This window comes from Mycobacterium sp. NPDC050551 (assembly GCF_040674075.1).
In the GTDB taxonomy this organism is placed as follows: Bacteria; Actinomycetota; Actinomycetes; order Mycobacteriales; family Mycobacteriaceae; genus Mycobacterium.
On record NZ_JBFARC010000001.1, the window covers coordinates 1,083,152 to 1,140,822 of the forward strand.

The window sequence follows — 57,671 nt, forward strand, 5'->3', positions numbered from 1 at the left end:
ACCTCGTCGATCGCCGAGCCCGTCGCCTCGTTCTCGGCCGTCGAACCACCCGTCGGACGCCTGTCACTGACCACCGAGGAGCTCAACCCCGAGGCGGTCAGGATCGCCGTCGCCGGTGACCTGGACGCCTCGAACCACGACCAGTTCGCCGAGTACGTGTGGCGACGCACCGCCGAATGCCGCCGCCTGGTCCTCGATCTGCGCGGACTCGCGTTCTTCAGCACCGCCGGCATCAACGCGATCGCCGCGATCGACGGCTGGTGCGCGCAGGCGGGCATCGAGTGGACGCTGCTGGCCAACCCGATGGTGACGAGGGTGCTGCAGATCTGCAACGAGCACCCGAGGATGGCCGTCGAAACGGTGTGACGCGCCGCCGCAGTTGCCGCGATCGCGGCTCGGCGCGCGGCCGATGGACCACACTGATCGGATGACGGAACCGGCAAACCCGCGCGTTGCGGTCTACCTCGACTTCGACAACATCGTCATCTCCCGCTACGACCAGGTCAACGGACGCAACTCCTATCAGCGCGACAAGACCAAGGACGCCGGCGAGTTCGCGGACAAGCTGCAGCGGGCCAAGGTCGACGTCGGCGCGGTCATCGACTTCGCCTCGTCGTTCGGCACGCTGGTGCTCACCCGCGCCTACGCGGACTGGTCCTCGGACGTCAACGCCAACTACCGCGATCAGCTCGTCGGCCGCGCCGTCGACCTGGTGCAGCTGTTTCCCGCCGCGGCATACGGCAAGAACGGCGCCGACATCCGCCTCGCCGTCGACGCGGTCGAGGACATGTTCCGGCTGCCGGACCTGACGCACGTGATCATCGTCGGCGGCGACTCGGACTACATCGCTCTTGCGCAACGCTGCAAACGCCTCGGCCGCTACGTCGTCGGCATCGGCGTGGCCGGCTCGTCGGCCCGTTCCCTCGCCGCGGCGTGCGACGAGTTCGTCACCTACGACGCGCTGCCCGGTGTGCCGGTGTTCGAGCCCGACCCCGAGCCCGCCGAAGCCGCCGCGCCACGGCGCCGTAGAAGCACCCGCAAGGCCGATAACGACGAACCCGATCCGCAGGCCGGCGCCACCGCGCTGCTCACCCGTGCGCTGCAGATCGGTCTGGAGAAGGACGACGTCGACTGGCTGCACAACTCGGCGGTCAAGGCGCAGATGAAGCGGATGGACCCGTCGTTCAGCGAGAAGTCGCTCGGCTTCAAGTCGTTCAGTGATTTCCTGCGGTCGCGAACCGATCTCGTCGAACTCGACGAGAGCTCCACTGCCCGGATGGTGCGGTTGAAGACCCGTGGCGGTCCGGTGTGACGGTCGCCGCGGCCGGCCGGCTCGTCGAATTCACCGATGCGGGGGTGTTCGAGGCCGCCGACGTCCACGTGGCGCGGCGCCTGACGGCGCTGGCCAAGGAGTCCGACGAGTCGGTGGCGCTGGCCGTCGCATTCGCGGTGCGGGCGTTGCGCGGCGGATCGGTGTGCGTGGATCTGCGGTCGGTGCCCGCCCAGGTCGGCCTGCCCGAGCTGCCATGGCCTGCGCCCGACGCCTGGCTGGCCGCGGTGCGCGCGAGCCCGCTGGTCGCCGACCCGCCGGTGCTGCGCCTGCACTGCGACGCCGCCGCCGACCTGCTGTACCTGGACCGGTACTGGCGCGAGGAGGAGCAGGTCCGCGATGACGTGCTGGCACTGCTGGCGCCGTCGGCGTCCACGCCACTGCCCGATCTGACGCGACTGTTCCCCGATTCCGAGGAGCAGCGCCGCGCCGCGCACGTGGCGCTCACGCAGCCGCTGACCGTGCTCACCGGCGGTCCTGGCACCGGCAAGACGACGACGGTCGCGCGCCTGCTGGCGTTGCTGGCCGAACAGGCGGCCCTGGCGGGCAGGCCGCCGCTGCGGATCGCGCTGGCCGCGCCGACCGGCAAGGCGGCCGCACGACTGCTCGAGGCGGTGCTCCTCGAGGTCTGCAGGCTCGACCCCGCCGACCGCGACCGGCTGCCCACACTCACGGCGTCCACGCTGCACCGGCTGCTGCGGTCGCGGCCGGACAACTCGTCGCGGTTCCGCCACCACCGCGAGAACCGGCTGCCGCACGACGTCATCGTCGTCGACGAGACCTCGATGGTGTCGCTGACCCTGATGGCCCGGCTGCTGGAGGCGGTGCGACCCGACAGCAGGCTGCTGCTCGTGGGTGACCCCGACCAGCTGGCATCGGTCGAGGCGGGCGCCGTGCTCGCGGACCTGGTCGACGGGCTGGGTGCGCGCGACGACGCACGGATCGCGACACTGGTCACGTCGTGGCGCTTCGGCGAGACCATCGGCGGGCTGGCCACCGCCATCCGCGACGGCGACGCCGACCGGGTGGTCGAGGTGCTGCGCGCCGGCGGTGACCACATCGCCTGGCTCGACACCGACGAACCCGGCGAGCGGCTGCGCACTGTGCTTCTGCCGCAAGCACTTCGACTGCGCGAGGCGGCGATCCTGGGCAACGCGGCCGTCGCACTGCAGACGCTCGACGAACACCGGTTGCTGTGCGCACACCGCCGCGGCCCGTACGGCGTGCAGCACTGGAACCGCCAGGTGCAGCGGTGGCTGACCGACGCGACGGGTGAGGCCATCTGGACGGATTGGTATGCCGGGCGGCCGGTGCTGGTGACGGCCAACGACTACGGCCTCGGCCTCTACAACGGCGACACCGGTGTGGCGATCGCCGACAGCGACGGCGACGGCCTGAGCGTGGCCGTCGGAACGCAGACGTTCGCGGCGAGCCGGCTCTCCGAGGTCGACACCATGTACGCGATGACCATCCACAAGAGCCAGGGCAGCCAGGCCGAGGAGGTCACGGTGCTGCTGCCGCCGGAGGAGTCTCGGCTGCTGACGCGCGAGCTGTTCTACACCGCGGTGACGCGGGCCAGGCAGCGGGTGCGGGTGGTCGGTTCGGAGCGGGCGGTGCGCGCCGCGATCGGCCGGCGGGTGGTGCGGGCGTCGGGTCTGCGCCAGCGGCTGCAGGGCTGAGCCGGCCTCCGGGGACGAGCCCGGCAAACGCCGGTTCCGCGGTTCGAATTCCATTCCGGGGGTCCTCGCTGTACCGTCGGACCCGGTTGACAACCCAGCCAAGCGGAACGTCACGGTGGCGAGCGAGAGAATCGCTCCCCGCCGCGGGGGTCCTCACGACGTGACCGCGGCCGTATTACGGTGCCCGAGGGGCTGGGGAGTCTCGTGCCAGGGGGTTCAATCGTTATCACGACGACACGCGAGGGTGCTCGTTCGATGGCGCTTGACTCCGTAAAGTCAGACCGTCTGACACGCATAGCACCGTGCCTCTCCCGGGGCGACGGACCCACCGAGGTGAACGCGAAGGGTTCACCCACCGACGAGTTTCCGTCACCACCCACAACATCACCCACCTGAGCCGAACGGGCGCCTTCGCCCTGCTCATGGCGGGATGTCACCGATGCCGCCTGCGGCGCACCTACCGGAGGGACTCACGTGAGCAGATTCACCGAGACCATGTACCGCAACGCCCAGTGGAGCCTGAAGGGGCTCAACACGGGCGAGCCGCACGCGCCGATCCGGCAGACCTGGGCAGAGGTGCATCAGCGCGCCCGCCAGGTGGCCGGTGGTCTGGCCGCGGCCGGTATCGGCCACGGCGACGCCGTCGCGGTGCTGGCCGGCGCTCCGGTGGAGATCGCGCCGACCGCGCAGGGCGCCTGGATGCGCGGCGCCAGCGTGACCATGCTGCATCAGCCCACCCCGCGGACCGACCTGGTGCGCTGGGCCGAGGAGACCACCGCGGTCATCGAGATGATCGAGGCCAAGGCCGTGGTCGTATCCGATCCGTTCATGGCTGCCGCGCCGGTGCTGGAAGGCATCGGGATCACGGTGCTGACCATCGAGAACCTGCTGAAGAGCGATCCGATCGACCCGATCGACACCGACGACGACGATGTGGCGCTCATGCAGCTGACGTCGGGCTCCACGGGATCGCCCAAGGCGGTGCTGATCACCCACGCCAACATCGTGGCCAACGCCGAGGCGATGATCGTCGGCTGCGACTTCGACATCGACACCGACGTGATCGTGAGCTGGCTGCCGTGCTTCCACGACATGGGCATGACCGGCTACCTGACCGTGCCGATGTACTTCGGCGCGGAACTGGTCAAGGTCACGCCGATCGACTTCCTGCGCGACACCTTGCTGTGGGCCAAGCTCATCGACAAGTACAAGGGCACCATGACGGCCGCCCCGAACTTCGCCTACAACCTGTTCGCCAAGCGGCTGCGCTCGCAGGCCAAGCCGGGTGACTTCGATCTGTCGTCGCTGCGCTGGGCACTGTCCGGCGCCGAGCAGGTCGACCCCGCCGACGTCGAGGATCTCTGCGATGCCGGCGCGCCGTTCGGACTGCGCCGCGAGGCGATCATCCCGGCCTACGGCATGGCTGAGACCACGGTGGCCGTGTCGTTCTCCGAGTGCGGCGGCGGCATGGTCGTCGACGAGGTCGACGCCGACCTGCTGTCCGTCCTGCACCGCGCGGTGCCGTCGAACAAGGGCCACACCCGGCGGCTGGTGTCCCTCGGTCAGCCGCTCAAGGGCCTCGAGGTGCGCGTCGTCGACGAGGACGGCGCCGAGATGCGGCCCAGGGCCGTCGGCGTCATCGAGACCCGCGGCACCCCGGTGACCAAGGGCTACATGACGGTCGGCGGGTTCATCGCCGCGCAGGACGAGCGGGGCTGGTACGACACCGGCGACCTCGGCTACCTGACCGAGGCCGGAGACGTGGTGGTCTGCGGTCGTATCAAGGACGTCATCATCATGGCCGGCCGCAACATCTATCCGACCGACATCGAACGCGCCGCAGCGCGCGTCGACGGGGTTCGACCCGGTTGCGCCGTTGCGGTGCGGCTGGACGCCGGTCGGTCGAGGGAGACGTTCGCCGTCGCCGTGGAGTCCAAGAACTACCAGGACCCCGACGAGGTGCGCCGCATCGAGCGCCAGGTGGCGCACGAGGTGGTCGCCGAGGTCAACGCCCGTCCCCGCAACGTGGTGGTCCTCGAGCCGGGGACGATCCCGAAGACGCCGTCGGGCAAGCTGCGGCGCGCACACGCCCTGACCCTGGTCACCTGACCGTCCGGCTACGCCGGTGGACCGCGTTCGGTAGATTCATCGCCCAGGATGCGCGAGTACGAATGCCAGCCCGGCCGGGTGGTCCCACCCGAGCCTGAGTTGTCGCGCGCCGAACTCGATGAGCACGAGGCGGACCTGTCCGCCGGGCTCACCGGCGTTGCGGGCATCGTGGCCGGCGCGAAGCCGGTCAATGACCTGATGCAGGAGGTCGCCGAGTTCGCCGTCCAGGCGATTCCCGGCATGCAGGGTGCGGGGCTGACCGTGATCGACGTTGTCGGCGACACCCCACGCGTCGAGAGCTGGGCCGTCACGGCGGACTTCGTCCGTGAAATCGACACCGTGCAGTACGAGACCACCGGCGAGGGGCCGTGCATCAGCAGCATGCGGTCGCGTTGTCCCGTGGTCAGCGGGTCGCTCGGCTGCGATCCGCGGTGGCCGCACTTCGGCGGGCATGTCGCCCGGATGGGCGTGCATTCGGCGCTGTCACTGCCGCTGATGGTGGGTGACGAGGTGATCGGCGCCATCAACGGTTATGCGTACGCCCGCGACGCTTTTGCCGAGCACGCTGTGCAGTTGGGCGCGCAGTTCGCCGGGCCCGCGGCGGTGTCGGTGTACAACGCGCGGCTGCTGGCCAAGGCGCAGAAGCGCACCGAGCAACTGCGCCGGGCACTGGAGAGCCGCGCGGTGATCGACCAGGCGATCGGCATCCTGCGCAGCCGGACCGGTGCCACCGCGGAGGAAGCGTTCGACCGGTTGATCCGGATCAGCCAGACCGAGAACGCCAAGCTGCGCGATGTCGCCGAGCGGCTGGTCGAGGAGGCCGCCCGGCGGGCCCGCGCCCGGATCCGGGGCTGATCAGCCCGTCGGGGTCACCCGCAGGGCGGCGATGCCCGAGAGCAGTGCCGGACGTTCCGCGCGCTGGGTCATCAGGCGCCGCGCGACGTCGGTGAGGTGCTGGTGGTTGGCCCGGGCGTAGGTCCGCAGCAGCGTGAACGCCTCGTCCACGGACACGTCGAGCGTCTCCCGCAGGAAGCCCTTGGCCTGCTCGACGACCACCCGGCTGGTCAGCGCGGTCCGCAGCTTGCTGAACACTGTCGACGGGGTGGCCGCATGCTCCTGCAGGATCGCCACGCACGCGATGTGCGCGAGGGTCTGCGCCACCAGCCGGTCGGCCTCGCTCAGTTCGCCACGGCTGGTGCCGAACAATCCGAGCGCGCCGAGGACGATGCCGGCTGCGCGCATGGGAACGGCGTGCACGGAGACGAAACCGGCGTCGACCGCCGCGGGCACGAAGTGCGGCCAGCGGGCGGTCTCGGTGCCCAGGTCGGCGATGGAGACGGCCGCACCGGCGGCGTAGCAGTCCACGCACGGGCCTTCGTCGGCCTGCAGTTGGAACAACTCGAGTTCGCGGGCCTGCTCGGACGTCGCGGCCATCAACCGGAGCTGGTCGAGGGGGTCGGCGAGCAGGAAGCCGGCGGCGGCGACGTCGAGCAGCTCGGCGCACTGCTCGGTGAGCTCGGTGAGGAGGTCGACCACGTCGAAGTCGTCGAGCAGGCTGTCCACCAGTTTCACCACCGCGTCCAGGACGCGGGTTTCCCGGGGCGTGTCGGTCATGTGGCCTCCTTTCTGTCGGCTTCGCCGGGCCGGCTGGTCAGTCGCGGTCCAGCCTGAGGCGGCGGTCGAGGATGTCGCGGGCCACGTCGGTGGCGCTGCGGCCGGTGGCGTAGGCGTGCGCCCGCAGCCGCACCAGGGCTTCGGTGGGATCCACGTCGAGTTGCGCGACGAGCATGCCGGTGGCCTGGCTGACCTCGGCGCGCGACAGGTGGTGGAGTTGGGTCCACGCGTCGCTGCGGGGATCGGTGGCGGCGGCCTGCAGATCCCCGTCGAGCAGGTCCAGCAGCGGGATGCCTGCCACCTCGGCGGCGACGAAGGCACCGGAGAGCTGCTCGGCCTTCAACGGCCCGGCCTGCGCGCTGAACAGGTCGAGTGCCCCGACGTACTCACCGGCGACCACGACGGGCATGGCGAACACGCCGCGGATGTCGAGGGCCAGCAGGGCGGGCCCGTAGGCCGGCCAGCGCACCTCGTCGGGGTGTGCCAGGTCGACCACCAGCACCGGGGCCCGGCGGGCGATGGACTCCAGGCAGGGCCCCTCGCCAAGGGTGAACTGCAGTTCGTCGTACTGCCTCGCCGATTCACCGCTACACCCCATCGTCGCGCTGTTGGCGCCGTCGAAGATCAGGGAGATCGCCGCGGCGTCGATGTCGAGCAGCGTCACGCACGCCTCGCACAGCCGGTCGGCGGCCGCCGCACCCCGCCTGCCGTCCACCGCGGCTCGCAGCTCCTCGTTGACCGCCACGTCAGGCCGACGGTCGCCGGGCTGGGCGGCCCGGGAGTCGTGCTGTTGGGGAGGTCATTCGTCCAGCCTCCTCCACGTCGACGCATTTGACGAGCACATCGGTGCCCGTGCGTCACGATCCAGCCAGGTCGATCTGAGAAGATCGGTGCATCATGCGGGTCGACGGGCGGGAAATCACCGTATCGGGCAGCCTCCTTCAGCCGTTGACCCGACGGACCAACGACATCCTGCGCCTGGCCATCGCCACCGTGGTGCTGGCGGTGGTGGTGACGAGTTCCCTGATCACCCGCTACGAGTGGGACGCCCTCGAACGGTCGATCTCGGAGATCGTCAGCTTCCTCACCCCCACCCAGTCGAATCTGGTCTACCTGGTCTACGGCCTGGCGATCCTGGCGTTGCCGTTCATGATCCTGTTCGGGCTGCTCGTCGCCAGGCAGTGGCGGCTGCTCGGCGCCTACGCCGCCGCGGCGTTCATCGCCGGCTTGGCACTGTCCATCACCGGCAACGGGATCGCCGCTCCGCGTTGGCATTTCGACCTGAACGACCGGCTCGACACCCAGCTCTCACAGTTCCTCGACGATCCGCGCTGGATCGCGATGCTGGCGGCGGTGCTCACCGTGTCGGGGCCGTGGCTGCCTGCGAAGTGGCGGCGCTGGTGGTGGACCCTGCTGCTGGCGTTCGTGCCGATCCACCTGGTCGTCTCGGCCGTCGTGCCTGCCCGGTCGGTGCTCGGGCTCGCTGCGGGCTGGTTCGTCGGCGCGCTGGTGGTGCTCGTGGTCGGCACGCCGGCGCTGGAGGTGCCGCTCGACAGCGCGCTGCGCAGGATGGCGCGGCGCGGTTTCGTGGTGACCGCACTGACGGTGATGCGCCCGGCGGGGCGGGGGCCGCTGCTGCTGGAGGCGACCGCCGAGTCCGGCGCCCGGCTGACCGTCGAGATGTACGGACCGAACCAGCGCAGCGGCGGCGCGTTGCGTCAGATCTGGCGCAAGCTGCGGCTGCGGTCGAGTGAGACCGCTCCGCTGCACGCGTCGATGCACCGCACGGTCGAGCACCGAGCATTGATGGCGATCGCGATCGGAGACCTCGACGTCGCGAACACCGCCACGGTGGCGATCGCCACGCTCGAGCGCGGTTGGACGCTGTACACCCATTCACCCGTGCGCGGCCTGCCGCTCGATGCCGGCACCCCGCTGTCGAACGTGTGGGGCGCGCTGCGGGTGCTGCACGAGCACCAGATCGCGCACGGCGACCTGCGCGTCAACGAGATCACCGTCGACGAGGGCACCGTGCTGTTCGGCGGGTTCGGCTACGCCGAGTACGGCGCCACCGACGCCCAACTGCAATCCGACATCGCCCAGTTGCTGACCACGACGGCGGCGGTCTACGACCCGAAGTCGGCCGTCGAGGCGGCGATCGAGGTGTTCGGCGAGGACGAGGTGCTGACGGCGTCCCGTCGGTTGACCAAATCGGCTGTCCCGCATCGCATCCGGCTAGCAGTGCCCGACGGCAAGGCGATCATCGGCTCCGCGCGCGAAGAGGTGATGCGCCAGACCGGGGCCGACAAGATCCAGGCGGAGAACATCACCCGGTTCACCCGCAGGCAGATCATCCAGCTGGTGCTGCTCGGGGCGCTGGTCTATGTCGCGTACCCGTTCCTCGCGACCGTGCCGACGTTCGCCGCCGAACTGCGCACCGCGAACTGGTGGTGGGCGCTGCTCGGGCTGGTGGTGTCGGCGCTGAAGTACCTCGGCGCGGCAGCGGCACTGTGGGCGTGCTCGGACGGCCTGATCAGCTTCCGGTACCTGACGATCATGCAGGTGGCCAACACGTTTGCCGCGACGACGACGCCCGCAGGGGTTGGCGGCCTTGCGCTGTCGACGCGGTTTCTGCAGAAGGGCGGACTGGGCGCGTTGCGGGCTACCACCGCGGTGGCGCTGCAGCAGTCCGTGCAGGTGATCACCCATGTCTCGCTGCTGATCCTCTTCAGCGCGGTGGCGGGCGCGTCGGCGGACCTGTCGAAGTTCGTGCCGTCGGCGACACTGCTGTACCTGATCGGCGGGGTGGCGCTCGGCCTGCTCGGCACGTTCCTGTTCGTGCCGAAGCTGCGGCGCTGGCTGGCGACGGCGGTACGGCCGCGGCTGCAGGAACTACTGGGCGACCTGGCGGCCCTGGCGCGTGAGCCGTGGCGGCTGGCGTTGATCGTCCTGGGTTGTGCGGCAACCACACTCGGCGCGGCGTTCGCGCTGTGGGCCAGCATCTCCGCGTTCGGTGGCGACGTGTCGCTCGTCACCGTCACGGTGGTGACGATGGTGGGCGGCACGCTGGCGTCGGCTGCGCCCACCCCCGGTGGTGTCGGAGCCGTCGAGGCGGCCCTGATCGGCGGCCTGGCCGCGTTCGGCGTACCGGCCGCGGTGGCGGTTCCCTCGGTGCTGCTCTACCGGGTGCTGACCTGCTGGCTGCCGGTGTTCCTGGGCTGGCCGATCCTGCGCTGGCTGACGCGCAAGGAGATGATCTAGCGGTCTGCCGCCACCCGGAGATGCCGACGCTGCGCCAGCTCCTCCTCGCCGACCAGCTCGAGCATCGGCTGCCCCGGCACGCACAGCATGGTGACCGTGAAGCGGACCAACATGTCGTCGCGGTTGTTGCCGTCCTGGTAATGGATGACGTCACCGCCGGGCTCCCAGAACGCCTCGCCCGCCCGCACGACGCGGGGCGCCTCCCCCTCCAATTCGAAGAGCATCTCGCCCTCGAGCACGTAGCCGAAGGCGGGGCCGCCGGGGTGCCGGTGCGGCGGGGTGCCGCGGTTGGCCGGTGGGTACTCGATGTGCACCGTCATCGCGTGGGCGCCGGCCGGAATCACCGGTGGCTGCACCTCCTGCAGCACCGTGAGGGCGCTGTGCCAGGCGTCGTCGTAGTCCTTGTTCTGTGGCATCGGTTCTCTCGCTTCCTCAGGCGGCGGTCTGCTGGTCGGTTGCGGCGTCCACGCGCGGGCCGCGGTGGGCCAGCGCGACGCGCAGCCGTTCGCGGCCGCGGTAGATCCGCGACATGACGGTGCCGATCGGGACGCCCATCAGCACGGCGGTCTCGGCGTAGGTGTGGCCCTCGATGTCGGCGTAGTACACCGCGGCGCGGAACCCCTCGGGCAGGCTCCGGAGCGCGATCCAAATGTCGTTGTCGGGCAGCCGATCCAGCACCTCGTCCTCGGCCGACCGCAGGCCGAGCGATTCGTGCGACGCGCTGGCGGCCAGGTCCCAGTCGTGGATCTCGTCGAAGGCGGTCTCGGTGACCCGCGACTGCTTGCTGCGGTACGTGCTGACCCAGCGGTTGTACTGGATCCGGAACAGCCACGCCCGCAGGTTGGTTCCGGGCCGGAAGTTGTGGAATCCCGCGAAGGCGTGCAGCAGGGTGTCCTGCAGCAGGTCCTCGGCGTCGGCGTCGTTGTGCGTCAATCTGCGTGCGCCGCGAAGCAGCACGTCGTGGAGCGGCTCCACGCCCTGGGAGAAGTGGGCGGCGAGCTCGGCGTCGGGCCGGACCGTCGCGGTGGTGCCGGGCGCTACGACCTTCACGGTGAACCTCCGAGTGAGTGGATGAGATGTCCTACTCAGACTCGCGGCCGCAGAGCCCGGGGGGACCCTTGGAAACCCGTGGTCCGTGGTCAGTGGTCCGTGGTGGATACCACGGGGTCAGGGTTCAGCCGGCCCACGAGACGGTGCGCAGCTGCCTGCGCGACGTGACGCCGAGTTTGACGAACACCTTGCGCAGGTGCCACTCGACGGTGTGGGTGCTGATGAACAGCTGCGCGCCGATCTCCTGGTTGGTCAGGCCCTCGCCGGCGAGCTTGGCGATCTGCGCCTCCTGCGCGGTCAGCTGGTCACCGGAGGCGACTGGCTGTTTGCGCACCTTCTCACCGGTGGCGAGGAGTTCGCGCCGGGAGCGCTCGGCGAACGCCTGGGCGCCCATCCGGCTGAACAGTTCGTGCGCGGCGTTGAGCTGCCTGCGCGCGTCGATGCGACGGTTCACGCGGCGCAGCCACTCCCCGTAGCGCAGCTGGGCCCGCGCGACGTGGACGACGACCTTGGTGCGCATGAGCCGTTCGACGGCTTCGGTGTGCAGGGCGTCGACGGCGGCTTCGTCCGCGGAGTCGGTCAGCAGGGCCCGCGTGCTGGCCAGCACCCCGAGTCCCCAGTCGGTGCCCGCGGCGAGGGTGCGCTCCTCGAGCGCGGCCAGCGCCCTGGCGGCGGCCGCCCGCTCACCGGTGTGCACGGCCGCCTCGACCAGTTCGAACAACGCCCAGCCGTGGGTTCCGAGGTCCTCGTGGGCGGCGGCGTCGCTGACCGCGGCGTACGCCTCCTCGTAGCGGCCGAGGCCGTTGTACAGCACCGCCGCCGCGTGGCCAACGACACCGAGCAGCCGGCCTTCGCCGCGGGCGCCGGCTTCGGCGGTGGTGGCCTCGAACATGTCGACGGCATCGGCCGCCACCCCCCTCGATGCGGCGAGCAGCATGGACTGGTGGGTGATCGGCGAGTAATAGCCGGTCGACCTGATGATCGACTGCGCCTCCTCGATGAGTGTTGCGGCCGTGATGAATTCGCCGGTCAGCAGGTGGAAGCCGGCCCGGTATCCCAGTGTCTGCGGCAGACCGGCCAGCGCCCCGGCCTCGCGCGCCCGCCGCACCGCGGTGGCGGACAGTTCGTCGAGCAGCGCCTCGTCCCACAGCTCGAGGGCCGCGGACTCCTGCAGCACGGGGAACGCGGGCACCAGCCAGCGCAGCACGTGCACGTCGTCGGCGCGGGCCTGAACGCACATGTGGTCCAGTGCGATGCGCAGCGCCGGGCAGCCCGCCTGCACGCCGTCGGTGATGCGGACCGCCCACCCCCGAAGGAGATAGTCGACCGCCCGCGGGAACTCCTCGGCGTCGCCGATCGCGACGCGGGCGGCCGCGGCGGCCGCGGCGAGGGCGCGGGGATCACCGAGCCGCCCGGCGAACATGATTGCGGCGATGGTCTCGAGATAGCTTTCGCGAGAGGAGAAGTCGTCGACACCCACCAATTGTTCGGCGGCGTCGAGAAGCGCGGGTGCGGTGTCGGCCAGCCGCTTGGCGCCGGTGTCCCCGCCGCGGGCGCGGACGAACTCCATCTGCGCGCGCAGCCGAGCGACCTGGGCTTGCTGCAGATCCGTCAGTGGTCCGAGCTGGGCGATGGACAGCAGTTCGTGCGCGGCGGCAGGCGCCGCGGCGTCGCGTTTGGCGCGGGCGGCGGCCAGCGCCCTGGCGCTGCGGTGCGCGGGGTCGGCGGTCAGGGTGGCGGCGCGCTCGAGGAACTTCGCCGCGGCCGCGATGCCGCCGCGGCTCTGCGCCCGATCGGCGGAGGCTTCCAGTTCGGCGGCGACGGCGTCGTCGGGTCCGGTGGCCGCGGTGGCGGCGTGCCAGGCGCGGCGGTCGGGGTCGAGTTCCGGGTCGGTGGCGACGGCCAATGCCTGGTGCACGGCGCGGCGTTCGGTGAGATCGGCCGCGCGGTAGACGGCCGAGCGCACCAGCGGGTGGCGGAACCGGATGCGGCCGCCGAACTCGATCAGCCCTTCGGCCTCGGCGGGGCCGAGCGCCTCCACCGGAACCCCGAGATAGCTTGCGGCGCCGAGGAACACAGCGGCGTCGCCGACGGGCTCTGCGGCCGCGAGGAGCAGGACCGTGCGGGTCTCGGGCGGCAGCGACTCGATGCGGCGGATGAAGCCTTCTTCGATCTGGCCCGCCGAGCGGCCGACGCCGACGTTGAAGTAGCCGCCGCCGAGTTCGGACGCCGGGTTGTTGCGCGGCACTTCCAACAGGGCCAGCGGGTTGCCGCGGGTCTCGGCGACCACACGGTCGCGCACCCGGGGGTCGATGCGGCCCACCATCACCGAGTCGAGCAGATCGCGGGCGTCGCTGTCGGACAGGCCGCCGACCGCGAGTTCCGGCAGACCGGCCAGCGCCTCGGCGCCCTCGACGCGCGCGGCGCACACGATGGCGACCGGCTCGGCCAGCAGCCGGCGCGCGACGAACGCCAGCGTCTGCACCGACACCTGGTCGAGCCACTGGGCGTCGTCGACGACGCACAGCAGGGGCTGGTCGTCGGCGGCGGCAGCCATCAGGCTCAGCACGGCCAGCCCGACCAGGAACCGGTCGGGGGTCGGGCCGACGCCGCGGCCGAAGGCGACGTCGAGCGCCTCGCGCTGGGGTTCGGGAAGCGAGCCGAGGTGGCCGAGCAGGGGCGCGCACAGCTGCTGCAGTCCCGCGAAGGCGAGTTCCATGTCGGACTCCACGCCGGCGACCCGGGCGATGCGGAATCCGGCGGCGGTGTCGACGAGATGCTCGAGCAGGGCGGTCTTGCCGACTCCGGCCTCCCCGCGCAGCACCAGGGTCTGGCCGCTGCCGGACCGGACGCTCGCCAGCAGTGCGCGCAGCGCCTCGGACTCGCCGGCGCGTCCGCGCAACCGCTGCCCTCGAGCTCTGCCTGCCATCGCGTCCACCGTGGCGACGACCCTACCGGGAAGCGCAGAGGCTACGTCATCGTGCGCAGCTGTCGGCGCGAGCTGATGCCGAGCTTGACGAACACCTTCCGCAGATGCCATTCCACCGTGTGCGTGCTGAGGAACAGCTGCGCGCCGATCTCCTGGTTGGTGAGACCGTCTGCGGCCAGCCGGGCGATCTGCGATTCCTGAGCCGTGAGCTCGTCGCCCGAGCGCATCGGTTGCTTACGCACCTTCTCTCCTGCGGCCATCAGTTCACGGCGGGCACGCTCCGCGAACGCCTGCGCTCCCATCCGGTTGAACGTCTCGTGCGCACGGCCGAGATGCTGTCGCGCCTCGGTCGTCTGGTGGCTGCGGCGCAGCCATTCGCCGTAGCGCAGCTGCGTGCGCGCGAGCTGGGTCACCACCCGCGTGCGCTCCAGGCGTTCGATGGCCTCGGTGAACAGCGCGTCGGCCTCCTCGTTGTCGGCGAGCAGGGCTTGGGCGCCGGCCAGCGCGCCGAGCCCCCAGTCGGTGCCGCTGTCGCCTGCGCGTCGTTCGAGCCGCTGGACCGCCTCCTCGGCGGCATCCTGTTCGCCGAGGTGCGTGGCGGCCTCGGTCAGCTCGAGCAGGCACCAGCCGGAGAAGCCGAGATCGTCACTCGCGCAAGTCCGGCGAGCGCCGGCGAACGCTTCCTCGTACTGGCCGAGACCGTTGTGCAGGATGGCGGCGGTGTAGCCGGTGAGTCCGAGCAGCCGGCCCTCTCCCTTGGCGGTCGCCATGTCGGTGGCGACCTCGATCAGCGCCGTGGTCTCGTCGGAATTCCCACGCCACGCCGACAGGTGCAACCGGTGATATTTGACCGGCTTGTGATTCGTCGCCGCGGAGATTTCCTCGGCTTCCTCCAACAACGTTGCCGCGTGGTCGAATTCGCCGGCCAGCACGTGCACTCCGGCGCGGAACGCGAGGGCGGACGGCAGCGTGGCGAGCGCCCCGGCGTCGCGCGCGTTGCAGACCATGGCCGTCGCGAGGCGGTGCATGACCTCGTCGTCCCACAGTTCGCCCGTCGCGGATTCCTGGACGATGGGAAACGCCAGCGACAGCCATCGCAGCGCCTCGCCGTCGTCGCGCTGCGCATGACTGCACCAGTGCTCGAGTGCGGTGCGCAGACGGTCGGCGCCTTCGGTGAGGCCGCCGGTGATCAGGTCGGCCATGCCGCTGAGCATGAGGTCGGCGGGGCGGTGTGGATCGGCCACCCGGTTGACCGCGTGCCGGACCGACTCGGCAGCCGCGACGAGCGCACCCGGCGGCGCACACTGCGACGCGTACATCGCCGCCGCCAGCGCCTCGAGGTGCGCCTCGCGCGCCGACTGGTCGTCGATCGGCTCTAACCGCCGTGCAGCGTCGAGGAGTTGCGCGGCGGCCGTGGCGATCTGCGGCGCCCCGGGCTCGCCGCCACGGCCGCGAGCGAACTCCATTTGTGCCCGCAGCCAGGCCATCTCGGCGCGCTGCGACTCGCTGAGCGGGCTGAGTTCGGCGATCGCGAGCAGATCGTATGCCGCTTCATAGGCCGCCGCGTCGCGTTTCGCCCTGGCCGCGACGAGCGCCCTGGCACCGCGCAGACGTGGGTCGGCGCTGAGGGCGACGGCACGCTCGAGGAAGGTTGCGGCGGCGGCGATCCCGCCGCGGGTGTGCGCCCGGCCGGCGGACGCCTCGAGCTCGGCGGCGATCTCATCGTCCGGGCCCGCGGCGGCGTTGGCCGCGTGCCATGCCCGCCGGTCCGGGTCGAGCTGCGGATCTGTGACGTCGGCGAGTGCCCGGTGTACCGCCCTGCGGTCGGCCAGGTCGGCCGCGCGGTAGGCAGCGGACCGCACCAGCGGGTGGCGGAACCGGATGCGCGGACCGAACTCGATGACGCCTGCCGCCTCGGCAGGCGCCAGCGCGTCGACCGAGATGTTCAGGGCCGCGGCGGCACGCAGGAGCAACCCGGCGTCGCCGACGGGTTCCGCGGCCGCGGCGAGCACCAGCAGCCGGGTGTCGCGAGGAAGCGACGCGATGCGGCGCACGAAGCTCTCCTCGACGTGACCCGCGGACGGGCGAGTGGACGATGCGCCGAAGCCACCGACGAGTTCGGCCGAGGAGACGTTGCGCGGCACCTCGAGCAGGGCCAGCGGAATGCCACGGGTCTCGGCGATGATGCGGTCGCGCACCCGCTCGTCGATCCGCCCGAGCACGACGCTGTCGAGCAGTTCGCGGGCGTCGCTGTCGGAGAGGCCGCCGACGGCGAGTTCGGGCAATCCGCGCAGTACCTCGGCGCCGCGCTCGCGCGCGGCGAACACCAGCGCCACCGGTTCGGCGAGCAGCCGCCGCGCGACGAATCCGAGCACCTGCGTCGACACCTGGTCGAGCCACTGCGCGTCGTCGATGACGCACAGCTGCGGTTGCTGTTCAGCGGCCGCCGCCAGCAGGCTGAGCACCGCTAGGCCGACGAGGAAGCGGTCGGGAACCGGTCCGACGCCGCGGCCGAACGCCACGGCGAGCGCGTCGCGCTGCGGTTCGGGCAGCCTCTCGATGTGCGACATCAGCGGGGCACAGAGTTGGTGGAGGCCGGCGAAGGCGAGTTCCATGTCCGACTCGACGCCAGCGACATGCGTGACGCTGAAGCCGCGGGCCTGCGTGATCAGGTGGTCGAGCAGCGCGGTCTTGCCCGCGCCGGCCTCGCCACGCAGTACCAACACCTGGCCGTCGCCCGATCGCGCGCTCGACAGCACACGGCGAAGCTCGCCGCATTCGCCGTCACGCCCGCGCAGTCCTCGACCCGTCTTCGCCATCCGCGCCATCGTAGGTTTCGTTTCGCGGATAGCGATAGCGGGGAGCGTGCATCATGGTCGGATGGCATCCGATTCGCTGAGTGACGAGGTCATCGCGTTCCTGTCCGAAGGCACCCGCACCGGCAAACTCGGCTATGTCGCGGCGGGCGGCCGGCCCCTCATCGCACCCGTCTGGTTCCTCGTCGAAGGCGGACAGCTGGTGATCAACACCGGGAAGAACACCGCGAAGGGGCGCGCGCTGCAACGTGATCCGCGGGTGGTGCTGGTCGTCGACGACGAGCGGCCGCCGTTCTCTTTCGTCCAGGTCCAGGGGATCGCGGCGCTCACCGACGACGATCCCGACATCCTCGACATCGCGACGCGGATCGCGACGCGCTACATGGGCGAGGAACTCGGCCCGCAGTACGGGGCCCGCAACGGCGTGCCCGGTGAGCTCGTCGTCCGGATCACCCCGACGAAGGTGATCGCGGCGTTCGACGTCGCCGACTGACGGCTACCGGGCGGAGACCGTCTCGCGGACCCAGTCGGCGAAGCGGGTGTCGAACAGGGTCGCGCCGGCGCCGGGCACCAGGGTGTCGTCGTCGATGTCGACACCCCAGTATTGAGCGGCCGGATCGGTGACGACGGTGCGGGCGTCGCCCTTGGCGGCCAACGCGATGCGGACGAGTTCGTCGAGGCCGAACCGCTCGGGCCCGCCGATCTCGACGATGCGGTTCTGCGGTTCGCTCGCGGCGGCGATCGCGACGGCCTCGGCGACGTCGACCGACGCCATCGGCTGCCACTTGGCGTTCGGCAGCCGAACCGTGTCGCCCTCGGTCGCCGAGTCGGCGATGGTGCCCACGAACTCGAAGAACTGAGTTGCGTGCACGATCGTGTACGGCGTTGCGCCGGAGGCGATCAGCTTCTCCTGGGCGAGCTTGGCCTTGAAGTAGCCGCTCTGCGGGGCCAGCCGGTCGGTGCCCACCACCGACAGCGCGACGTGGTGCTTCACGCCGGCCGCGGTCTCGGCGGCCAGCACGTTGGTGGTCGCGGCGGTGAAGAAGTCCATCGCCGCGTCGTCGAGGGTCGGCGAGTTGGAGACGTCGACCACGACGTCGGCGCCGGTGAAGACGTCGGCGAGGCCCTCACCGGTCACGGTGTTCACGCCGCTGCTGGGCGAGGCGGAGATGGCGTCGTGGCCGTGCTCGGTCAGGTCCTGCACGACCTTGCGGCCGATCAGGCCGGTTCCCCCGATGACGACGATCTTCATGATGGCGTTCCTTCCGCTGTGGCGTCCTTCTCGACCGCCAGAACGGATGGCCGTGCGCGGATTCATCCCGCGGTGTCAGGCGGAGCCGAGGTCGACCGCGTCGCCGTCCACCGGCCGCACCTGAATGCTGTTGCCCGTCAGCGCCGCCGAACACTGGTCGCACGCCAGCTGCGGTGCGAACTTGTGACCGTCGTGGGTGAGCAGCAGCGCCGGCCCCTCCGGTGACGAGTAGTGCGCCTGCGCCCAGTGGATGGCCGTCGCGACGACGGGGAAGAACGCCCGTCCCTTCGGGGTCAGGTGGTACTCCGACCAGTCGGCGCGCTTCGGATGGGCGGCGGCCTGCAGTACCCCGATGTCGCAGAACACCCGCAGCCGGTCGGCGATCAGCGCGCCGGGCGCCTCGAGCCGGTTCTGGAAGTCGGTGAACCGGCGGGTGCCGAGGAACGCGGCGCCGATCACCGCCGAGGACCACCGGTTGCCGACGATGGCCATGGTGTCGGGGAACAGGCCCGCGGGATCGCTGCCCGTCCGCCGGCGGGTGACCGCCCGCGGCACCGAGCGCTGCCAGCCGCCGCTCGGCCCCCACCGCCCGGTGATGTCCTGCGACTCGACGGTCTGCCCGCAGTGCGCACAGTGCAGCACCGGAGAGAAGTCGTGGCGGCAGTCGCGGTGGTGCATGTCGGGCAGGGCATCGGTGCGGTGCTCGGACCACGTGCGTTCCCACTGCCAGATGGCGACGAGCATCGGCCACAGCGCGCGGCCTTCCGGCGTGGCGACGTACCCGGCGCGCAGCGGCTGCTGCTGGTAGATCTCCCGCTGCAGCAGCCCGTCGCGGACCATGGCCTGCAGCCGGCCGGTGAGCACCGCGTTGGAGATCGGCAGCACCGCGAAGTCGCTGAAACGGGTTGCGCCCATCAGCGATTCGCGCACCAGCAGCAGGGTCCACTCGTCACCGAGCAGGGCGAGCGCACGCCCGATGGCGTTGGTGTCGCCGGCCTGCAGCTCGAAGAGCGAGCTCATCGCATGGTGTGCCACTGCCGCAGCTCGGCGCCGGCCACCCAGGTGGAGTGCGTTCCGCTGCAGACACGTTCGGGCAGCCGAAGCGTGCAGACGGGGCCGTCGCCGATGCGGGCGGCGTCGTAGACCGCGCAGTAGGAGGCGTCGTCGTTCATGTCCATGGTCAGGGTGACCAGGTAGCCGTCGTCCTCGCCGGTGGAGCCGACCCGCGGCGCCATCGCGGTCTCACTGCCGAACACCCCGTCGCCGAACGTGATCCGCTCCTCGGAGCCCGCCCGCAGGTCGTGCTTGACCAGGCCGTCGAACAGGAACCAGCCGGGCTTGCCGGTGGCGGCGTAGACGTAGCGGTAGTCGCGGGTCTGATACTCGCCGTTGATCATGCCGAACTCGGTGAGGTGGTCGCCGAGGCGTTCCTCGGTGGCCGCACCGGTCGTCAGGTTGAATCGCCAGCGGTGCAGCCGGGACTCGAAGGCGTCGAGCGCGAGGTAGCGGTAGGCGGCGTCCTCCAGGGATTTCGCGCCCTTGGTCGACGGCGACGGATTGCCCTGGAAGAAGCCGTCGAGGACGATCTCGTCGCCGTCCTCGTAGGCGTTGGTGAAGTGCAGCACGTAGGTCGGGTCGGTCTCGAACCACATGACCTTCGATTGGTCGCCGCGGCGCGGGACGACGGCGAAGCGCGATGGCAGGTCGGGATGCCAGGCCGGGGCGTGCACGTCGTGCTTGAGCAGTTCGGGTGACCAGAAAAGCGGGAAGTCGTTGAGGATGACGTAGTTCTCGGTGTAGGCCATGTCGTGCGGCATGCGGGGGCCGGGGAGCGGAACGTCGGTGGTGTGCAGCAGGTTGCCGTCCTTGTCGACGGCGCCGTAGCGCAGGTACGGCTCCTCCTTGCTGTAGCTGAAGAACAGCAACTCGCCGGTGACGGGGTCGACCTTCGGGTGCGCCGAGACACCCCACTCGGGCACCCAGTCCTCCTTACCCGCGGTGTCGGCGGTGAAGGGGTCGACGCGGTAGAGGTCGCCGCACATGTAGAAGCTCGACAGCGCCATGCCGCGGTGCACGACGATGTCGGTGCTCGAGGCGTCCTTCATCCGGGTGCGGGCGCCCCAGCCGTCGTCACGCTTGGCCGATCCCGGCATCTCGAGGAAGCCGGCCCACAGCGATTCGCCTGCGTCCTGTTCGGCGACGAAGCCGTCGGTGCGGACGAACCTGTTGCGGTAGTTGGCCGTTCCGTTGTGGAACTCGACGACGTGGATCATGCCGTCACCGTCGAAGGGGTGGTAGTTCTCGATCGGCGGGTGCAGCGGGTTCTCGGTGTTGCGCAGGTAGACCCCGTCGAGGTCGGCGGGGATCTCGCCCTGGACGACGTCGAGGTCGTCGGCGCGCCACTCGTTGAGCTGGGGGCGCCACGGCCCGGTGCGGTAGCGGTGGGCGTCGTCCGCAGGCAGCGTCGAGGCGTAGGTGTTGAGCAGTTCGACCCGCATCGCCTCAAACTATGGTTGACAGAGTCACTCTGTCAACTGAACCATAGGGGCATGGCTGAGGACATCTGGATCGTCGGGGCGCACCAGAGCGATTTCGCCCGCAACCTGACGCGCGAGGGCCGCGACTTCGCCGACCTGGCGCGCGAGGTGGTCGACGGGACGCTGGCGTCGTCGGGCCTGAGTGGCCGCGACATGGGGACGGTGCACGTCGGCAATGCGTTCGGCGAGATGTTCAGCGCACAGGGCCATCTCGGGGCGATGCCGGCGACGGTGAACGACGAGTTGTGGGGCGTGCCCGCGTCGCGGCACGAGGCGGCGTGCGCGTCGGGCAGCGCGGCGGTGCTCGGCGCGGTCGCGGAGTTGCGGGCGGGGTTTCACGAGGTGGCGCTCGTCGTCGGATTGGAGCTGGAGAAGACGGTGCCCGGCCGGGTCGGCGCGGAGTACCTCGGAGCGGCGGCGTGGACGGGACACGAAAACGTCGACGCGGACAACATGTGGGCGTATGTGTTCTCCCGGGTGGCCGACGAGTACGACCGGCGGTGGGGACTCGACCACACGCATCTGCATGCGATCGCATCGACGAACTTCGAGGCCGCCAAGCGCAATCCGAACGCGCAGACACGGTCGTGGTCACTGCCGGACCTGACGGTCGACGGGGACGACGACGAGGCGAATCCCCGGGTGGAGGGCCGGCTGCGGCGTTCGGACTGCACGCAGTTGACCGACGGCGGTGCGGGTGTGGTGCTGGTGACCGATGGCTATCTGCGGGCGAATCCGGCGGTGCGGCCTCTCGCGCGGATCAAGGGCTGGGGTCACCGCACGGTCGGGCTGGGCCTGGCGCAGAAGCTGGGCCGGAATCCGGAGTCGCCGTACGTGATGCCGCACGTGCACGCGACGGTGCAGGATGCGTTCGGCCGGGCGCAGGTGGATCTCGACGACGTCGACGGCTTCGAGGTGCACGACTGCTTCACGCCGAGTGAGTACATGGCGATCGACCACATCGGCCTGACGGGCCCGGGCGAATCGTGGAAGGCGATCGAGAACGGCGACATCGCGCTGGGCGGGCGGCTGCCGATCAACCCGGGCGGCGGGCTGATCGGTGGCGGCCATCCCGTCGGCGCGACCGGAGTGCGGATGCTGGTCGACGCCGCCAAGCAGGTGAGCGGGACGGCCGGCGACTATCAGGTCGAGGGTGCCCGGACGTTCGGCACGCTCAACTTCGGCGGCAGCACGGCGACGACGATCAGCTTCGTGGTGAGCGCGGCGGACTAGTCACACCAGGCAGTCGGTGCTGTAGCCGGACACGGCGATCATGCCGAGGTACGCGAGGATCATCACGGCGGTTGCCACAATGGCGAGCGTGAGCCGGATCCGACTGATCCGCCGGCGACGGGCGATGAGGACTGCGATCAACGCACAGCCGATCGCGATCATCACCCCCGATCCGATTACCTGCATCATCTGCATGGCGCGGAACTCTGCATCGCGAGACGCCCAGTCACCGTCATAGACCCGGTCGCACGAGTCCCCACCGCCACGGGTCAGCGACACAGCGCCGAGGAAGATCGCCGGCCACAGCAGCGGCGCTGTCACCACGTACGCCCACGGGAGCGCATCGGGATGACGCGCGAAGTAGCTCGTGGTCATGGACCCTAGTCGGGCTTGACGGGGTGCCGGCTGAGGATCGACACCCGGTTGAATGCGTTCATGGCGGTGGCGACCCAGATGACGGCGGACAGCTCGTCATCACTGAGTACCTCTCGCGCGCGGGCATATTCGCGCTCGGCGGTGTCGTGGTCGGGCAGGGTGGTGGTGAGCTCGGCGAGGCGGAGCGCGGCCTGCTCGCGGTCGTCGAACAGCTCGGTGTCGCACCAGACCGACAGTGTCGCAAGCTGTTTGACGGTGACGCCGGCGCCGCTCGCGCGGCGGACGTGCACCTCGAGGCAGGACGGGCAACCGTTGATCTGTGACACCCGCACGTTGATGAGTTCGATGAGGCCGCGCGACATGCCGGCGTCCTTGGCCGCTGAGGTGACGCTGGTCGCGACGCCGATCAGCGCTTTGTAGGCGTCTGGGGTCTGCTTGTCGATGTGCAGGTGCGCGGTGTCCACCGCGCCGATGCTACGCAGAGTTGCCCGCAGTGCAGGCGAGCGTGGCTAAACCGCGATGCGGGCGAAGAACGCGCCGGCCACGATGCCGATGATGATGGCGACGGTGGTCTGCCCCATCATGACGGCCAGCACCACGCCGGAGATCGCGGCGACGACGCCGATGATCGCGAGGACGAAGCCGAACACCCAGCGCGGATCCAGCGGGGCGCGGTCGTGCGCAGCAACTGAGTGCGAGGAGAGTGACCCGGGGTTCAGGGCGTCCATCAGCGGCCTTTCCGTTGTGGTGGCGAACACAATTAAACGTGTTCGTGACGCGGATCACAACTAGATCATCTAAGGATGTTGCCGCCGGAATGAACAGTCCGGCAACCGCTTCAGCCCCGCCGCTGATCTAGATGTGGGAACATCTGCGGTTATGGACCCGAACGACGACCCGGAAGCCCGGATTCGCGACCTCGAGCGTCCGTTGGCCGACCGGGCCTACAACTCTGAGCTGGGCACACAGTCCTACTCGACGCCATACCCGACCGAGCCGTACACCGCGCAGCAGTACTACCCGCCTCCTCCTCCCCCGCCCGGCTACCCGACGCCTTACGGCATGGGCCCGCCGGCAGCGGCGAAGAAGACGGGCGTCCTCGCGTTCGTCGCGATCGTGCTCCTGATGGCGGCCGCGGGCGCCGGCGTCCTGATCTGGTACGCGATGGGGCGAGACGCCGACGGACCGGTGGCCGGCAACCCCACGGTCGCCGGTGGCGGCGGCCTGCTCGACGAGCCGCAGATCCCGCAAATGCCACAGATCCCGTCGATGCCGGTGCTGCCGAGCGGGATCCCGACCGGGCTACCGGGGCTGCCGGGAAGCACCCAGACGCTCGAGGCGGGCCCGGGGGAAACGGTGAGCGTGTCGGGGATCCAGACCGTCACGACGGTCAACTGCGACGACGGCATCGTCAACATCAGCGGCGTGGCGAACGTCGTGACGATCACGGGCGAATGCGCGCTCGTGTCGGCGTCGGGCGTCAACAACGAGATCACGGTCGACTCCTCGGCGGAGATCGGCGCCTCGGGATTCGACAACACGATCATCTACAAGTCGGGGTCGCCGAAGATCGGCAGCGTCACCGACTCGAACATCATCCGGCAAGAGTGAGGCTCACCCCTCCTTGGTGTAGTCAGTGCTGAGCCAGCGCGTCGGCCGCATCCGGATGAGCACCGATGTGTCGGTGAGGTTCTGGTCGGTGAACTGGTTGCCCTCTTCTTCGCCGAGGTAGCGGATGGCGATCTTGCGCACGGCGTCGTCGGTCGCGGGCTCGATGCCGGTCAGATCGCCCTCTGCGGTGACGTAGCGATACGGCGGCTGCTCGTCCTGCGCAGTGATGGCGAAGCGGCCGGCGTCGCGAATCAGTTTGAGCTTGACGGAGTTCGACTCGGTCCAGAGCACTACCTCGCCGCCCGGCTCGTACCAGTACCAGATGGGCACGACCAGTGGCGCGCGGTCAGGCCGCTCGACGCCGATCACCCCGACGTGCACTTCCGCCAGGTAGGTTTCGCGTTCCTCGCTCGTCATCTTCGCCATGCCCGTGCCAACCGCTGTGGCGCCGATCTCATTCCTGTGTAACAGCCGCCACTGCAGGCACGATCACACCATCAGTAACTGTCAAGATCATTGGTCGGCGTGTCGGGGAGGTCGGGTGCGCAAGGGGTGGAAGGCCGCCGTGGGTGCGGTCGCACTGGCGGCTGCCGCGCTGATGGGTGACGTGTCGGCGCCAGTGGCGCAAGCCCAGCCTGCGGCCGCGACGAAGGACTTTCGGAAGCCGGCGATCGTCATCCTCGGCTACGGGTTGAACCCGGACGGGTCGATGCGCACGATCCTGCGGCGACGGGTGCTCACGGGTCTGACGGTGGCGCAGTTCTTTCCGCAGTCGCCGGTGATCGTGACCGGCGGCAACCCGCGCAACGGCGTGACCGAGGCCGCGCAGATGCGGCAGATGCTGACGATGCTCGGGCTGCCACCGAACCGGATCATCGTGGAGGACCGCGCGAACAGCACGGTGCAGAATGCCCGGTTCTCGGTGCCTCTGGCCAAGGAAGCCGGAGCGACGGGAATCATCTTGGTGACGTCGTCGACGCATCAGGATCGTGCGGACACGAACTTCATCGACGCCGGCGGGAACGTGCTCGCCACCGTGAGCTACCCGGACGGCAGCCCGCAGACCAATGTCTTCCAGTTCGCGCGCGACGCGATCAGCCCGTTCATCGGCATCAGCTAGCGCCGCGTGCGATCAGTTCCTCGCTCAACGTCCAGAGCCGTTGCGCAGACTCGGGATCGACGGCGTGGGACGCAACGCCGGGCATGATGAGCGGCTCTTTGCCCCACGCGTCGTCGATGCGTGCTTCGGTGAGCGGCGCGACGTCGTTGTCCTTGAGGTAAACGCCGCCGATGCCGTCGAGCAGTGGACTGGTCGCGGCGAACACGATGGTGCTGGCGCCCTGCTGCGGCGTCTTCAGTTCCCGGTCGGGGTCGATGATCGGCTGTCCGCTGTCGTCGAGGACGCCCATCGCCTGGAGTTCCTCGGTGGTGATCGACGGGCCGAGGTTGGTCCCAAATGCGATACCCGGGTGCAGCGCGTAGCCGCGGATCCCGTCGGCGGCCCAGCGCCGGTCGAGTTCGACCGCGAACAGGACGTTCGCCGTCTTGGACTGGCCGTAGCCGAGCATGCCGTCATACCCCGTGGTGAAATGCGGGTCATCCCAGCGAATGTCGGAGAGCATGTGGCCGCCGGAGGACACGTTGACCACCCGGGCGCCGTGTGCAATGCGCAGCGCGGGAAGCAGCCCCAGCGTCAACTGGAAGTGGCCGAGGTGATTGGTGGCGAACTGCGCCTCGTAGCCGCGGGCGTCGCGCACCAGGTCGCCGCCCATGATGCCAGCGCAGTTGATCAGCACGTGCAGCGGACGCCCTGAGTTCACGTAGGCGGCGGCGAACGCGTCGATGGACGGCGGGTCGAGCAGGTCGAGTGGTGCGACGTCGACGTGCTCGAGCCCGGCCAGCGACGGGGCAGCCCGTTCCGGACTGCGGGCGCCAACGGTGATGGCGGCGCCCGCCCTGCTCAGCGCACGGGTCGCTTCCAGCCCGAGGCCGACGTGGCCGCCGGTGATGACGATCTTGACCCCGGTGAGGTCGATGCCGGCGAGGACGTCGTCGGCGGTCGATGCGGCGGTGAAGCCGGAGCCGAGGGGATGCTGCTTGTGGGACATGGGTGTCTCCAGAACTGGGCGCGTGCCCTACGATAGGTAAACGGAACAACGATCCAGAACTATACGGAACCGAGTTCCGTTTAGGCAAGGGAGTGGCGGTGACGGGCGACGATGCGGTGCCGGGTGGGGTTCGCCGGGTCCGCGCCGACGCGCAGCGCAACCTGTCGGCCGTCGTCGAGGCGGCCACGGCGGTGTTCGCCGAGTCTGGGGTCGACGCGCCCGTGCGTGACATCGCCGCCCGCGCCGGCGTCGGAGTCGGCACGCTGTACCGGCACTTCCCGCAGCGCTCGGATCTGGTGGTGGCGGTCTTCCGCCATGAGGTCGACGCCTGCGCAGACGCGGCACCCGCCTTGGCGGCCGAGTACGGCCCCGCCGAGGCACTGAAGCAATGGCTGCGGCGCTACAGCTCGTTCATCGCGACCAAGCAGGGATTGGCCGCGGCGTTGCACTCGGGCGATCCCGCGTTCGACGCGCTGCCCGGTTATTTCGACGAGCGGCTACGGCCGGCGCTGGAGACGTTGTTGACGTCAGCCATCGCCGCGGGCGAGGTGCGGGAGGACGTCACAGCGCTCGAATTGCTCTACGCCGTCGGCAATTTGACCCTGCCCGGACCCGACGGCAGCACCGGACACGTCCACCGAATGGTCGAGCTCTTCCTCGACGGGCTGGGCGTCAGGCGACGGGCGCGAGCTCGAAGATCGGGATGACGCGATCGGTGCGCTTCTCGTACTCGGTGAAGCCGGGCGCGCGCTCCTTAACGATCTCCCACACACGGTCGCGCTCGTCACGCGCCAGCTCGTGGGCGGTGTAGGGCCTGCGCGGGTGGTCGCCGATCTCGACGGTGACGGCGGGGTTCGCCCGCAGATTGAACACCCAGGCCGGGCTGGCGTCGCGGCCGGCGGCGGAGCCGACGACGTAGAGCGTGTCGTCGATGTCGAAGTAGGCGATGAGGTTCTCCCGCTCGGCGCCGGACTTGGCGCCGGTGGAGGTCATGATGATGAGCGGGAAGCCTTCGAACTGGCCGCCCACCTTGCCGCCGTTGTTGCGGAACTCCTCGATGTTCTGTCGGTTGAACTCGCGCTCGGACTGCATGTCGTCGTCGGCCATACCTCGATGGTGGCACGGCTCGCTTGACGCATGCCAGCGCGCACAAAATCGTTTGTCGGGTCCTCACCCGCCGTGGTGGAGTTGGCCGTGCGCCCCGACACCACCGACCGGCTCGCGATCGCCGCCGCCATTGTCACGGTCCTGCTGTGGGGATCGGCCTTCGTCGTCATCCGGGCAGTCGGCACGGAGCTGTCGCCGGGGCCGCTCGCGTTCGTGCGCCTTGTCGTCGGCGCCGTCCTGCTGGTGGGCATCGCGCTCGCCTACCGCCGCGTGTCCATTCCGCGCGGACGAGCGCTGGCCCTGATTGCGGGCTACGGACTGCTGTGGTTCGCCGGTTATACGGCCGTCCTGAACTGGGCCGAACAGCATCTCGACGCCGGAACCGCCGCCCTGCTCGTCAACTTCGCCCCCGTCATCGTCGCGGTGTTCGCGGGATTGTTCCTCGGCGAGGGATTCCCACGGCAACTCGTCGCGGGAATCGTCATCGCGTTCCTCGGCGTCGCGCTGATCGCGGTGTCCAGCTCGGGAGGCGCCGAGAACGACTGGCTGGGCGTGGTTCTCGGACTCCTCGCCGCGGTGCTGTACGCGGCGGGCGTGCTGCTGCAGAAGGTCACACTTCGCACGGTCGACGCGATGACCGCGACCTGGCTGGGCTGCGTCGTGGGCATGGTGGCGACACTCCCCTTCGCCCCGCAGGCGATCGACGAGTTGCGGGCGGCCTCCGCGGGCGCCGTCCTTGGTGCGGTGTATCTCGGCATCGGGCCGACCGCGGTGGCATTCACGACGTGGGCCTTCGCTCTGAGCCGCACGAACGCTGGCGCGATGGCCGCGACGACGCTGGCGGTCCCGGCGGTGGCGATCGCCGTCTCGTGGGTGTTCCTCCGGGAGATCCCCACCGCGCTGGCACTCGTCGGCGGCGCGCTGGCGTTGGCCGGTGTCGCACTCACCCGCCGACGCGCGCCGGCACCCCCGGTCGACGAGTCCGCCGGTCGCTGAGCAGATCTCGGGACACAAACATCCCGCGCGCGTCAACATATGTTGACGCATGCAGTCTCACAACACGCTGCCGTGCCTGCACTGCGCGGGCATCGGCGGGCCCTCGCGCAGCGAGTCCGCCAGCGACACGGTTCCGTCGGAGTCCCGCAGCGCGACCACCGGCGGCAGGGACAGCCGCACGTCGACGACGACGGCGCCCGCCCCGGCCGTGTTCCGGCAGCCCAGCCCGACCCGCTCGCCCGCCCCGGCGCCGAAGGCGTCGTCGATGCGTGAACGGACCGCGGCCAGCGTCAGCCGCCCACCCGGGGCATCGCGCAGCACCGGGTCGAGGACCTCGCGCACCTCGTCGGTCAGCGTCGTCGCATCGCCGAAATAGCTGTCCGGCGAGACCCCCGCACAGGTGCCGTGGGTGTACCACTCATGGTGCACCAGCGCCGCCGTGTCGACCGTCGTCGACCGCAGCCGGTCCTGGGTCTCGCCCGACAACTCCACGGGTGGCAGCTCAGACTCTTTGTCCCGCAACTGCTCTGGGAGACCGCAGTACTGGCGGTCGCGCGGCTGCGGCCACAGGCCGTGCAGAACCAGCGTCCGGCCCACCGCGTCGACCTCGCCGGTCTCGCACGCCTCGTTCTGCGGTTCGACGGTGCAGAAGCTCGGCGCCCAGGTGAGCACCAGCCAACTCGCGGCGGTGTCGTCGGACACCAGCGCCGACGGATTCGGCGTCCGGTCGAGTACGGTCACGCTATAGGTGACGGCAGCGACGACGACCGCGGCCAGCGCCGCGGAAATCGACAATACGGCTGCGTCGCCTCGCCGCATGGCGCACCCTTCTAGGCAGGGAAAAGCAGGTCAATCCCGGGCTCCAGCCTCCCACGGCAACGCCTCGGCGTTGCGCGATCGTCGACGAAAGGTGCGCGGACGTGTCGCCGTCGCGGAGGAAGCCCCGGTGAACGACATCGACCGGTGGTTCGAACGCACCGGCCGCCGCAGGCAGCGCACGGTCTCGCTGTACGGCTGCCTGTTGACCGGCAGGATGTTCGAGTACTTTCGCTACCGCCTGCGCTACGCGCTGCTCGTGGACGGCATCGCGTTCGTCGTCCACGTCGCCGAGTTCCTGATCATCCTCACCGCCCTCGGCGGGCTGGCGGCGTTCACGGTGATGATCCTGCGCGTCGGCAGCCTCATCGTCAGCGGCGCCTGGTGGGGACTGCTGGAGGTGATGCGCGAACGTCTGCGCGCGTTCTCCCTGACCCGCGACCGCGACGCCGTCGAACGTGAGATCGGCAGTTGGCTGGTGCTGTCGGTGATCGCGGCGACCACCGTGGCCGTCGCCGGCGCGGCGGTGGTGCTGTCCCTGCTGCCCTCCGACGGCGATCCCATGGGTCTGCTCTACGCGTTCCTCGTCGTCATCGAGCTCGCACTGCGAATGCCGGTGCGGGTGCTGCATTCCGGCATGTACGCCACCCGGCGGATCTGGCGGCCGCTGTGGACGCTGTTCGCCCCGACGGTCGTGCAGATCGCGGTGATCGGCGCCGGGGCGATGTTCTATCCGACCGCCGCCGTGATCGTCGCGATCATCGCGTCCAACGCGCTTTCGATCTGGATCACCATCCACTTCACCCTGCGCCTCTACCGGCTCAACGGCGTCTCGCCGAATCACCGGGCGGCGCAGCCGCTGCGTGCTCGCCTGCCCTCGATCCCGTTCCGGCAGGGGGTGGACACCACGCTCGCGGGCCTCGGCCTGCGGCTCGATGCGATCGCCGTGCTCGCGATCGCCGGCATCTACGGCACCAGCACCCGCTCGTTCGACCTGACCGCCGGGTTCGAGGCGTGGCGCGACATCGATGCCTTTCAGTTCTTCTACCTGGTGCTCCCGCTGTTCCGCGGTGCCTATGAGGCGACAGCCGTGTTCTACTTCGATTTCGTTCGGCTGCGTCGCATTCCGGCCCTCCGCGAGTACCGGTTGTGGTTCTTCCACCGGCTGCTCCTCGTCACGCCGGTGGTCACGCTGTACTTCTGGGCGCTGGCCGTGGCGCTGGGACTGTTCGTGCTGCCCGGCATCCCGTTCGGGTTCCTGCTGGCGCTGCTGCCGCTGTTCGTCGTGCGCAGCTTCATCGGCACCTATCAGATCCGGCTGTTCGCCGAGGGCCGGTTCCCCGCGCTCAACCTGACCATCGCGTTCACCGGACTGCTGTTCGTGCTCGTGTGGATCGACGTCAATCCCGCCTCCGACCTGCTCGAGCTCACGGCGGCGATGATCGTCCTGCTGATCGTGCACATCAACGTGCAGCACCTCGAGGACCGCAGCCCCCCGCCGGCCACCCAGCTGCCGCTCGGCGACTGGATCCGGGCGCTGGCCGCAGAACCGGGACCGGTGCGCGCCGGGACGATCACCGTTCCGGAGTGGATCCCGCAACGGCAGCGGGCGGCGGCCATCGACACGATGCGAAAGACGTTGGCGGGCAGCGGCTGGCTGGCGTTCTATTCCGCGACGTCCCTGGTCTTCTACGAGCGTGAGTCGGACATCGACCAGGACCGGCAACCGCACCTCGAGGTGCAGACCGTCACGGGTGGCGCCGCCAACCGAGGCCGCTACTGGCGAGAGCCGGCGGCTGACGGCCGTGCCGCCCTCGACCGCATCGTCACCGCGCAGTGGATCAAACCCATTGCGGGAGTGCCCAGAGCGCCGCAGAGCCCCGACCACCTCGGGCCGGAATTCCTCGACATCTTTCCCGACGGCACGGTCGCCGATCTGGACACCCGCGCGGGCGCCCGGGTGATGCGAACACTCGACGAGGACTTGGTGCCGGCGATCCTGACCACGGCCATGAAGAGCCTGGACGACGACGCACTGGTGGTGTCGGTGGCGGGCCGCTGGCTGTCGCCGATCTTCCACGAGAACAAAGTGCGGATGATCTTCTTGCTGCCGCCTGACCCCGAGCCGGCGCGGTTCCAGCGCTGGCTGCGGACTTTGCGGGCGTGGCGACTCGGCCAGTGGGAGGGCACCGGCCGTGGCGCTTGAACCCATCGACATCGACCGCTGCCTGGTCGATCCCGCGACGTACGAGTCCACGATTCTGCGCATCTACGCCAAGCGCAACGAGCAGGGGCTCGGTTTCAACGAGGTGTCTTCTGGCGTCAGCTATTTCGACGCGGCGACGGACCGCAAGAAGCTGTCCCGCGCTATCGCCGGCAGCATCGCCGACGGTACCTACCGGCCCCAGCCCGTCGACCTGTGGTTCCTCGAGACCGGGGGCAAGCGCCGCACCGCCCACCTGGCCGGCTTCGTCGATCATGTGGTCGGCTCGGCGCTGTTCAAGGTGTTGTCGCACAACGCCCGCTGCTACGGGCTGCCCGGTGTCTGGTCCTACCTGCCGGGCCTGACGAACGTCGGCGCGATGCGGGCGTTCGCCGCGTTCATCCGCGCCCACCGCGAGCGTGTCGGTCCGAGGGGCGAGCCGCTGTACGTGCTCCAGTCCGACTTCGAGAAGTACGGCGACAACCTGCCGGTCGGACCGGACGCCGCACTGTGGCACACCCTGCGGGAGGTCGCGTCGCTGGGCAGCGCCGGTGGTGAGATCGGCAGTGCCGCCTGGGATCTGGTCACCACACTGGTGCGGCCCGTGGTGCGCGACGAGGACGGCTCCGAGTTCACCCGGCTCAACGGTGTCGCGATGGGCACGCCCCTGGTCCCCCTGTTGGGGAATCTGGCCGTGGTGCCGATGGACCGCGCGATCAGCGGACTCGACGGCGTGTTCTATGCCCGCTACAACGACGACTTCATGATCGCCCACCCCGATCTCGCGGTGATCCACGAGGCGGACGCCCGCATAGACACGCTCGTCGCGGAGCTGGGGGTGAAACGGAAGCTGAGCAAGGAGATCCGCACCGCCCTGAGCGGGAACGGCCAGCCGTGCACGGTCGACCCGGCTTACGGCGGAAGGGACCGGATCGACTGCCTCGGCATGTCGGTGACGTCGGCAGGCACCGTCACGCTGGGCCCGCATCGGTTGCGCCGCTTCGTCGCCCGCATCGCAGCGCGGATCGATGGCGCCGCGCCGACACTGTCGGAGATGACGGCGCGTGAGCGTGCCCGCCACCTCGTCGCCGCGACCAACGTCATGCTGGACACGACGAGCCCGTTCGCGGTGGCCGGGCTGTCCGCGCTGCTCGACGCGGTGACCGACCGCGGCTCGCTCAAGGACGTGGACTACCGGATCGCCCGCAAGATCGCGCAGACTGCCACGGGTATCCCGGGTGTCCGCGGGTTCAGGCAGCTTCCGCCCGAGGTGCTGTATCGCGAGATGGGCCTGGTGTCGCTGGTCGCGCTGCGCAATGCGCGGTGACCTTGCGGGTCGCCGCGGCGCGCGGCTAGTTTGAGTCTGGCGCGGATCCCGCACGTGTGCGGACATCCCGAGAGACCACAGAGGTTGCGGCTTTCGGTCTCTCTTTTTCGGCGTTTTTCCCCGCGCCCCTTATTTGTCATGCGCCCGGCGTTGGCTGCGGCTTTCTGAGCCAGTGCCAATGACCCGCTCCCGTCAGCATTTGTTGACGGGAGCAGGCCGTCACTGTTCTCGAGCAGCGCGCCACCCACCTCGGCCACACGGGTGCGATCTTGTCCGCGGTGGAGCACAATGCCGGATACTCGTTCGCACATGCCGATTGGAGTCGCGTGACCCGAAGCGTCGAAGACGTGGACACCCCGTGGTCGCCGCGGGAGTGCGAGCTGCTGGCGGTCACCCTGGAATTGCTCCAGGAGCACGGGTACGACCGGCTGTCCGTCGACGCCGTCGCCACCACCGCGCGCGCGAGCAAGGCAACGCTGTACAAGCGGTGGCCGACCAAGGCCGAACTCGTGCTGGCGGCCTTTGTCGAGGGCACCCGGCACGTCGCCGTCGACCCGGACACCGGCACGCTGCGCGGCGACCTGCTCGAGCTCGGCGAGCAGATCCGCGCCCACGTCAACACCCACGCGGGCACCATTCGCGCGGTGCTCGTGGAGATCTCCCGGAGCTCGGATCTCGCCACCACGATGCAGGAGCGGTTCCTGGACCAGCGGAAAGCGTTGATGTCTCATGTCCTCGCGCGGGCCGTCGACCGCGGCGAGATCACGTCGACCGCCGTCACCGATGACCTCTGGGACGTGCTGCCCGGCTACCTCATCTTCCGCACCCTGCTGAACGGACGGAACCCGTCCCGGCGCACCGTCACCGACCTCGTGGACAACGTGCTCATCCCCAGTCTCACCCGTCACAACATCCGATGATCTTGTCGCGAGCAAAGGGTTGAGCAGTACGGTCCCGTACCGTACTGTCAATCAAGTTGATATGACTCGAGCCGGCGGGTCGCCGGTCGCCGAGGCATGTCAAAATGCCGCCGCCCGTCGAAAGGCTCACGTATGCAGCGGATTTCGCTCGGTGGCCGCCTGCTGCGGCAGTGGATGATCCTGGTGGCGATCGTCGTCATCGCCGTCGCGGGCTTCGCGGTGTACCGGCTGAACGGCATCTTCGGATCCAAGGACGTCACCTCGACCCCCAGCGGCGCCGCCAACGAGATCGTCCCGTTCGACCCGAAGCGCGTCCTCATGGAGGTGTACGGCCCGCCGGGCACCGTCGCGACCATCACCTACACCGACATCGACGCCCAGCCGCAGCGCGTCGACGGCGCGACCCTGCCGTGGACGTACGACACCACGACCACCCAGCCCGCGGTCTTCGTCAACGTCTCCGCCCAGGGTGACAGCGACTCCATCGGCTGCCGGATCACGATCGACGACGTCGTCAAGGACGAGAGAACGGTCACCCAGTTGAACGCCTTCACCTTCTGCCTGGACAAGTCCGGATGAGCCAGCACCTCGCCGAGCGCCCGGCGAAGACCGACCGTGTCGCCCGGTGGATCCGCAGGCTGGCCGTCCCGATCGTGCTGGCGTGGGTGGCCATCGCCGCCCTGACGAACGTGCTGGTGCCCCAGCTCGAAGTGGTCGGCGAAGCACAGAACGTGGCGTTGAGTTCACCGGATTCGCCCTCGCTGCAGGCGTTTCAGCGCATCGGCGAGAAGTTCGAGGAGTTCGACTCCGACAGCGCGGCGATGATGGTGCTGGAGGGCGATCAACCCCTCGGCGCCGAAGCGCACACCTACTACGACGAACTCGTCAAGCGGTTCGAGGCCGACACCACGCACGTCCAGCACGTCCAGGACTTCTGGGGCGACCCCCTGACCGCCGCCGGCTCGCAGAGCCCCGACGGCAAGGCCGCCTACGTGCAGGTGTTCCTCGCCGGCAACCAGGGCGAAGCGCTGTCGCTGGAATCAGTCGACGCGCTGCGAAAGATCATCGCCGATACGCCTGCGCCGCAGGGCATCCACGCCTATGTCGCCGGCTCCGCGGCGCAGATCGCGGATCAGTTCGAGGTCGGCAACGAGAGCACGGTGCTCGTCACGCTGCTGACCGTCGGCGTGATCGCGGTGATGCTGCTGATCGTCTACCGCTCGCCGGTGACGATGATCCTCGCGCTCGTCACCGTGCTCATCATGATGTCGGCGGCCCGCGGAATCGTCTCGTTCCTGGCCGATTCCGGACTCATCGGCCTGTCCACGTATTCGACGAACATCCTCACGTTGCTGGTGATCGCTGCCGGCACGGACTACATGATCTTCTGGCTCGGCCGCTATCAGGAGCGGCGCAACGAGGGCATGGACCGCGAGGCCGCCTTCTACGACGCGTACCGCGGGACCGCGCATGTCGTCCTCGGGTCGGGGCTGACCATCGCCGGCGCCGTGGCGTGCCTGCACTTCACCCGTCTGCCGTACTTCCAGAGCCTCGGCATCCCGGCGGCGATCGGCGTGCTCGTCGCGCTGGTCGCGTCACTGACGCTGGCGCCGGCCGTCCTGGTGATCGGCAGCAAGCTCGGCCGCTTCGACCCGAAGCGCAAGACGGCCAAACGTGGTTGGCGGCGGATCGGCACGGCGATCGTGCGGTGGCCCGGGCCGATCCTGATCGCGACGATGGCGCTGGCACTCGTCGGCATCGGCGCGCTGGGCGGGTACAAGGTGAGCTACGACGTCAGCGCGTACATGCCCGACGATGCGCCGTCGAACGTCGGGTATGCGGCGGCGGAGCGGCACTTCTCGAAGGCGCGGCTCAATCCCGAACTGCTGATGATCGAGACCGATCACGACCTGCGCAACCCGACGGACATGATCCTGCTGGAGCGGGTGGCCAAGGCTGTCTTCCACACCGAGGGCATCGCGCAGGTGCAGTCGATCACGCGGCCGCTGGGCACGCCGCTGGACCACACGTCGATCCCGTTCCAGATCAGCGCCAACAGCGCGGCGCAGATCAACAACCTGCCATATCAACAGGCCCGGGCGCAGGATCTGCTCAAGCAGGTCAGTGAGATCAACACCTCGATCGACACCCTGCGGCAGCAGTATGCGCTGCAGCAGCAGTCCGGCGAGATCACCCACGAGCAGAGCGAGGCGTTCCAGAACACCGTGGCGATCGCCGCGGAGCTGCGGGACAAGATCGCCAACTTCGACGACTTCTTCCGGCCGATCCGCAACTACTTCTACTGGGAACCGCACTGCTACGACATCCCGATCTGCTGGGCGTTCCGATCGTTGTTCGACGCGCTGGACGGTATCGGTGAGCTGACCGATCAGCTGGCCAGCGTGTCGGGGAGCATCGCCAAACTCGATGAGCTGCAGCCGAAGTTGCTGGCGCTGATCCCGCCGCAGATCGCGGTGCAGGAGACCAACCGCGACCTGACGATGACGAATTACGCGACGACGTCCGGCATCTACGACCAGACCCAGAAGGCGCTGGAGAACTCGACGGCGCTGGGTAAGGCGTACGACGCGTCGAAGACCGACGACTCGTTCTATCTGCCGCCGGAGGTCTTCAGCAACTCCGAGTTCATCCGGGGGCTGAAGCTGTTCCTGTCTCCGGACGGCAAGGCGGCGCGGATGATCGTGACGCACGAGGGCGATCCTGCGACACCCGAGGGCATCTCGCACATCAACGAGATGCGCGACGCCGCAAAGGCGGCGGTCAAGGGCACGCCGCTGGCGGGGTCGAGCATCTACATCGGCGGGACGGCGTCCACGTACCAGGACATTCAGGAGATGGCGCACTACGACCTGATCATCGCCGGCATCGCGTCACTGACCCTGATCCTGCTGATCATGATGTTCATCACCCGCAGCATCGTCGCTGCGCTGGTGATCGTGGGCACGGTCGCGCTGTCGCTGGGAGCGTCGTTCGGGGTGTCGGTGTTGGTGTGGCAGCACATCTTCGGCATCCAGATGTACTGGGTGATCCTGCCGTTGGCGGTGATCCTGTTGCTCGCGGTGGGGTCGGACTACAACCTGCTGTTGGTGTCGCGGTTCAAGGAGGAGATTCACGCCGGCATCAACACGGGCATCATCCGGTCGATGGCCGGTAGCGGCTCGGTGGTGACGGCCGCGGGCCTGGTGTTCGCATTCACGATGGCGTCGTTCATCTTCAGCGACCTGACGGTGCTCGGCCAGATCGGGACGACGATCGCGCTCGGGCTGATGTTCGACACGTTGATCGTGCGGTCGTTCATGACGCCGTCGATCGCCGCGCTGCTCGGGCGGTGGTTCTGGTGGCCGGTGAAGGTGCGCCAGCGCCCGGTGCCGCAGAAATTCGGCGACGAGGACACCCGCCAGCTGTCGCTGTTCTGACGCGCGCCGACTGAACCACGCGGGAGCGGGCACCCACCCCTACAGTGACCAGAGGTCCAGACAGGGGGCGGAATGACAGCGGCGAGGGCAGTGACGGCGGCGACGTCGACGTGGGCGCCGCTGCGCTCGCCGGTCTACCGCTCGCTGTGGATCGCGCAGCTCGTCTCCAACCTCGGCACCTGGATGCAGACCGTCGGTGCGCAGTGGATGCTCGTCGGCGATCCGCGGGCGGCTGTCCTGGTTCCGCTGGTGCAGACCGCCACCACGCTGCCGGTGATGCTGCTGGCACTGCCGTCGGGTGTCCTCGCGGATCTGATCGACCGACGGCGGCTCCTGATCGCCACCCAGGGTGCGATGGCGGCAGGGGTGGGTCTGCTCGCCACGCTGACCGGCTTCGGGTTGACCACACCGGCGGTGCTGCTGATGCTGTTGTTCGTCATCGGCTGTGGGCAGGCACTGACCGCACCGGCGTGGCAGGCGATCCAGCCTGATCTAGTTCCCGCCGAGCAGATTCCGGCGGCGGCCGCGTTGGGCAGCATGAGCATCAACGGCGCGCGGGCGATCGGACCTGCCATTGCCGGCGTCCTGGTGTCGCTGTCCGGACCGACCCTGGTGTTCGCGCTCAATGCCGTCTCGTTCGTGGGGATCGTGTTCGTCCTCATCGCGTGGCGGCGCCCCGCCGTCGAGAGCGGCTATCCCCCGGAGCGGGCGCTGGCGGCGCTGAGCGCGGGCGGGCGGTTCATCCGCAGCTCCCCCATCGTGCGACGAATCCTGTTGCGGGCGGCGTTGTTCATCGCACCGGGTAGCGCCATCTGGGGTCTGCTGCCGGTGATCGCGAAGGACCGGCTGGGGTTGTCGTCCGCGGGGTACGGATTGCTGCTGGGGGCGCTCGGCGCGGGCGCGGTGCTCGGCGCGTTCCTGTTGTCGCGGCTGCGTGCGCGGTTCGGCCAGAACACGCTGCTGACGGTGGGCGCGGCGGGCTTCGCGCTGGCCACCGCGGTGCTGGCGTTGGTGCCGATCTTCGCGGTGGTGTTCCTGGCGCTGGTCGTCGGCGGCGCGTCGTGGCTGTTGTCGTTGTCGACGCTGAATGCGTCGATGCAGTTGAACCTGCCGGCATGGGTGCGGGCCCGCGGATTGTCGGTGTATCAGCTGATCTTCATGGGCGGGCAGGCGCTGGGTTCGGTGGTGTGGGGAGTGCTCGCGGGGTCCACGACGAGTTCGATCAGCCTGCTGGTGAGCGCGGCGCTGTTATTGGTGTGCGGGCTGTCGTCGCTGTGGTGGCCGCTGCACGCCGGCACCGGCAACCTCGACCTGACGCCGTCCGCGCACTGGCCCGAACCGACGCTCACCTTCGAGCCCGAACCGTTGGATGGGCCGGTCATGGTGACGACGGCGTATCGGGTCGCAGCCGACGACGAGGAGGGTTTCCTGGCGGCGATGGCCGTGCTGGGTCGGTCCCGGCAGCGCACCGGGGCAGCGGAGTGGCGCCTCTTCCGGAGCGTCGAGCACGAGGCGACGTTCGTGGAGACGTTCATCGTGCGGTCGTGGGGCGAGCACATGCATCAGCACTACGTCCGCCTCACCGGCCAGGACCGGCTGATCGAGGAGGCAGTCGAGCGGTACATCGACGGCCCAGCGGTGTCCGAGCACTACCTGGCGGTGCACGACAGGAAGTGAGGCCGTGTCCGCCTACGAGGCGTTGATGGACAGGGCCGCCATCTTGTTGACCACGTCCATCATCCAACCGAAGTCATCGGACTCCGAGCTTGATGCGCGGGCTTCAGTCTGGCGCGCCTGCGGTGGCTGCGGGGCGATGACACAGCGTTTGACGACCAGGACCGCGTTGTCATCGAGCACCATCCTGCTGCCGGGGCCGGCCCATCTGTCCTTGCACCGTTCGGCGAGCCAGCTCTCGACGATGACGCTGTGACCAGAAACGGTGAAGACTGTCGACCCCTCGGTCAGGCGTGCGCCAATCTGGAGGCTCGCGGGGTCGCGGGTCCCTCGCAGCCAACGGATCACGCCGTCAGCACGCATGAGCGACAGGGCTTCTCCCTCGGCCTGGTACAACACGACGATTGTGTGATCAGCCATGGCGCGGAAGCTACTCCCGAGCGGTGACATCGCCCGACTACAGTGCGGCCATGGCCGGCATCGTCCTCACCGACGAGTTCCGTCGAGCGCTGGACCTGTTGGCCGGTGGCCGCCACCTCTTCCTGACCGGCAAGGCGGGCACCGGCAAGTCCACGCTCGTCCGGCTGTTCACCGTCGACACCGACCGCAACGTCGTGGTCGTCGCGCCCACCGGGATCGCCGCGCTCAACGTCGACGGCTACACCATCCACCGGCTCTTCGGTTTCCGCACCACCACGACGCTCGACGACATCCGCAACGGCGCGTACCGACCCGGACGGTTCACCAAGACCCTGGCATCGCTGCAGACGCTGATCATCGACGAGGCCTCGATGGTGCGCGCCGACGTCTTCGACATGGTGGCCGCGGCGCTCGAGCGGTTCGGCCCCGCTCCCGGCGCACCCTTCGGCGGCGTGCAGATCGTCCTCGTCGGCGACCTCTACCAACTGCCGCCCGTGGTCAGCGAGCACGAGGCCGGCTTCTTCACCACCACCTATGACACGCCGTATTTCTTCTCCGCCCGCAGTTTCGACCGCGACGACTTCCCCACCATCTCGCTGACGACGGTGTTCCGGCAGCTCGGCGACGACCGGATGACAGCCATCCTCAACGAGATTCGCGAGGGCGTGCTGCTCGGCCACGCGCAGGAGCAGCTCAACGCCCGGGCCGACGCCGACTTCGTCCCGCCCGACGGCGAGTTCTGGCTCACCTTGGCCCCGACCAACCGGCTCGTCACCGCACGCAATAGTCAGCACCTCGAACGGCTGCCCGGCGACGAGCTGGTCCACCAGGCACGCGCATCCGGTGACCTGTCGCTGTTCGATCCGCCGGTCGAGGAGACGCTGCGGTTCAAGGTCGGCGCGCAGGTGATGATGCTCAACAACGACCAGAGCGACCGCTGGGTCAACGGCAGCATCGGCCGCGTCGTCGGCGTCGGCTACGACCGCTACGGCGCCGTCGTCGAGGTGGAGTTCCCCGACGGCTACGTCGCCGACGTCGCGCCGTACACGTGGGAGGCCACCCGGCCGGTGGTGTCCGGCTCGTCGCTGGGCCGCGAGGTCATCGGCTCCTACACCCAGCTGCCGTTCAAGCTGGCGTGGGCGATCACGATTCACAAGAGCCAGGGCCAGACGCTCGACCGGGTGATCGTCGACCTCACCGGCGGCATGTTCTCGACGGGTCAGCTGTACGTCGCGCTGAGCCGCTGCACGTCGTTGGCCGGGCTGGTGCTGAAACGCCCTGTGCTGCCGAAGGATTTGAAGACCGACCGGCGCATCGCCCGCTTCCTGCGTACCGCGAGCGGCGGCACGGGCGCGCGGCGGTACTGCGCGATCGGCATGCTGACCGTCGGCGACGAGGGCCGAATGTCGCGGCCCCGGCCGGTCGAGCTCGCGGTGGCGTTCGACGACGGCACCGCACTCTCGACGCTGATCAACCCGCAGCGCGACCTCGCCGACGCGCGAACGACATTCGGCATCACCGTGTCCGATGTGCTGCTGGCGCCGACGCTGCGCGAGGCGTGGGCGGTGATCGCTCCCATGCTGGCCGGCTGCACGCCCGTCGGGGTGGACGTTGATGACCAGCTCGGGCTGATCGACTTCGAACTCAAACGCCTGGGCTTCGTGACGGCGATGCCGCTGGGCGTCGAACTGCGCGGCACGCGGATCTCGGGGCGCACCGCACTGGAGCGAGCCCGCTCGGCGTTGAGCGCCCACGGCGGCATGCCCGCCGAGGACGGCTCGTCACCGTTCGAGGAACCCGATGCCGTCGAGAGCTCCGGTCTGCTGGTGAGCCGTGACCCCGACGCACCCACACCGGTCGCCGACCACCTGCCCGGCCTGTCGGCGCTGCTGCGGATCAGCCGCGACGTCAGTGCGGTACTGCTGGGCGCGTCGGTACCCCGAGACCTCGACGCGCCGGCGGATGCGGCGGCACGGCAGTCGGTGGCCGATCAGTTGCGCGCGGCGGCGGCGCGGGTGCAGCTGCCGAAGGAGGTGGCGGCCCGCCTCGAGGAGGCGTCACGGCTGCTCGGCGTCGACATCGACACGGACGCGCTGTGCGCCGGCGTCGACGACATCGCGGCGACGCTCACCCCGGGGATGCGCGTCTGTTTCACCGGCACCGCGCAGGACAGCGCCGGCCGGATCGTCGAGCGCCCGGAGATGGAGCGGCTGGCGGCCGAGGCGGGGCTGACGCCGGTCAAGACGGTGTCGAAGACCCGCTGCGACGTGCTGGTGACCGCTGAGGTGGGCACGCAGTCAGGCAAGGCGCGCAAGGCGCGGGAGTACGGCAAGCCGGTGTTCTGCGCCGACGACTTCTTCGCCTGGCTCTCTACCCGCTGACGGCCCCGCCCCGGGTGTCTAGCCGTCGCAGCCGTCGAAGAAGCGAGACACCGACATCTCGATGTCCTCGCTCGGGGTGAATTCCGCTCCGGCGGCCGGTGATTGGGAGCAGACCTCCCAGTACATCAAGTCGATCTGCTTCTGCTGTGTCGGGCCGTCGATGTTGTGGGACTTGATGACGAATTTCGTGTTGGGGTCGAGCTTCTCGATGGTTTTGTCGGCTTTCGCGAGGCTCATCTTCTCGACCGACGGCATGACGAACGTCGGCTCGTCGGCTCCCGCAGGCCCGGCCAGTCCGATCGCGGCGGGGACGAGGAGCGCGAGAGCGCCTGTGGCGCGGAGAGCGTGCATCTTCATGGGAACTCCTAGTTGGTGCTCGAGCAGTGGCGCGGACCGCTGAAGTCGGGTCGGCGTGTCGCAGTGCTACAGCGCCGTAGGGCCCGCGATGAGCGAAGAATGCCTGTCATGACCCTGGCAATACCAGGGTTTTCTCATGGCAACATGCTGCCGGGCGGCTGTGCGTTTTTGCGGTTTCCTGTGAACGGGCCGCACCCGCCTACGCGGTGCCCATGCCGTCGACCACAGCGACGCACAGCTTCGCGGCGACCGCGGCGAGCTCGGAAGGGGTCTCCTTCGGGTCACGGAGCCACGCCTCGATGAGTTGGTTGGCGCCGCCGACCATGAACAGCGCCCCACGGCGCAACGCGTCGGGACTCGGTGTCTCGGCGCCGAGGACTTCGGGAGCGAGTTCGACGATCAGAGAGGCGATCTGGTCGAGGATGCCGGCCCGGTGTTCGGGCAGACCCGGCACGGCACTGACGTCGCCGGTGGCGATGCGGTGGACGTGCGGGTCCGCGGCGATGATCTCCAGGAACGCCGTCAGCGCCGAGGTCAACTTGTCGGTGAGGGTGCCCGGATCGCCGACGCCGGCCTCGACCAGCGTTGCGAGCATTTCGGCCCGCACCTCGTCGATGACCGCGAACACGATCGCCTCGCGGTTCGGGAACTGCTCGTAGAAGTAGCGCGTGGTCAGGCCCGCGGCGCTGCACACGCCGCGCACCGTCACGTCGGCGACGCCGGACGTGCCCCAGATCTGACGCGCGGCGGCGATCAGCTTCTGCCGTCGTTCGCTGCGGCGGTCGTCCGCGCTCACGCCGCCGTAGTCACGCACCACCTCCGCGCGCTTCATTGACACGACATTACCTGCGACTTTACTTTGGACTACGGTCGTTATCAGAAATGTCCGAGGAGCGTCCCGATGGAACAGCCCGTCCCTGCCCGTCATCCGTCGACGCCCGGTCCCGTGCCGGCGGGCGTACGGGTGTTCGCGACTCTGCTCGGCGTCGGGCCTCCGTCGACCGAGCGCTGGCAGAAGCTCGGCGCACACCTCACCGTCGGCGACGAGCCGATGGACCGCCTGGTCGAATGGATGGCGGCCACAGGGATGGAGCAGGTGCGCCCACTGTTCGACCGTGCGTTGACGTCGGGCATAGCCACCGTCCCCGAAGCACCGGAACCGTTGCGCGCGTTCTTCACCGAGGTCGAGACGGCTCCTGACTGGGTCGACTGGGAGCTGCTGCGCATCGGTCAGCGGGCGATGCGCCGCGGCGGGGCCGACGGGATGTACATCGCGCGAGACGTGTCGCTGCTGGGCGGGTACCAGTTCTCCGGGTTCAACAAGACGCTGATCCGGACGGGCGCGCTGGAGAAGGGGTCGAACAAGCGGTTCGCCGAGACCATGCAGTGGGCGATGGACACCTTCGTCGAGGGCGGCCTGGCCCCGCAGGGCGTCGGCTTCCGGTCGACGCTGCGGGTGCGGCTGATCCATGCGTTCGTGCGCCGTCACGTCTCCGCGATGCCGGACTGGCGGGCCGACGAGTGGGGCCTGCCGGTCAACCAGACGGACATGGCTGCGACGCTGGTCGGCGCGCTGATCGCGCCGTCGGCGGGTGGGTCGGCGATGGGACTTGTGCTGTCGCCCAGAGAATATGACGCGATCGCGCACCTGACCCGGTATGTCGGGTGGCTGCTCGGCGTGGACGACGCGTGGTTGCCGCGTGATTTCCGCGACGGGATCCGCGTGCTGTACCACACGGTGGCGGCGCTATCGGAGCCCGACGAGTCGACGAAGCAATTGGCGATGCCGATGGCCGAGGACCCGCTGCAGTGGAACTACGCGCTGCTGGCGCAGGTGCGTCGACGGCTGGCGCGCACACAGCACCTGTCGGTCACGAGCGCGTACCTGGGCCCGCGGGCGATGCGATCGCTGGGTCTGCCGGCGTATGTGCCGCCGTGGTACCCGATGATGCGGTTGCCGGTGAACCTGGTGCGGAGTGCGTCGGCGTTGACGCGGCGCGGCGGCCTCGACCGGGCGGCGCAGCGGGGCGACCGGGAGCAGAAGGCGTTGCTGCGCATCATGATCGGCGACGAGGAAGCGACGATCGGCGAGTCGGCCGCGCATGTGAGCCGGGTGGCGTGACACCGGCGTAGGGTGCGAGCCGTGCACGTCGACGTGATGACGACCCCGCAGCCGCTGCCTCAGATCTCGGACCTGGCGCGGCGCACGCAGGCGGCGGGCTTCTCGGGCCTGCTGTTCACCGAGACGGGCCGGACGGCCTATCTCAGCGCGGCGGTGGCGTCGCAGGCGGCGCCTGGGCTGGACTTGTCGACGGGGGTGGCGGTGGCGTTCCCCCGCAGCCCCTTCGTGACGGCGGCGACGGCGTGGGAGCTGCAGGAGGCGTCGGGCGGCCGGTTCCGGCTGGGCCTGGGCACGCAGGTGCGGACGCATGTGGTGCGGCGGTACGGGGCGGAGTTCGAGCATCCGGGACCGCGGCTGCGGGACTACGTGCGGGCGGTGAAGGCGTGCTTCTCGGCGTTCCGGACGGGCACGCTGGATCATCACGGCGAGTTCTACGACCTGGACTTCATCACGCCGCAGTGGAGTGCCGGGCCGATCGACGCGCCGGATCCGAAGGTCGACATCGCGGCGGTGAACCCGTGGATGCTGCGGATGGCCGGCGAGGTGGCCGACGGCGTGCACGTGCATCCGCTCGGCGAGCCCGGCTACATCGCACGACATGTGGTGCCAAAAGTGGCAGAGGGCACGGCGAAGTCGGGACGATCGGCAGATGACGTCGCGCTGATCGTGCCGGTGATGACGATCGTCGGCGACACAGAGGAGGAGCGGCACCTCGAGCGTGAACTGGTGCGGGCGAGCATGAGCTTCTACGGCAGCACGCCGAACTACGCGTTCATCTGGGACGAAGCCGGCTTCGAGGGGACGACGGCCCGGATCCGGGAGAAGCAGAAGGCCGGCGACTACGCGGGCATGGCGGCATGCATCACGGACGAGCACATCGCGACGTTCGCGACGGAGGCGATGTGGGACGGCCTGGCCGACGCGTTGCAGGCCAAGTACGGCGGTGTGGCGTCGCGGATCGTGTTGTACAACGCGGCGGCGGATCCGAAGCGGTTCGAGCGGTACGGCGAGGTGGCGCAGCGGCTCTCGGATGCGTAACCACTTGCGTGTCGGTGGCGGCTGGCACGATGCGGCTTCCATCGAGAAAGAGAGAGGCCGTGGTTCGGAAGACGCCGTTCATCATCGCGGCCGCGTTCCGCCGCCGGATCACGGATCTCGACCTCGATGAAGACGCGCGCGAGCGGATGGCCGCACTGGCGCGACGCCAGGCCGATCGGATGAAGCGGCGCCATCCCGACTTCAGCTATGAGTGGTTCTACGGTGCGTGCGGGCTGGACCACTGGGGCGAGCTTCCGCCTGACTATCCCAGTCCGCAGGGGCCCATGAAGGCGGTCGGCGACTGAAGATTCGTGTCGGACCCTCGCGGTACATTGCAGGTGGAAGTTGATCGAGGCAGTTCGCAGAGCTCGAAGCCACCTGCTCGCTCGCAGAGTCGCCCACCCCTTCTCCCCCACGTGACCTGCGGGTCGATTCGGCACGCCGCTGATGGGAGGGGCCAAATGACGACTTCCGACCTGTGGATCAAGAATCTGTCGGGAGGACGATCGCTCGGCCAACACGGCGGGATGGTCAGCCACGCATCGTATGTGGCGTGGGTGGTGCTCGATCTCATCGAGGCCGGCAGGGTGGATGCGCGGTACGACATCACCGACATCGACGCGGTGGTCACGGGCGAACTGTTGATCCAGATCTTCCGCGAAGCCGAGAAGCAGTACGGAGTGACGCTGACGGAACGGGACGGCCAACGAAGTATCAACTGTGTCGACGCAGACGACACCTACCACGTCCTGTTCACCGAATACTGAAGGGAGATAGTGCATGAAGGGCTATGACATCATCGGCGACGTCCACGGCTGCGCATCGCTGTTGAAGGACCTACTGGAGCGCCTCGGGTACCAGGTGGGCGCGTCGGGAGCGTACGAGCAGCCAGGCCGGCAAGCCGTGTTCGTCGGAGATCTCGTCGACCGCGGCGGCGAACAGTTGCAGGTGCTGGAGACGGTCAAGCGGATGGTCGACAGCGGCAGCGCTCAGATCGTCATGGGCAACCACGAGTTCAACGCCGTCGCCTACGACACCGAGCATCCCGACCGGCCCGGCGAATACCTCCGGCCGCGGTCCGACAAGAACAAGAATCAGCACCAGGCGTTCCTCGACCAGGTCGACGGAGAGGCGCGCGCCGGCTACTTGGAGTGGTTCGCGGCGATGCCGCTGTGGCTGGATCTCGGCGGCATCCGGGTGGTGCACGCCTGCTGGCACGAGCCGTCGGTGAGGGTGGTCGAGGAGGCGCTCGGCTCGAACCGGTTCAGCACGCGCGAGCAGTTCGTCCGCGCGTCGGACAAGAGCGACCCGTTGTATGACGCGATCGAGGTCCTGCTGAAGGGCCCGGAGATCGACCTGGCGCGACACGGACTCGAGCCCTACTACGACAAAGACGGCCACCCCCGCAGCCGCGCCCGAGTGGCGTGGTGGCGGGAGAACGCGACCACACTGCGTCAGCTCGCGGTGTTGGACGGCAACTTCCGAACTGCCAGTGGCGAGCCGTATCCCGAGCTGCCCGACGTCACGGTCGATCCGGCAGAGAGCTCCTACACGTACCGCGGTGACGTCCCCGTCTTCTACGGGCACTACTGGCGCAGCGGCTCACCCGAGGCCGGCAGCGACTACACGAGGCGTTCCGCGTGCGTCGACTTCAGTGCGGTCAAGACAGGGAATCTCGTCGCGTACCGCTGGGACGGCGAAGACGAGATCCAGCCGGAGCATTATGTGCTGTCCGCATGAGCGGTCGGGCCGCTAACGGAAGGCTGAACCCTTGGCAACGGCGGCAGTGACCTTCTCGACGATGCGGTCGATGAGCTTCTTCGGCGTCTTCCACCGCATCGCCAGCCGATCGTGGTCCATGCCGTGCTCGGCGATGATGTCCTTCAGCTGATCGGGATTCAGCTCGCTGAGCCTGCTCCGCAAGCCGTCTTCTCCGCTTTCGCGGTAGACGGCGAACGGATCGAAGAGACCAGACGGGCGCCGCTTCGAACGCTTGGCCGGCGCAGCGGTATTCGTCACGTCGGCAGCCGGAGCAGCAGGGGGTGTCGAGACCAATGCATCGGTGAGGGTTTTAGCGAATCGTGGAGAGCGAGTGGCCTCGTCGGCCACCGCCCCGACCACCTGGGCAAGGACATCCGCCAGCGCCGGCCGTGCCACCCGCAGCTTCGTCAGTGCGTCAGCGGCGGCTGCGACAGGCGCCGGGGACTCCGTCACTTGATGCCCTCCGCCGCCGTCATGAACTCCAAAGCCAGGGCGCGCATGGTTTCGGCGCCCCCGTCGTAGCCGTACTTCTGTTTCAAAGTCGATGTGGGCGCGAACTCCGCCGACGCGGCGATGGCGTTCCCTTCGGCGATCTTGGTGTTGAACACCCGCGGCAGGTTGGGATCGGCCACCAGTCGCTTGACCGTGTTGGTGTGGACGGTCGAGGCACTGCGGTACTTGGTGACCACGATGCCGAGCTCGCGGATGTTCTCGCCGATGCTGTCCGCGAATGATTTCGCTCGGGTCTGGATCTGTGGGATGCCGTAGGTGCTCAGCAGGTCGGGGATCGTCGGGATGATGTACCCGTCACTGACGCGCAGGCCGTTCAACGTGACGATCCCGAGGTTGGGCGGGCAGTCGATGAGGACGTAGTCGTAGTCGTCCAGTATCGGCTTGATCGCCGGCCGGAGCAGGTCCGTCGGGTTGTTGGCGAAGAACTTGCCCGGCGGCATTGCCGCGAGCCGGTCCTGCACATCGATCAAGTCGAGCGACGACGGCAGGAGGTCGACCGACTTCACCTGAGCAACGGGGCTGACCCCACGCTGGATCGCCGCGCCGAGGTCGAAGCGGGCAGCCGTGCCGTCAGGGCGAAGCGCGTCGTTGAAGAGAGATACCAGCGTTCTGCCCGAGACGTTGAGTTCCTTCCACCGTTCCTCGCCGATGAGGACGATGGTGGCGTTCGTCTGGGGATCGAGATCGATCACCAGGACTTTCTTGCCGAACTCCGCCGAGAGGAACTCTGCCAGCCCCACGGTGGTCGTAGTCTTGCCGACGCCTCCTTTGAGGTTGATCGTCGAGATAACGCGCGCCAAGATCGCTCCCCTGTCAGTACTTCCTGCCCCACGGTGTCACCTCGGACGAGAACGCCCCCGTGTCCGGTGCCGCAACCGCCCTCCGCTGCGCAGGGCCAGTCAGCCAGCACATGAAAGCACGAGTCGGCCGAGTGCGTCCTGCCCGGTCACCGTCGATGCCCTTTTCTGGGGAGGAAGTCAAACCGTTTCGCCGCGTTTGGCACCTGCAACGTGGCTGTAAACGGTCGCGACCCGCCAGTGCCGAGAGCGACGGCAAGTTCGCATCGAGCTGGGGGTCGAAGGTCTCGACGTCGGGAGGTTGCCGCGTCGCCGGTCGGGTCTGGGCACCCATGGTGGGCAGCACCGCCGATGGTGAGTGCTGATCGGTGACGGCCTAGTGACATCGGTGGGCGACTGCCAGCTGGACTGAATGGTTTGTCACTACTTGCGCACGAGCAGGCGGTTCGAGGTTGCGTGTGCGCACGAAGGAGCCCAGCTGAACCCGGACGAACGCCATCGGACGCTCTGCGGCTACGGCCTGCCCGGCGGCTGAAACCGTCGGAGTCGAGATAAAGTGTTCCGTTTATGGCCATTCGCACCTTCGGACATATTCCCGGCCATCCGGCTGGAACAACGTTTGCCAGCCGGCGGGAGGCGTCAGAAGCTGGGGTTCACCGTCCGCTGCAAGGGGGCATCTGCGGAGGCGCGGATGGAGCCGAGTCTGTCGTCGTCTCGGGCGGATATGTTGATGACCTCGACTACGGCCACGAAATCATTTACACCGGCCACGGCGGTCGCGATACAGCCACAGGACTTCAGATCGCAGACCAGGAATTACTAGGCGGCAATCTGGGATTAGCGCGCAGTTACTTGAACGAGATTCCCGTTAGAGTCGTTCGTGGTCACCAAGGGGAACCTTGGGTTTCACCGCCCGTTGGATATCGTTACGACGGTTTGTATAAGGTCACCAACTTCTGGCAAGAAGTAGGCAAGGACGGGTTCAGGATATGGCGGTTCAGGCTTGAGAGCCTCGAGGCCGAAGCAACCGAGCTCCCGATTCCTGATCTTGCGAGTCGAGCAACCAAGCGGGAACCGCCGAAGCGAGCCAGACGCGCCACCGCCGAGTATCTACAACCGGTGCAGATTGTCCGTGATATCCACGATCATCGCTGCCAAATTTGCGCGTTACGACTAGAAACTCCCGCAGGCCCGCACGCTCAGGTACGACACGTAAGAGCGACGGAGCCACCGCACTCCGGGCCGCACACAATGGAGAACCTCCTCTGTCTGTGTCCGAATGATGCAATTCGGTTCACCTCCGGCTCCGTCTACGTCGACGATGACTACTTCGTGCACGATGCCCTGCAAAACACAGTGATTGGTCGATTGCGTCTCACAGCGGAGCATCCCGTCAGCCGTGAGCACCTGCGGTATCACCGCCACCGATTCGCAGGACGGTTAAGCACCTGAACGCGTCATTAGTCGACGAATCCGTGTCTGCGTCTAATTTGCAGTCCGCCCGGTCGCGCTGGTCACAGTCGCTTCGCCGCCAGGACAGCGTTACGCAATTCAGAACTGACCCGATTGAATCCCAGGAGGCGTGCAACGCTTTTCACTATATCGTCCTCAGTCGCCGGTAGGTCAGCCAGCACCGCGCCTCGATATGCGGCCACCTCCGCAGGAGGCACGACTTCGATTGTTCGAGGGCCAAGCTGCCTTCCGACCGCCCGTGGCTGACCCGGCAGCCGGAATGTCCTCGGCTTATTCCCAGTCTGGTTGAAGGGGTTCTCCGACACGATCAGTCGGTCGCGCTCCGCGGACGAGATCGCTCGATTGACGGCACGCGAAAGAACCCCGCTCGACTCTTGAGCAGTCGAATGCGACTCGAACAATTCGTGTATTCGCCATCCGGTGATCGGCCCCTCTATCGCCACGATCTCAACGATGCAACTCACCAAATGGGCAGGTGTGGTGCTCTCGATTGGCTGTAGCTGCTTCGAGAAGACGGGGTACATCTCTAGCTCCCCTCGAGGAGAACTTGCCGACGGGGTATCGCTCGCCTGAGTAGGGCCTCCGCCGTTGGGCTGTAGCCGCCGCGGCCGCGTGGCATAAGTTTCGGCAGCCAGGATGCCGAGGACAGTAGTGATGCCATTGTCCGCGAGAGCACCGACGCGAATCTTGTCACGGGTGGCTTCGCGGAGTCGGTCGACGGACATGTCGGCCAGCATGCGATCGGTCTCTTTGTTTCGAACGTTGTTGCCGGCGTCAACGGCCGACTTTCGTAGCTTGGACTCTTCGGCGGCTGCGCGCCGGATGACGGCGGTGGCGTTCGGGAGGATCGCGAAGGTCGTCGAGTCTTCAAGCGTGGCGGTTTGGCCGTGGCTCGGTAGCTGCTGTTTGAATCCCACCCAGTCCGCCAGCGCGTCGCGCACAGTTAGGGCGCGGATGCGTGGATCGTCGACCGGCCTGGCCTGCGAGATTGCCTGGGTGATACCGCTGGTAAGGAACCAGCGGCGATAATCGGTGAGGAACTGTGCGGCCATATTGGCCTTCTCGCGCGTTCCGCCGAACAGCAGTAGGCGGCCGAACCCTGTGCCTTTCCGCATGTCCTCAGCGGCAGCCGCAACCTCGGTGGTCAGCCGGTCGAGTTCACGTTGAACGTCAGGGTGAATGGCCGGGAGGCACGCAGCCCTCGCGATCGCCTGCACGAGTGCACCGTCGTCGGGCCGCAGCGGGACGAAGTGCCATAGGTAGCGGTTGTTTCGTCGCGCCTTAGCAGTGCGGGCTCGCAGTTCTGTCGACTGCTTGGCGGACGCGCTAGCAATCGCGTGAGGCGCAGTTGTCAACGCTTTGGCGGCGTCAACCCACTCTCGCAACTCATCACCAACCGCCGAAACTGACGGCTTCTCGTCGCTACCCATGGCCCCCGGATATTCGATACGTTGCGCAGGAAGATTAGCGGACCTATCAAGATCACGACCGATCGTCGAATATTGTCGGGCGGGTCGACTAGCTTGGGTCAGCTGTCTACAGGGGAGGACGAATAGTGCTGCTTGAAGAGTTGAAGCCTGGCCTGCGCATCGACGGCTTGATCCCAGCCCAGGTGATCACGGTGATCTTTGCCCAATGGCACGGCACCGACGCTTTGGAACTCACCTACAAGACCAACGACGGCGCACTCGGCCAGCAGGTGGTGTTCCGCAAGGACCAAGACAACCTCACCGTCGCCCAGATCGGCAGCCGGGCCTTCGACGCCAACGCCACCGACTTCAAGATGGTCGCCGAGGCCCAGCGGATCACCCTGGCCGGATTGTTCGACCCGATGTTGGCCGTGGCCACCAGCGATGTCCGCCCGCTCCCTCATCAGATCCGTGCAGTCTACGGCGAGCTTCTCCCCCGCACCCCTCTGAGATTCCTGCTCGCCGACGACCCAGGCGCTGGCAAGACCATCATGGCCGGCCTCTACATCAAGGAGCTGCTGCTGCGCGACGACGTGCGTCAATGCCTGATCGTCGCCCCCGGCGGGCTTGTCGAACAGTGGCAGGACGAACTATTCTTCAAGTTCGGGCTGCGTTTCGACCTGCTGACCAACCAGCTCATCGACGCCAACGTCAACCTCAACGTCTTCGAAAGCAACCCACTGCTGATCGCACGGATGGACCAGCTGTCGCGAAACGAGGAGCTGCAGGCCCAGCTTAAGGAAACCGAGTGGGACCTCATCATCGTCGACGAGGCACACCGCATGGGCGCCCACTACTTCGGCGGCAAGCTGGAAAAGACGAAACGCTTCCTGCTCGGTGAGATGCTCGGCCGCATCACCCGGCACCTGTTGCTGATGACCGCCACGCCACACTCCGGCAAGGAGGAAGACTTCCAACTCTTCCTCACCCTGCTCGACCGCGACCGCTTCGAAGGCAAGCACACCAAGACCGCCAACACCGACGGCGTCATGCGGCGCATGGTCAAAGAGGATCTGTTGACCTTCGAGGGGAAGAAGCTTTTTCCCGAGCGCCGCGCCGAGACCGTGCCCTACGAGCTCACCGAGCTGGAGTATGCGCTTTACAAGCAGGTAACTGATTACGTCCGTGAGGGCATGAACCGCGCTGACCGTGTGGGTGGCAAGCGGAGGAACACCGTCGGCTTCGCCCTGACCGTGTTGCAGCGCCGCCTCGCTTCCAGCCCGGAAGCCATCTACAAGAGCCTCGTACGCCGCACGGAGCGGCTCGAGCGCAAGAAGCAGGAAATCCTCAAGGGCACCTACACCGACAAAGACCCCACCATCGACGTCGAAGGACTCGACGCCGACGACTACAACTCCGAGCAGGTCGAGGAACTCGAGGAGGAGCTGCTCGACGCCGCCACCGCCGCGCAGACGGTCGACGAGCTCGACGCCGAACTGCTCGAGCTGGCAGAGCTGACGGCGGTCGCCAAACAGGTTCGTGACTCCGGTACCGACCGCAAGTGGACCGAGTTGAGCCGGATCCTCCAGGACGAGGCGCTGACCGTCGATGCGAAGGGATGGCCGCGCAAGCTCATCATCTTCACTGAGCACCGCGACACGCTCGACTACCTGGCCGGGCGCATCCGGACCCTGATCGGCAAGCCCAATGCCGTGCAGGCGATCCATGGCGGTGTGCGGCGCAGAGAGCGGCGCATCATAACTGAGGAGTTCACCAAGAACAGGGACTGCCAGATTCTGCTGGCCACCGATGCCGCGGGCGAAGGCCTCAACCTGCAAGCCGCGCACCTGATGGTCAACTACGACCTGCCATGGAACCCCAACCGGATCGAGCAGCGCTTCGGCCGTATACACCGCATCGGCCAGGAAGAGGTCTGCCGCCTCTGGAACATCGTGGCCAGCAACACCCGCGAAGGTGACGTCTTCGTCCGGCTGCTCGCCAAGATCGAAGAGCAACGGAAAGCCTATGGTGGCAAGGTCTTCGATGTCCTCGGCGAAGCATTCACGGACACTCCCCTTCGGGAACTGCTTCTGGACGCCATCCGCTACGGCGAACTGCCCGAGATACGTGCCAAGATGCACGAAGTCATCGACCACAAAGTGTCCGACGGGCTCAAGGACCTACTCGACGAACGAGCACTGGCCTCGGACCACCTCGCCGACGCCGACCTCGTCAAACTTCGCGCCACCATGGACGAAGCCCGCGCCCGTCGACTCCAACCGCACTACATCGAACTGGCATTCAAGGCTGCGTTCACCCGACTCGGTGGCCGTATCGCCAAGCGCGAACGCGGCCGCTACGAAATCGCCAATGTTCCAGCGCAAATCAGGGCCAGCAAGTACCAACCGATCGCGAGCAAGTACGACCGCGTCGCCTTCGACCTTGAACACGTGCACACCGATGAACTGGCGCGCGCCGACTTGCTCGCACCGGGACATCCGCTGCACGACGCGGTCATGGTCGAAGCAATACGACATCTCGGTGGCACCCTCAACAGCGGCACCGTGCTGGTATCCGCAACGCTGGAACAGCCTCACCTGCTTGTTGGGGTCGTCGAAGAGGTCGCCGACGCAACAGGTGCTGCCTTGTCCCGACGATTCGGCTACGCCTATGTCGACAGCCGCGGCACCGTGACGCCTGCAGGTCCGGCACCCTATCTCGATTGCGTCGCCGCACCCGACACACCAGCCATCGCCACAGCGCGCCAACTCCCCTGGCTGGCCGACGCCGAAGACCGCGCCAATAGCTGGATCATCACGACCCAACTCCCCGAGTACCTGGCCGAAGTGCAACCGCGGCGGGCTGCCGAGCTGGCGAAATGCCGCGATCTGGTTGTCAAACGGCTTGAGGGAGAACGCGATCGGATGCTCCTCGACGCCGCCGTGGCTGCAGAGAAGGAGCAGGCCGGCGAGAAGCCGAAGGAATCGGCTGAAAGCCTCAACCGCAAGGCGGTCGAGCTTGACGCGCGGCTACGCGACCGTCTCGAACTGCTCGACAAGCAGGCGCTGATGTCGACAAAGCCGCCGCGCATCGTTACGGCAGCCCTGATCTTGCCCGCAGCCATGGTCGATGGCGAGCTGCCAGCGTCGGCGCCGATCCATGCGAAGGAGACCAAAGAGGTCGAGCGCCGAGGTGTCGATCTAGTGATCGCGACGGAACGAGCGCTTGGCCGTACGCCGGTCGAGCAGGTGTACAACAACAAGGGTTTCGACATTCTTTCTTCGGAGGCAAGCGGCGACACCTACCGCATCGAGGTCAAGGCCCGACTGGACGGCGCGGCCGACTTCTTCGTCACGCACAACGAGGTAATGGTCGGCAAGAATGCGGCGCCGCGCTACCGACTGGCTTTGGTCAAGGTTGACCCGCGAGGCCCAGACCGCGACGACGTGCGCTATCTCGACAACCCATTTGCATCGACCGATCTCGGTGATTTCGACGCCACCGGCGTCCGCGGCGACTGGAACAAAATGTGGCACAAAGGAACTGAACCCTTCTAATGACGTCTGAAAACCACACGCCGAAGCGCAAGCTGATCGAGGTCGCGCTGCCACTGGAAGCCATCAACCGGGAATCCGCGCGAGAGAAGTCGATCCGGCACGGTCACCCCTCCACCCTGCATCTGTGGTGGGCACGCCGGCCACTCGCCGCAGCCCGCGCTGTGTTGTTCGCTCAACTCGTCGACGACCCGTCCTCCAATCCCGACGAGTTCCCCACCGAGGAGTTGCAGCGTAAGGAGCGCGAACGGCTGCACAGGCTAATTGAAAGGCTCGTCCTATGGGATAATTCGCAAGATGCGAAGCTCTTCGCCGAAGCACACGCCGAGATTCTGAAGTCAACCGGTGCCAATCCCCCGCCGATCCTCGACCCCTTCGCTGGTGGCGGAACCATTCCGCTCGAGGCTCAGCGACTTGGACTCGACGCACACGCATCGGACTTGAATCCGGTTGCGGTGCTGATTAATAAGGCGCTTATTGAGATTCCACCGAAGTTCGGCGGATATCCACCAGTGTCACCGGACGTCGCGAGAGATGAACTGGTTCATCCCTGGCCCGGTGCAACCGGACTTGCCGAAGACGTACGCCGCTATGGCGGATGGATACGCGAGGAAGCCGAGAGACGCGTTGGGCACCTTTATCCAAAGGCACTATTACCGGATGGGTCCCAAGCGCTGGTGATTGCCTGGATTTGGGCACGTACTGTCACTTGCCCCAACCCCGCCTGTGGCATTGTGATGCCCCTGGTGCGCTCCTGGTGGCTGGGCAAGAAGAAAGGACGGGAGGCCTACGTCGTTCCGACGCTCACCGACGGTGCAATCCAGTTCTCTGTTGGACACGACCCGACCGATGCGCCCGCGAAGGAGAAAGACGGAACCGTAGGCCGCACCAGTGCAACATGTGCGGGTTGCGGAGCTAATGTTGAACTCGACTACATTCGCAGTGAAGGCCGAAGTGGACGAATGGGCGCAACGCTTATCGCCACTGTCGCTCAAGGCGATCGAACTCGTGTCTACCTCAGTCCTACCCAGGTAGACGAAGCGGCAGCAAAGGTCGAGGTGCCGTCTGACACACCGAACGGTGATGTTGCAATAAATCCTCGCTGGTTTTCAACGCCCGCATTCGGTATGACAACATTCGCTGACCTCTTCACGCCAAGACAGCTTACCGCGCTCACTACTTTTTGCAACTTGGTGACTGAAGCTCGCGAAAAGGTGCTTTTCGACGCCGTCGCAGCAGGCATGCCCGAAGGCGATCGCCTTGAAGACGGCGGGAATGAGGCTGTGGCGTACGCCGACGCCGTTGCCACATACCTCGGATTCTCAGTGTCGAAGGCGCTAGCACGCAACAATACAATGTGTGGTTGGGAATCCGGAATGGATAGGCTGCGAGGATCATTTCAGCGCCAGGCGATCCCGATGACATGGGACTTCGCCGAAGCCAACCCGTTGACCGGAAGTGGCGGCGGCTTGACCGCAGTCGTCCAATCCGAAGTGGAAGTCCTGAATGCGCTGGCCGGACGCCACGCAGGACATGCCACTCAAGCGGATGCGGCCAATCGGCCCTATACCGGCATGCTCATATCAACCGACCCTCCTTACTACGACAACATTGGCTACTCCGACTTGTCAGACTTCTTCTACGTGTGGCTACGCAGCTCATTGCGAACGATTCACCCAGGGCTGCTAGGCACGATGTTGGTGCCTAAAGCCGAGGAGCTCGTTGCCAATCCGTATCGCCACGGAGGCAAAGTCGGTGCTCATGAGTTCTTTGAGGAGGGGTTCCGACAGGTCTTCCGGCGGGCACGCGAATCGGCGCTTCCTGATTTCCCAATGACCGTCTACTACGCATTCAAACAGTCCGACACGACCGAGAACGGAGAATCCTCATCGGGCTGGGAGACACTGCTAGAAGGGATGATCGGCTCCGGATGGGCAGTAACCGCTACATGGCCAGTACGTAGTGAACTAAGCAGCCGCATGATTGGATCGGGGACGAACGCCCTTGCTTCATCCATTGTTCTAGCACTGCGCCCACGACCACCGGAGGCTCTCAGCACTGATCGTCGACAATTAGTCGAGGCCCTTAAAGCTGAACTCCCCTCGGCGCTCAAGGAACTGCAGCAGGGCGCGATTGCACCAGTTGACCTACCCCAAGCGGCAATTGGTCCGGGCATGGCGGTATTTTCCCGCTATGCAGCAGTGTTGGAACCCGACGGCTCGCATATGTCGGTGCGCTCCGCGCTGGCCCGCATCAATGAGATCCTCGACCAGGTACTAAATGAGCAGGAAGGTGACTTCGATCCGACGAGCCGGTTCGCGATCGCATGGTACCGCCAACACGGCTACGGCGTCGGCACTTTCGGTGACGCAAACAACCTCGCCAATGCCCGTAACACTACCGTGGAATCGATGGACCGCGGCGGTATCCTCACCAGCCGAGCTGGAAAGGTCCAGCTAATCAGACCGTCCGACCTGAGCTCGGACTACGACATCCTCGCCGATCCCTACACGAGCGACTGGGAAGTCCTGCACCACCTCATTAAGAGGCTAGATGGCGATGGCATCGGCCCAGCCGGAGACTTCTTGCGCGCCGCCCTCAGCCGCCCAGAAGGGGCTGATTCTGACCTGGTGAAAGAGCTCGCGCACTTGCTGTTCCGTATCGCCGAAGCCGATGGCTGGACCAAGGATGCACTCAGTTTCAACAGTTTGGTCACCAGCTGGCCCGAGATCTTGGATGCAGCCAGAGCAGGCGCCGAATCGAGCAGCACGCAAGCCGGCTTCGATTTCGAAAGCGAGGAATCGTGAGGCCACAGGTCGTGAAAGCCCGAACAAAGGTCGCCGGTGAGGCGACTGGACGAAGAAAAGGAGTTGAAATGACATGGCGTTGAGCAACCGTGACCGCATCGACCGGATGTTTCAGACGGTGGCCCCGGCTCTGGACGATTTCATTGCCTCCGTCATCGGCCAGGGTGATCCAGCACTCGGAGCGGCTTGGACGAAACTCGTCCAGCTCAGAGACGGGAAGAAGGGCGCGCCGTCAGACAAGACTTACAATCCGCTCGACCCTCAGGTGCAGTTTCGAATGCTGACCGAAACGAGCATCACCAACGGGTTCAAGCCGGGTTGGTACCCGTTCAGCAAGACGTTGGGCAAAGCCGGAGAGTCCTTCGCCATCGAACTCCGTGAAGTCCGCAACACGTGGGCCCACAACGGCACCTTCAGCGACGACGACGCATACCGGGCGCTAGACACCGGCGAGCGACTACTCAAATTGATCGGTGCCGCGACGGAGGCCGACGAGGTTCACGCGATTCGACTCAATCTGCGCCGCGTGACCGCGGATAAGGACGATAAAAAGACACTCAAGGCCGCCGTCGACAACCCCGGAGCGGCCGGGTTGAAGCCTTGGCGCGACGTGCTGCCTCCCCACCACGACGTCGCCACCGGCAATTTCGCCGCG

Annotated in this window: 50 protein-coding genes (1 of these 50 cut by a window edge); 28 read left to right on the forward strand and 22 right to left on the reverse strand. The window is 67.8% G+C overall.

The genetic code is table 11. The annotated features are described in order from the left end of the window. Positions 1–66: 66 nt before the first annotated feature. The 5 genes from AB0K11_RS05220 (at position 67) to AB0K11_RS05240 (ending at position 5,973) form a co-directional block, all read left to right on the forward strand. Positions 67–366: an STAS domain-containing protein gene (locus tag AB0K11_RS05220; RefSeq protein WP_364973749.1), complete on the forward strand. Its 300-nt coding sequence runs from the start codon at positions 67–69 to the stop codon at positions 364–366. A gap of 43 nt (positions 367–409) precedes the next feature. Further along, positions 410–1,312: an NYN domain-containing protein gene (locus AB0K11_RS05225; protein WP_364972958.1), complete on the forward strand. Its 903-nt coding sequence runs from the start codon at positions 410–412 to the stop codon at positions 1,310–1,312. Next, the gene (gene recD, locus AB0K11_RS05230; protein WP_364972960.1) at positions 1,309–3,009 is read left to right on the forward strand and encodes an exodeoxyribonuclease V subunit alpha; all 1,701 of its coding nucleotides are present in this window, start codon (positions 1,309–1,311) and stop codon (positions 3,007–3,009) included. The genes AB0K11_RS05225 and recD overlap by 4 nt, the downstream gene beginning before the upstream one ends. Positions 3,010–3,483: 474 nt before the next feature. Further along, a complete protein-coding gene (locus AB0K11_RS05235; protein WP_364972963.1) occupies positions 3,484–5,118 on the forward strand; it encodes a fatty acyl-AMP ligase in 1,635 nt (544 codons plus the stop codon). Positions 5,119–5,166: 48 nt separating this feature from the next. Next, a complete protein-coding gene (locus AB0K11_RS05240) occupies positions 5,167–5,973 on the forward strand; it encodes a GAF and ANTAR domain-containing protein (protein ID WP_364972965.1) in 807 nt (268 codons plus the stop codon). On the opposite strand, the gene AB0K11_RS05245 is transcribed toward AB0K11_RS05240, so the two are convergent. Both AB0K11_RS05245 and AB0K11_RS05250 read right to left on the reverse strand, forming a co-directional pair. Then, positions 5,974–6,732 carry a GAF and ANTAR domain-containing protein gene (locus tag AB0K11_RS05245; RefSeq protein ID WP_364972967.1) on the reverse strand — a complete coding sequence of 253 codons (759 nt, stop codon included), beginning with the start codon at positions 6,730–6,732 and terminating at the stop codon, positions 5,974–5,976. Between the two features lie 37 nt (positions 6,733–6,769). After that, on the reverse strand, positions 6,770–7,477 hold the full coding sequence (locus tag AB0K11_RS05250; RefSeq protein WP_364972969.1) for a GAF and ANTAR domain-containing protein: 708 nt from the start codon (positions 7,475–7,477) through the stop codon (positions 6,770–6,772). A gap of 152 nt (positions 7,478–7,629) precedes the next feature. On the opposite strand from AB0K11_RS05250, the gene AB0K11_RS05255 reads away from it, so the two are divergent. Then, positions 7,630–9,993 (forward strand): lysylphosphatidylglycerol synthase transmembrane domain-containing protein, encoded by a 2,364-nt coding sequence (locus AB0K11_RS05255; protein WP_364972972.1) that lies wholly within the window; start codon positions 7,630–7,632, stop codon positions 9,991–9,993. Here the strand turns inward: AB0K11_RS05255 and AB0K11_RS05260 are convergent. The 4 genes from AB0K11_RS05260 to AB0K11_RS05275 form a co-directional block, all read right to left on the reverse strand. Continuing rightward, positions 9,990–10,409 carry a cupin domain-containing protein gene (locus tag AB0K11_RS05260; protein ID WP_364972974.1) on the reverse strand — a complete coding sequence of 140 codons (420 nt, stop codon included), beginning with the start codon at positions 10,407–10,409 and terminating at the stop codon, positions 9,990–9,992. The two genes, AB0K11_RS05255 and AB0K11_RS05260, sit on opposite strands and share 4 nt — an antisense overlap. Positions 10,410–10,425: 16 nt before the next feature. Further along, positions 10,426–11,043 (reverse strand): sigma-70 family RNA polymerase sigma factor, encoded by a 618-nt coding sequence (locus tag AB0K11_RS05265; RefSeq protein WP_364972976.1) that lies wholly within the window; start codon positions 11,041–11,043, stop codon positions 10,426–10,428. Positions 11,044–11,167: 124 nt separating this feature from the next. Next, positions 11,168–13,972, reverse strand: a complete 2,805-nt coding sequence (locus AB0K11_RS05270; RefSeq protein ID WP_364972978.1) for an AAA family ATPase — start codon at positions 13,970–13,972, stop codon at positions 11,168–11,170. A 41-nt stretch (positions 13,973–14,013) separates the two neighbouring features. Then, positions 14,014–16,791: an AAA family ATPase gene (locus AB0K11_RS05275; RefSeq protein ID WP_364972980.1), complete on the reverse strand. Its 2,778-nt coding sequence runs from the start codon at positions 16,789–16,791 to the stop codon at positions 14,014–14,016. 61 nt (positions 16,792–16,852) lie between these two features. On the opposite strand from AB0K11_RS05275, the gene AB0K11_RS05280 reads away from it, so the two are divergent. Beyond that, positions 16,853–17,281 carry a PPOX class F420-dependent oxidoreductase gene (locus AB0K11_RS05280; protein ID WP_364972982.1) on the forward strand — a complete coding sequence of 143 codons (429 nt, stop codon included), beginning with the start codon at positions 16,853–16,855 and terminating at the stop codon, positions 17,279–17,281. A 3-nt stretch (positions 17,282–17,284) separates the two neighbouring features. Here the strand turns inward: AB0K11_RS05280 and AB0K11_RS05285 are convergent, their stop codons facing one another. The 3 genes from AB0K11_RS05285 to AB0K11_RS05295 form a co-directional block, all read right to left on the reverse strand. Continuing rightward, positions 17,285–18,040, reverse strand: coding sequence for an SDR family oxidoreductase (locus AB0K11_RS05285; RefSeq protein ID WP_364972984.1), 756 nt, complete (start codon positions 18,038–18,040; stop codon positions 17,285–17,287). 75 nt (positions 18,041–18,115) lie between these two features. Continuing rightward, entirely contained in the window at positions 18,116–19,060 is a 945-nt protein-coding gene (locus tag AB0K11_RS05290; RefSeq protein WP_364972987.1) for a winged helix-turn-helix transcriptional regulator, read from the reverse strand. Beyond that, positions 19,057–20,538, reverse strand: a complete 1,482-nt coding sequence (locus tag AB0K11_RS05295; protein ID WP_364972989.1) for a carotenoid oxygenase family protein — start codon at positions 20,536–20,538, stop codon at positions 19,057–19,059. The genes AB0K11_RS05290 and AB0K11_RS05295 overlap by 4 nt, the downstream gene beginning before the upstream one ends. 51 nt (positions 20,539–20,589) lie before the next feature. Between AB0K11_RS05295 and AB0K11_RS05300 the strand changes: the two genes are divergently transcribed. Further along, complete coding sequence (locus tag AB0K11_RS05300; RefSeq protein ID WP_364972991.1) at positions 20,590–21,810, forward strand: acetyl-CoA acetyltransferase; 1,221 nt, start codon at positions 20,590–20,592, stop codon at positions 21,808–21,810. Here the strand turns inward: AB0K11_RS05300 and AB0K11_RS05305 are convergent, their stop codons facing one another. From AB0K11_RS05305 to AB0K11_RS05315, 3 genes are read right to left on the reverse strand one after another with little or no spacing between them, the layout of a single operon-like run. Further along, on the reverse strand, positions 21,811–22,185 hold the full coding sequence (locus AB0K11_RS05305; protein ID WP_364972994.1) for a hypothetical protein: 375 nt from the start codon (positions 22,183–22,185) through the stop codon (positions 21,811–21,813). Between the two features lie 5 nt (positions 22,186–22,190). Then, positions 22,191–22,649: a carboxymuconolactone decarboxylase family protein gene (locus tag AB0K11_RS05310; protein ID WP_364972997.1), complete on the reverse strand. Its 459-nt coding sequence runs from the start codon at positions 22,647–22,649 to the stop codon at positions 22,191–22,193. 45 nt (positions 22,650–22,694) lie between these two features. Then, the gene (locus AB0K11_RS05315; protein ID WP_364972999.1) at positions 22,695–22,913 is read right to left on the reverse strand and encodes a hypothetical protein; all 219 of its coding nucleotides are present in this window, start codon (positions 22,911–22,913) and stop codon (positions 22,695–22,697) included. A 151-nt stretch (positions 22,914–23,064) separates the two neighbouring features. Here AB0K11_RS05315 and AB0K11_RS05320 point away from each other — a divergent pair, with 151 nt between their 5' ends. After that, positions 23,065–23,796: a DUF3060 domain-containing protein gene (locus AB0K11_RS05320; RefSeq protein ID WP_364973001.1), complete on the forward strand. Its 732-nt coding sequence runs from the start codon at positions 23,065–23,067 to the stop codon at positions 23,794–23,796. A gap of 3 nt (positions 23,797–23,799) precedes the next feature. Here AB0K11_RS05320 and AB0K11_RS05325 read toward each other — a convergent pair whose 3' ends face one another. After that, the gene (locus tag AB0K11_RS05325; protein ID WP_364973004.1) at positions 23,800–24,222 is read right to left on the reverse strand and encodes a pyridoxamine 5'-phosphate oxidase family protein; all 423 of its coding nucleotides are present in this window, start codon (positions 24,220–24,222) and stop codon (positions 23,800–23,802) included. A 115-nt stretch (positions 24,223–24,337) separates the two neighbouring features. On the opposite strand from AB0K11_RS05325, the gene AB0K11_RS05330 reads away from it, so the two are divergent. After that, the gene (locus tag AB0K11_RS05330) at positions 24,338–24,916 is read left to right on the forward strand and encodes a YdcF family protein (RefSeq protein WP_364973007.1); all 579 of its coding nucleotides are present in this window, start codon (positions 24,338–24,340) and stop codon (positions 24,914–24,916) included. On the opposite strand, the gene AB0K11_RS05335 is transcribed toward AB0K11_RS05330, so the two are convergent. After that, positions 24,909–25,904 (reverse strand): SDR family NAD(P)-dependent oxidoreductase, encoded by a 996-nt coding sequence (locus AB0K11_RS05335; protein ID WP_364973010.1) that lies wholly within the window; start codon positions 25,902–25,904, stop codon positions 24,909–24,911. The genes AB0K11_RS05330 and AB0K11_RS05335 overlap by 8 nt on opposite strands. 98 nt (positions 25,905–26,002) lie before the next feature. Between AB0K11_RS05335 and AB0K11_RS05340 the strand changes: the two genes are divergently transcribed. Beyond that, positions 26,003–26,611, forward strand: a complete 609-nt coding sequence (locus AB0K11_RS05340) for a TetR/AcrR family transcriptional regulator (protein ID WP_364973012.1) — start codon at positions 26,003–26,005, stop codon at positions 26,609–26,611. Here AB0K11_RS05340 and AB0K11_RS05345 read toward each other — a convergent pair. Continuing rightward, on the reverse strand, positions 26,577–27,011 hold the full coding sequence (locus tag AB0K11_RS05345) for a nitroreductase family deazaflavin-dependent oxidoreductase (RefSeq protein WP_364973015.1): 435 nt from the start codon (positions 27,009–27,011) through the stop codon (positions 26,577–26,579). The genes AB0K11_RS05340 and AB0K11_RS05345 overlap by 35 nt on opposite strands. A gap of 87 nt (positions 27,012–27,098) precedes the next feature. Here AB0K11_RS05345 and AB0K11_RS05350 point away from each other — a divergent pair, with 87 nt between their 5' ends. Then, positions 27,099–28,007, forward strand: coding sequence for a DMT family transporter (locus AB0K11_RS05350; protein WP_364973017.1), 909 nt, complete (start codon positions 27,099–27,101; stop codon positions 28,005–28,007). A 57-nt stretch (positions 28,008–28,064) separates the two neighbouring features. On the opposite strand, the gene AB0K11_RS05355 is transcribed toward AB0K11_RS05350, so the two are convergent. After that, entirely contained in the window at positions 28,065–28,802 is a 738-nt protein-coding gene (locus AB0K11_RS05355; protein WP_364973019.1) for a ribonuclease T(2), read from the reverse strand. Positions 28,803–28,953: 151 nt separating this feature from the next. On the opposite strand from AB0K11_RS05355, the gene AB0K11_RS05360 reads away from it, so the two are divergent. The 6 genes from AB0K11_RS05360 to AB0K11_RS05385 all read left to right on the forward strand — a co-directional run bounded on the left by AB0K11_RS05360 (position 28,954) and on the right by AB0K11_RS05385 (position 38,387). Continuing rightward, a complete protein-coding gene (locus tag AB0K11_RS05360; protein ID WP_364973022.1) occupies positions 28,954–31,029 on the forward strand; it encodes a hypothetical protein in 2,076 nt (691 codons plus the stop codon). Beyond that, entirely contained in the window at positions 31,019–32,353 is a 1,335-nt protein-coding gene (locus tag AB0K11_RS05365) for a hypothetical protein (RefSeq protein ID WP_364973025.1), read from the forward strand. Before AB0K11_RS05360 ends, AB0K11_RS05365 begins: the two co-directional genes overlap by 11 nt. A gap of 326 nt (positions 32,354–32,679) precedes the next feature. Beyond that, complete coding sequence (locus AB0K11_RS05370; RefSeq protein WP_364973027.1) at positions 32,680–33,273, forward strand: TetR/AcrR family transcriptional regulator; 594 nt, start codon at positions 32,680–32,682, stop codon at positions 33,271–33,273. A gap of 132 nt (positions 33,274–33,405) precedes the next feature. After that, positions 33,406–33,852, forward strand: a complete 447-nt coding sequence (locus tag AB0K11_RS05375; protein WP_364973030.1) for an MmpS family transport accessory protein — start codon at positions 33,406–33,408, stop codon at positions 33,850–33,852. Continuing rightward, the gene (locus tag AB0K11_RS05380) at positions 33,849–36,710 is read left to right on the forward strand and encodes an MMPL family transporter (protein ID WP_364973032.1); all 2,862 of its coding nucleotides are present in this window, start codon (positions 33,849–33,851) and stop codon (positions 36,708–36,710) included. Before AB0K11_RS05375 ends, AB0K11_RS05380 begins: the two co-directional genes overlap by 4 nt. Before the next feature lie 72 nt (positions 36,711–36,782). After that, positions 36,783–38,387: an MFS transporter gene (locus tag AB0K11_RS05385; RefSeq protein ID WP_364973034.1), complete on the forward strand. Its 1,605-nt coding sequence runs from the start codon at positions 36,783–36,785 to the stop codon at positions 38,385–38,387. Between the two features lie 12 nt (positions 38,388–38,399). Here AB0K11_RS05385 and AB0K11_RS05390 read toward each other — a convergent pair whose 3' ends face one another. Further along, positions 38,400–38,804 carry a hypothetical protein gene (locus tag AB0K11_RS05390; protein WP_364973036.1) on the reverse strand — a complete coding sequence of 135 codons (405 nt, stop codon included), beginning with the start codon at positions 38,802–38,804 and terminating at the stop codon, positions 38,400–38,402. A gap of 50 nt (positions 38,805–38,854) precedes the next feature. Between AB0K11_RS05390 and AB0K11_RS05395 the strand changes: the two genes are divergently transcribed. Beyond that, entirely contained in the window at positions 38,855–41,185 is a 2,331-nt protein-coding gene (locus tag AB0K11_RS05395; RefSeq protein ID WP_364973038.1) for an AAA family ATPase, read from the forward strand. Between the two features lie 18 nt (positions 41,186–41,203). Here the strand turns inward: AB0K11_RS05395 and AB0K11_RS05400 are convergent, their stop codons facing one another. After that, on the reverse strand, positions 41,204–41,542 hold the full coding sequence (locus tag AB0K11_RS05400; RefSeq protein ID WP_364973040.1) for a hypothetical protein: 339 nt from the start codon (positions 41,540–41,542) through the stop codon (positions 41,204–41,206). A 199-nt stretch (positions 41,543–41,741) separates the two neighbouring features. Further along, positions 41,742–42,374, reverse strand: a complete 633-nt coding sequence (locus AB0K11_RS05405) for a TetR/AcrR family transcriptional regulator (RefSeq protein WP_364973042.1) — start codon at positions 42,372–42,374, stop codon at positions 41,742–41,744. A gap of 69 nt (positions 42,375–42,443) precedes the next feature. On the opposite strand from AB0K11_RS05405, the gene AB0K11_RS05410 reads away from it, so the two are divergent. From AB0K11_RS05410 to AB0K11_RS05430, 5 genes are all read left to right on the forward strand, one after another. Further along, on the forward strand, positions 42,444–43,664 hold the full coding sequence (locus tag AB0K11_RS05410; RefSeq protein ID WP_364973044.1) for an oxygenase MpaB family protein: 1,221 nt from the start codon (positions 42,444–42,446) through the stop codon (positions 43,662–43,664). 21 nt (positions 43,665–43,685) lie between these two features. Continuing rightward, positions 43,686–44,702, forward strand: a complete 1,017-nt coding sequence (locus tag AB0K11_RS05415; protein ID WP_364973046.1) for a TIGR03617 family F420-dependent LLM class oxidoreductase — start codon at positions 43,686–43,688, stop codon at positions 44,700–44,702. A 59-nt stretch (positions 44,703–44,761) separates the two neighbouring features. Next, positions 44,762–45,007 (forward strand): hypothetical protein, encoded by a 246-nt coding sequence (locus tag AB0K11_RS05420; RefSeq protein ID WP_364973048.1) that lies wholly within the window; start codon positions 44,762–44,764, stop codon positions 45,005–45,007. A 156-nt stretch (positions 45,008–45,163) separates the two neighbouring features. Beyond that, positions 45,164–45,469, forward strand: coding sequence for a hypothetical protein (locus AB0K11_RS05425; protein WP_364973050.1), 306 nt, complete (start codon positions 45,164–45,166; stop codon positions 45,467–45,469). Positions 45,470–45,482: 13 nt separating this feature from the next. Next, the gene (locus AB0K11_RS05430) at positions 45,483–46,442 is read left to right on the forward strand and encodes a metallophosphoesterase (protein ID WP_364973052.1); all 960 of its coding nucleotides are present in this window, start codon (positions 45,483–45,485) and stop codon (positions 46,440–46,442) included. Positions 46,443–46,454: 12 nt separating this feature from the next. Here the strand turns inward: AB0K11_RS05430 and AB0K11_RS05435 are convergent, their stop codons facing one another. Beyond that, positions 46,455–46,859 carry a hypothetical protein gene (locus AB0K11_RS05435; protein WP_364973054.1) on the reverse strand — a complete coding sequence of 135 codons (405 nt, stop codon included), beginning with the start codon at positions 46,857–46,859 and terminating at the stop codon, positions 46,455–46,457. Between the two features lie 53 nt (positions 46,860–46,912). After that, the gene (locus tag AB0K11_RS05440) at positions 46,913–47,776 is read right to left on the reverse strand and encodes an AAA family ATPase (RefSeq protein ID WP_364973056.1); all 864 of its coding nucleotides are present in this window, start codon (positions 47,774–47,776) and stop codon (positions 46,913–46,915) included. Positions 47,777–48,340: 564 nt separating this feature from the next. Here AB0K11_RS05440 and AB0K11_RS05445 point away from each other — a divergent pair. Continuing rightward, positions 48,341–49,225, forward strand: coding sequence for a YDG/SRA domain-containing protein (locus AB0K11_RS05445; protein ID WP_364973058.1), 885 nt, complete (start codon positions 48,341–48,343; stop codon positions 49,223–49,225). Between the two features lie 62 nt (positions 49,226–49,287). Here AB0K11_RS05445 and AB0K11_RS05450 read toward each other — a convergent pair whose 3' ends face one another. Further along, the gene (locus AB0K11_RS05450; protein WP_364973060.1) at positions 49,288–50,676 is read right to left on the reverse strand and encodes a hypothetical protein; all 1,389 of its coding nucleotides are present in this window, start codon (positions 50,674–50,676) and stop codon (positions 49,288–49,290) included. A gap of 125 nt (positions 50,677–50,801) precedes the next feature. Between AB0K11_RS05450 and AB0K11_RS05455 the strand changes: the two genes are divergently transcribed. The 3 genes from AB0K11_RS05455 to AB0K11_RS05465 all read left to right on the forward strand — a co-directional run. Beyond that, positions 50,802–54,212, forward strand: a complete 3,411-nt coding sequence (locus AB0K11_RS05455) for a helicase-related protein (RefSeq protein ID WP_364973062.1) — start codon at positions 50,802–50,804, stop codon at positions 54,210–54,212. Then, entirely contained in the window at positions 54,212–57,016 is a 2,805-nt protein-coding gene (locus AB0K11_RS05460) for a DUF1156 domain-containing protein (protein WP_364973064.1), read from the forward strand. The genes AB0K11_RS05455 and AB0K11_RS05460 overlap by 1 nt, the downstream gene beginning before the upstream one ends. 73 nt (positions 57,017–57,089) lie before the next feature. Then, positions 57,090–57,671, forward strand: the 5' portion of a protein-coding gene (locus AB0K11_RS05465) for a Swt1 family HEPN domain-containing protein (protein ID WP_364973066.1). It continues 2,781 nt past the right edge of the window; the window shows 582 of its 3,363 coding nt (coding positions 1–582); its start codon is at positions 57,090–57,092; its stop codon lies off the right edge, out of view.

Excerpts from the sequence above, each read along its gene's own strand:
- AB0K11_RS05225 (WP_364972958.1), top strand. The coding sequence starts at position 410 with ATGGACCACACTGATCGGATGACGGAACCGGCAAACCCGCGCGTTGCG.
- AB0K11_RS05240 (WP_364972965.1), top strand. The coding sequence starts at position 5,167 with ATGCGCGAGTACGAATGCCAGCCCGGCCGGGTGGTCCCACCCGAGCCT.
- AB0K11_RS05245 (WP_364972967.1), bottom strand. The coding sequence starts at position 6,732 with ATGACCGACACGCCCCGGGAAACCCGCGTCCTGGACGCGGTGGTGAAA.
- AB0K11_RS05255 (WP_364972972.1), top strand. The coding sequence starts at position 7,630 with ATGCGGGTCGACGGGCGGGAAATCACCGTATCGGGCAGCCTCCTTCAG.
- AB0K11_RS05260 (WP_364972974.1), bottom strand. The coding sequence starts at position 10,409 with ATGCCACAGAACAAGGACTACGACGACGCCTGGCACAGCGCCCTCACG.
- AB0K11_RS05270 (WP_364972978.1), bottom strand. The coding sequence starts at position 13,972 with ATGGCAGGCAGAGCTCGAGGGCAGCGGTTGCGCGGACGCGCCGGCGAG.
- AB0K11_RS05275 (WP_364972980.1), bottom strand. The coding sequence starts at position 16,791 with ATGGCGAAGACGGGTCGAGGACTGCGCGGGCGTGACGGCGAATGCGGC.
- AB0K11_RS05280 (WP_364972982.1), top strand. The coding sequence starts at position 16,853 with ATGGCATCCGATTCGCTGAGTGACGAGGTCATCGCGTTCCTGTCCGAA.
- AB0K11_RS05285 (WP_364972984.1), bottom strand. The coding sequence starts at position 18,040 with ATGAAGATCGTCGTCATCGGGGGAACCGGCCTGATCGGCCGCAAGGTC.
- AB0K11_RS05290 (WP_364972987.1), bottom strand. The coding sequence starts at position 19,060 with ATGAGCTCGCTCTTCGAGCTGCAGGCCGGCGACACCAACGCCATCGGG.
- AB0K11_RS05295 (WP_364972989.1), bottom strand. The coding sequence starts at position 20,538 with ATGCGGGTCGAACTGCTCAACACCTACGCCTCGACGCTGCCTGCGGAC.
- AB0K11_RS05300 (WP_364972991.1), top strand. The coding sequence starts at position 20,590 with ATGGCTGAGGACATCTGGATCGTCGGGGCGCACCAGAGCGATTTCGCC.
- AB0K11_RS05305 (WP_364972994.1), bottom strand. The coding sequence starts at position 22,185 with ATGACCACGAGCTACTTCGCGCGTCATCCCGATGCGCTCCCGTGGGCG.
- AB0K11_RS05315 (WP_364972999.1), bottom strand. The coding sequence starts at position 22,913 with ATGGACGCCCTGAACCCCGGGTCACTCTCCTCGCACTCAGTTGCTGCG.
- AB0K11_RS05320 (WP_364973001.1), top strand. The coding sequence starts at position 23,065 with ATGGACCCGAACGACGACCCGGAAGCCCGGATTCGCGACCTCGAGCGT.
- AB0K11_RS05325 (WP_364973004.1), bottom strand. The coding sequence starts at position 24,222 with ATGGCGAAGATGACGAGCGAGGAACGCGAAACCTACCTGGCGGAAGTG.
- AB0K11_RS05335 (WP_364973010.1), bottom strand. The coding sequence starts at position 25,904 with ATGTCCCACAAGCAGCATCCCCTCGGCTCCGGCTTCACCGCCGCATCG.
- AB0K11_RS05345 (WP_364973015.1), bottom strand. The coding sequence starts at position 27,011 with ATGGCCGACGACGACATGCAGTCCGAGCGCGAGTTCAACCGACAGAAC.
- AB0K11_RS05375 (WP_364973030.1), top strand. The coding sequence starts at position 33,406 with ATGCAGCGGATTTCGCTCGGTGGCCGCCTGCTGCGGCAGTGGATGATC.
- AB0K11_RS05380 (WP_364973032.1), top strand. The coding sequence starts at position 33,849 with ATGAGCCAGCACCTCGCCGAGCGCCCGGCGAAGACCGACCGTGTCGCC.
- AB0K11_RS05385 (WP_364973034.1), top strand. The coding sequence starts at position 36,783 with ATGACAGCGGCGAGGGCAGTGACGGCGGCGACGTCGACGTGGGCGCCG.
- AB0K11_RS05390 (WP_364973036.1), bottom strand. The coding sequence starts at position 38,804 with ATGGCTGATCACACAATCGTCGTGTTGTACCAGGCCGAGGGAGAAGCC.
- AB0K11_RS05395 (WP_364973038.1), top strand. The coding sequence starts at position 38,855 with ATGGCCGGCATCGTCCTCACCGACGAGTTCCGTCGAGCGCTGGACCTG.
- AB0K11_RS05400 (WP_364973040.1), bottom strand. The coding sequence starts at position 41,542 with ATGAAGATGCACGCTCTCCGCGCCACAGGCGCTCTCGCGCTCCTCGTC.
- AB0K11_RS05405 (WP_364973042.1), bottom strand. The coding sequence starts at position 42,374 with ATGAAGCGCGCGGAGGTGGTGCGTGACTACGGCGGCGTGAGCGCGGAC.
- AB0K11_RS05410 (WP_364973044.1), top strand. The coding sequence starts at position 42,444 with ATGGAACAGCCCGTCCCTGCCCGTCATCCGTCGACGCCCGGTCCCGTG.
- AB0K11_RS05425 (WP_364973050.1), top strand. The coding sequence starts at position 45,164 with ATGACGACTTCCGACCTGTGGATCAAGAATCTGTCGGGAGGACGATCG.
- AB0K11_RS05430 (WP_364973052.1), top strand. The coding sequence starts at position 45,483 with ATGAAGGGCTATGACATCATCGGCGACGTCCACGGCTGCGCATCGCTG.
- AB0K11_RS05445 (WP_364973058.1), top strand. The coding sequence starts at position 48,341 with ATGGCCATTCGCACCTTCGGACATATTCCCGGCCATCCGGCTGGAACA.
- AB0K11_RS05450 (WP_364973060.1), bottom strand. The coding sequence starts at position 50,676 with ATGGGTAGCGACGAGAAGCCGTCAGTTTCGGCGGTTGGTGATGAGTTG.
- AB0K11_RS05460 (WP_364973064.1), top strand. The coding sequence starts at position 54,212 with ATGACGTCTGAAAACCACACGCCGAAGCGCAAGCTGATCGAGGTCGCG.